This is a genomic window from Bacillus sp. JFL15 (genome assembly GCF_001184225.1).
Classification (GTDB): Bacteria; Bacillota; Bacilli; order Bacillales; family Bacillaceae; genus Bacillus; species Bacillus siamensis.
The window spans coordinates 803,936-861,416 of sequence record NZ_KQ236689.1; the positions used below are offsets into that span (position 1 = coordinate 803,936).

The 57,481-nt window shown below is 47.6% G+C and carries 59 protein-coding genes, 1 pseudogene and 1 riboswitch (2 of these 61 cut by a window edge); of the genes and pseudogenes, 26 read left to right on the forward strand and 34 right to left on the reverse strand.

Annotation, left to right across the window (positions count from 1 at the left end; translation table 11 throughout):
• Positions 1-55 carry the 3' end of a ketopantoate reductase family protein gene (locus AD710_RS04035; RefSeq protein ID WP_049627335.1) on the forward strand. 986 nt of this gene lie to the left of the window's left edge, so only the last 55 of its 1,041 coding nucleotides appear in the window; its start codon lies off the left edge, out of view; it ends in the stop codon at positions 53-55.
• Between the two features lie 151 nt (positions 56-206).
• Here AD710_RS04035 and AD710_RS04040 read toward each other — a convergent pair.
• The 4 genes and pseudogenes from AD710_RS04040 to AD710_RS04055 all read right to left on the reverse strand — a co-directional run bounded on the left by AD710_RS04040 (position 207) and on the right by AD710_RS04055 (position 3,796).
• Positions 207-474 (reverse strand): annotated as a pseudogene (locus AD710_RS04040) (YusU family protein).
• Positions 475-476: 2 nt separating this feature from the next.
• Entirely contained in the window at positions 477-1,301 is an 825-nt protein-coding gene (locus AD710_RS04045; protein WP_016937987.1) for an ABC transporter ATP-binding protein, read from the reverse strand.
• Between the two features lie 155 nt (positions 1,302-1,456).
• Complete coding sequence (locus AD710_RS04050; protein WP_016937986.1) at positions 1,457-1,894, reverse strand: YusW family protein; 438 nt, start codon at positions 1,892-1,894, stop codon at positions 1,457-1,459.
• A gap of 120 nt (positions 1,895-2,014) precedes the next feature.
• Positions 2,015-3,796: a M3 family oligoendopeptidase gene (locus tag AD710_RS04055; RefSeq protein ID WP_049628764.1), complete on the reverse strand. Its 1,782-nt coding sequence runs from the start codon at positions 3,794-3,796 to the stop codon at positions 2,015-2,017.
• A gap of 133 nt (positions 3,797-3,929) precedes the next feature.
• Here AD710_RS04055 and AD710_RS04060 point away from each other — a divergent pair, with 133 nt between their 5' ends.
• Together AD710_RS04060 and AD710_RS04065 are read left to right on the forward strand one after the other, a co-directional pair.
• Positions 3,930-4,778, forward strand: coding sequence for an oxidoreductase (locus AD710_RS04060; protein WP_049627336.1), 849 nt, complete (start codon positions 3,930-3,932; stop codon positions 4,776-4,778).
• Positions 4,779-4,861: 83 nt separating this feature from the next.
• Positions 4,862-5,326 carry a Dps family protein gene (locus tag AD710_RS04065; protein WP_016937983.1) on the forward strand — a complete coding sequence of 155 codons (465 nt, stop codon included), beginning with the start codon at positions 4,862-4,864 and terminating at the stop codon, positions 5,324-5,326.
• A 46-nt stretch (positions 5,327-5,372) separates the two neighbouring features.
• Here AD710_RS04065 and AD710_RS04070 read toward each other — a convergent pair whose 3' ends face one another.
• The gene (locus AD710_RS04070) at positions 5,373-6,737 is read right to left on the reverse strand and encodes a S1C family serine protease (RefSeq protein WP_049627337.1); all 1,365 of its coding nucleotides are present in this window, start codon (positions 6,735-6,737) and stop codon (positions 5,373-5,375) included.
• 275 nt (positions 6,738-7,012) lie between these two features.
• Between AD710_RS04070 and AD710_RS04075 the strand changes: the two genes are divergently transcribed.
• Positions 7,013-7,690, forward strand: a complete 678-nt coding sequence (locus AD710_RS04075) for a two-component system response regulator CssR (protein WP_016937981.1) — start codon at positions 7,013-7,015, stop codon at positions 7,688-7,690.
• A complete protein-coding gene (locus AD710_RS04080; protein ID WP_049627338.1) occupies positions 7,687-9,042 on the forward strand; it encodes a two-component system sensor histidine kinase CssS in 1,356 nt (451 codons plus the stop codon). The genes AD710_RS04075 and AD710_RS04080 overlap by 4 nt, the downstream gene beginning before the upstream one ends.
• Positions 9,043-9,069: 27 nt before the next feature.
• On the opposite strand, the gene spxO is transcribed toward AD710_RS04080, so the two are convergent.
• Entirely contained in the window at positions 9,070-9,234 is a 165-nt protein-coding gene (gene spxO / locus AD710_RS19485; protein ID WP_007410067.1) for an anti-adapter protein SpxO, read from the reverse strand.
• Between the two features lie 178 nt (positions 9,235-9,412).
• Between spxO and AD710_RS04085 the strand changes: the two genes are divergently transcribed.
• Positions 9,413-10,288 (forward strand): TetR/AcrR family transcriptional regulator, encoded by an 876-nt coding sequence (locus AD710_RS04085; RefSeq protein ID WP_047477593.1) that lies wholly within the window; start codon positions 9,413-9,415, stop codon positions 10,286-10,288.
• A 36-nt stretch (positions 10,289-10,324) separates the two neighbouring features.
• Here AD710_RS04085 and fumC read toward each other — a convergent pair whose 3' ends face one another.
• Positions 10,325-11,713, reverse strand: a complete 1,389-nt coding sequence (fumC, locus tag AD710_RS04090; protein WP_049627339.1) for a class II fumarate hydratase — start codon at positions 11,711-11,713, stop codon at positions 10,325-10,327.
• A gap of 67 nt (positions 11,714-11,780) precedes the next feature.
• The gene (locus AD710_RS04095; protein WP_016937977.1) at positions 11,781-11,966 is read right to left on the reverse strand and encodes a YvzF family protein; all 186 of its coding nucleotides are present in this window, start codon (positions 11,964-11,966) and stop codon (positions 11,781-11,783) included.
• Between the two features lie 116 nt (positions 11,967-12,082).
• Between AD710_RS04095 and AD710_RS04100 the strand changes: the two genes are divergently transcribed.
• Genes AD710_RS04100 through AD710_RS04110 form a run of 3 tightly spaced genes read left to right on the forward strand, consistent with a single transcriptional unit; the run spans position 12,083 to position 15,709 of the window.
• Positions 12,083-13,525: a spore germination receptor protein GerAA gene (locus tag AD710_RS04100; protein ID WP_045925989.1), complete on the forward strand. Its 1,443-nt coding sequence runs from the start codon at positions 12,083-12,085 to the stop codon at positions 13,523-13,525.
• Positions 13,500-14,600 carry a spore germination protein gene (locus AD710_RS04105; protein ID WP_049627340.1) on the forward strand — a complete coding sequence of 367 codons (1,101 nt, stop codon included), beginning with the start codon at positions 13,500-13,502 and terminating at the stop codon, positions 14,598-14,600. The genes AD710_RS04100 and AD710_RS04105 overlap by 26 nt, the downstream gene beginning before the upstream one ends.
• A complete protein-coding gene (locus AD710_RS04110) occupies positions 14,597-15,709 on the forward strand; it encodes a Ger(x)C family spore germination protein (protein ID WP_049627341.1) in 1,113 nt (370 codons plus the stop codon). Before AD710_RS04105 ends, AD710_RS04110 begins: the two co-directional genes overlap by 4 nt.
• A gap of 43 nt (positions 15,710-15,752) precedes the next feature.
• Here AD710_RS04110 and AD710_RS04115 read toward each other — a convergent pair whose 3' ends face one another.
• The 11 genes from AD710_RS04115 to AD710_RS04165 form a co-directional block, all read right to left on the reverse strand.
• Positions 15,753-16,385, reverse strand: a complete 633-nt coding sequence (locus AD710_RS04115) for a two-component system response regulator LiaR (RefSeq protein WP_016937973.1) — start codon at positions 16,383-16,385, stop codon at positions 15,753-15,755.
• Complete coding sequence (gene liaS, locus AD710_RS04120; RefSeq protein ID WP_045925986.1) at positions 16,363-17,445, reverse strand: two-component system sensor histidine kinase LiaS; 1,083 nt, start codon at positions 17,443-17,445, stop codon at positions 16,363-16,365. Before liaS ends, AD710_RS04115 begins: the two co-directional genes overlap by 23 nt.
• Complete coding sequence (liaF, locus tag AD710_RS04125; RefSeq protein WP_047477581.1) at positions 17,442-18,173, reverse strand: cell wall-active antibiotics response protein LiaF; 732 nt, start codon at positions 18,171-18,173, stop codon at positions 17,442-17,444. Before liaF ends, liaS begins: the two co-directional genes overlap by 4 nt.
• 28 nt (positions 18,174-18,201) lie before the next feature.
• Positions 18,202-19,071: a LiaG family protein gene (liaG, locus tag AD710_RS04130; protein ID WP_049627342.1), complete on the reverse strand. Its 870-nt coding sequence runs from the start codon at positions 19,069-19,071 to the stop codon at positions 18,202-18,204.
• A gap of 105 nt (positions 19,072-19,176) precedes the next feature.
• The gene (liaH, locus tag AD710_RS04135; protein ID WP_047477575.1) at positions 19,177-19,854 is read right to left on the reverse strand and encodes a stress responsive protein LiaH; all 678 of its coding nucleotides are present in this window, start codon (positions 19,852-19,854) and stop codon (positions 19,177-19,179) included.
• A gap of 13 nt (positions 19,855-19,867) precedes the next feature.
• The gene (locus tag AD710_RS04140) at positions 19,868-20,248 is read right to left on the reverse strand and encodes a protein liaI (RefSeq protein WP_049627343.1); all 381 of its coding nucleotides are present in this window, start codon (positions 20,246-20,248) and stop codon (positions 19,868-19,870) included.
• 167 nt (positions 20,249-20,415) lie between these two features.
• Entirely contained in the window at positions 20,416-21,684 is a 1,269-nt protein-coding gene (locus AD710_RS04145) for an MFS transporter (RefSeq protein ID WP_049627344.1), read from the reverse strand.
• Between the two features lie 164 nt (positions 21,685-21,848).
• Positions 21,849-22,418, reverse strand: coding sequence for a cob(I)yrinic acid a,c-diamide adenosyltransferase (locus tag AD710_RS04150; protein WP_049627345.1), 570 nt, complete (start codon positions 22,416-22,418; stop codon positions 21,849-21,851).
• Positions 22,415-23,641, reverse strand: coding sequence for an ABC transporter ATP-binding protein (locus AD710_RS04155; protein WP_049627346.1), 1,227 nt, complete (start codon positions 23,639-23,641; stop codon positions 22,415-22,417). Before AD710_RS04155 ends, AD710_RS04150 begins: the two co-directional genes overlap by 4 nt.
• On the reverse strand, positions 23,638-24,684 hold the full coding sequence (locus AD710_RS04160) for a FecCD family ABC transporter permease (protein WP_049627347.1): 1,047 nt from the start codon (positions 24,682-24,684) through the stop codon (positions 23,638-23,640). The genes AD710_RS04155 and AD710_RS04160 overlap by 4 nt, the downstream gene beginning before the upstream one ends.
• Entirely contained in the window at positions 24,647-25,591 is a 945-nt protein-coding gene (locus AD710_RS04165) for an ABC transporter substrate-binding protein (protein WP_049627348.1), read from the reverse strand. Before AD710_RS04165 ends, AD710_RS04160 begins: the two co-directional genes overlap by 38 nt.
• 188 nt (positions 25,592-25,779) lie before the next feature.
• Here AD710_RS04165 and AD710_RS04170 point away from each other — a divergent pair, with 188 nt between their 5' ends.
• Positions 25,780-26,571: an SDR family NAD(P)-dependent oxidoreductase gene (locus AD710_RS04170; protein ID WP_016937962.1), complete on the forward strand. Its 792-nt coding sequence runs from the start codon at positions 25,780-25,782 to the stop codon at positions 26,569-26,571.
• A gap of 48 nt (positions 26,572-26,619) precedes the next feature.
• On the opposite strand, the gene AD710_RS04175 is transcribed toward AD710_RS04170, so the two are convergent.
• From AD710_RS04175 to AD710_RS04195, 5 genes are all read right to left on the reverse strand, one after another.
• Positions 26,620-27,498, reverse strand: coding sequence for an SMP-30/gluconolactonase/LRE family protein (locus tag AD710_RS04175; RefSeq protein ID WP_045925977.1), 879 nt, complete (start codon positions 27,496-27,498; stop codon positions 26,620-26,622).
• 67 nt (positions 27,499-27,565) lie between these two features.
• Positions 27,566-29,308 (reverse strand): HAMP domain-containing sensor histidine kinase, encoded by a 1,743-nt coding sequence (locus AD710_RS04180; RefSeq protein WP_049627349.1) that lies wholly within the window; start codon positions 29,306-29,308, stop codon positions 27,566-27,568.
• Positions 29,305-30,012 (reverse strand): response regulator transcription factor, encoded by a 708-nt coding sequence (locus AD710_RS04185; RefSeq protein ID WP_016937959.1) that lies wholly within the window; start codon positions 30,010-30,012, stop codon positions 29,305-29,307. Before AD710_RS04185 ends, AD710_RS04180 begins: the two co-directional genes overlap by 4 nt.
• Positions 30,013-30,184: 172 nt before the next feature.
• The gene (rsoA, locus tag AD710_RS04190) at positions 30,185-30,421 is read right to left on the reverse strand and encodes a sigma-O factor regulator RsoA (RefSeq protein WP_016937958.1); all 237 of its coding nucleotides are present in this window, start codon (positions 30,419-30,421) and stop codon (positions 30,185-30,187) included.
• A gap of 3 nt (positions 30,422-30,424) precedes the next feature.
• Entirely contained in the window at positions 30,425-30,955 is a 531-nt protein-coding gene (locus tag AD710_RS04195) for a sigma-70 family RNA polymerase sigma factor (RefSeq protein WP_095241447.1), read from the reverse strand.
• A gap of 240 nt (positions 30,956-31,195) precedes the next feature.
• On the opposite strand from AD710_RS04195, the gene AD710_RS18935 reads away from it, so the two are divergent.
• The 3 genes from AD710_RS18935 to AD710_RS04205 all read left to right on the forward strand — a co-directional run bounded on the left by AD710_RS18935 (position 31,196) and on the right by AD710_RS04205 (position 33,116).
• Positions 31,196-31,351 carry a YvrJ family protein gene (locus tag AD710_RS18935; RefSeq protein WP_016937956.1) on the forward strand — a complete coding sequence of 52 codons (156 nt, stop codon included), beginning with the start codon at positions 31,196-31,198 and terminating at the stop codon, positions 31,349-31,351.
• Between the two features lie 116 nt (positions 31,352-31,467).
• Positions 31,468-32,628, forward strand: coding sequence for an oxalate decarboxylase family bicupin (locus tag AD710_RS04200; RefSeq protein ID WP_016937955.1), 1,161 nt, complete (start codon positions 31,468-31,470; stop codon positions 32,626-32,628).
• A gap of 65 nt (positions 32,629-32,693) precedes the next feature.
• The gene (locus AD710_RS04205; RefSeq protein ID WP_049627350.1) at positions 32,694-33,116 is read left to right on the forward strand and encodes a regulatory YrvL family protein; all 423 of its coding nucleotides are present in this window, start codon (positions 32,694-32,696) and stop codon (positions 33,114-33,116) included.
• A gap of 37 nt (positions 33,117-33,153) precedes the next feature.
• On the opposite strand, the gene AD710_RS04210 is transcribed toward AD710_RS04205, so the two are convergent.
• Genes AD710_RS04210 through AD710_RS04220 form a run of 3 tightly spaced genes read right to left on the reverse strand, consistent with a single transcriptional unit; the run spans position 33,154 to position 36,023 of the window.
• On the reverse strand, positions 33,154-33,957 hold the full coding sequence (locus AD710_RS04210) for an ABC transporter ATP-binding protein (RefSeq protein WP_012118422.1): 804 nt from the start codon (positions 33,955-33,957) through the stop codon (positions 33,154-33,156).
• A gap of 18 nt (positions 33,958-33,975) precedes the next feature.
• Positions 33,976-34,986: a FecCD family ABC transporter permease gene (locus tag AD710_RS04215; protein WP_016937953.1), complete on the reverse strand. Its 1,011-nt coding sequence runs from the start codon at positions 34,984-34,986 to the stop codon at positions 33,976-33,978.
• Complete coding sequence (locus AD710_RS04220) at positions 34,986-36,023, reverse strand: FecCD family ABC transporter permease (protein WP_173363133.1); 1,038 nt, start codon at positions 36,021-36,023, stop codon at positions 34,986-34,988. Before AD710_RS04220 ends, AD710_RS04215 begins: the two co-directional genes overlap by 1 nt.
• A gap of 247 nt (positions 36,024-36,270) precedes the next feature.
• On the opposite strand from AD710_RS04220, the gene AD710_RS04225 reads away from it, so the two are divergent.
• Both AD710_RS04225 and AD710_RS04230 read left to right on the forward strand, forming a co-directional pair.
• Positions 36,271-37,209, forward strand: coding sequence for an iron-hydroxamate ABC transporter substrate-binding protein (locus AD710_RS04225; protein ID WP_049627351.1), 939 nt, complete (start codon positions 36,271-36,273; stop codon positions 37,207-37,209).
• Between the two features lie 146 nt (positions 37,210-37,355).
• Positions 37,356-38,270, forward strand: a complete 915-nt coding sequence (locus AD710_RS04230) for a class I SAM-dependent methyltransferase (protein ID WP_049627352.1) — start codon at positions 37,356-37,358, stop codon at positions 38,268-38,270.
• A gap of 49 nt (positions 38,271-38,319) precedes the next feature.
• Here AD710_RS04230 and AD710_RS04235 read toward each other — a convergent pair whose 3' ends face one another.
• Both AD710_RS04235 and sspJ read right to left on the reverse strand, forming a co-directional pair.
• Positions 38,320-39,732, reverse strand: coding sequence for an amino acid permease (locus AD710_RS04235; protein ID WP_016937949.1), 1,413 nt, complete (start codon positions 39,730-39,732; stop codon positions 38,320-38,322).
• Between the two features lie 108 nt (positions 39,733-39,840).
• A riboswitch (Lysine riboswitch) is annotated at positions 39,841-40,022 on the reverse strand.
• Between the two features lie 122 nt (positions 40,023-40,144).
• Entirely contained in the window at positions 40,145-40,285 is a 141-nt protein-coding gene (gene sspJ, locus AD710_RS04240) for a small acid-soluble spore protein SspJ (RefSeq protein WP_007410034.1), read from the reverse strand.
• Between the two features lie 183 nt (positions 40,286-40,468).
• On the opposite strand from sspJ, the gene AD710_RS04245 reads away from it, so the two are divergent.
• Together AD710_RS04245 and AD710_RS04250 are read left to right on the forward strand one after the other, a co-directional pair.
• On the forward strand, positions 40,469-40,951 hold the full coding sequence (locus AD710_RS04245; RefSeq protein ID WP_016937948.1) for a metal-dependent hydrolase: 483 nt from the start codon (positions 40,469-40,471) through the stop codon (positions 40,949-40,951).
• 42 nt (positions 40,952-40,993) lie between these two features.
• Positions 40,994-42,850: an LTA synthase family protein gene (locus AD710_RS04250; RefSeq protein WP_049627353.1), complete on the forward strand. Its 1,857-nt coding sequence runs from the start codon at positions 40,994-40,996 to the stop codon at positions 42,848-42,850.
• A 28-nt stretch (positions 42,851-42,878) separates the two neighbouring features.
• On the opposite strand, the gene AD710_RS04255 is transcribed toward AD710_RS04250, so the two are convergent.
• Positions 42,879-43,805 (reverse strand): substrate-binding domain-containing protein, encoded by a 927-nt coding sequence (locus tag AD710_RS04255; RefSeq protein ID WP_049627354.1) that lies wholly within the window; start codon positions 43,803-43,805, stop codon positions 42,879-42,881.
• Positions 43,806-43,922: 117 nt separating this feature from the next.
• Between AD710_RS04255 and modA the strand changes: the two genes are divergently transcribed.
• From modA to AD710_RS04290, 7 genes are all read left to right on the forward strand, one after another.
• Complete coding sequence (modA, locus tag AD710_RS04260; protein WP_049627355.1) at positions 43,923-44,720, forward strand: molybdate ABC transporter substrate-binding protein; 798 nt, start codon at positions 43,923-43,925, stop codon at positions 44,718-44,720.
• Positions 44,701-45,384, forward strand: a complete 684-nt coding sequence (gene modB, locus AD710_RS04265; protein ID WP_049627356.1) for a molybdate ABC transporter permease subunit — start codon at positions 44,701-44,703, stop codon at positions 45,382-45,384. The genes modA and modB overlap by 20 nt, the downstream gene beginning before the upstream one ends.
• Positions 45,385-45,477: 93 nt before the next feature.
• Positions 45,478-46,125 (forward strand): response regulator transcription factor, encoded by a 648-nt coding sequence (locus AD710_RS04270; protein ID WP_029575311.1) that lies wholly within the window; start codon positions 45,478-45,480, stop codon positions 46,123-46,125.
• Positions 46,122-47,234 carry a sensor histidine kinase gene (locus AD710_RS04275; RefSeq protein ID WP_049627357.1) on the forward strand — a complete coding sequence of 371 codons (1,113 nt, stop codon included), beginning with the start codon at positions 46,122-46,124 and terminating at the stop codon, positions 47,232-47,234. The genes AD710_RS04270 and AD710_RS04275 overlap by 4 nt, the downstream gene beginning before the upstream one ends.
• Before the next feature lie 119 nt (positions 47,235-47,353).
• The gene (locus AD710_RS04280) at positions 47,354-48,289 is read left to right on the forward strand and encodes an ABC transporter ATP-binding protein (RefSeq protein WP_049627358.1); all 936 of its coding nucleotides are present in this window, start codon (positions 47,354-47,356) and stop codon (positions 48,287-48,289) included.
• A 23-nt stretch (positions 48,290-48,312) separates the two neighbouring features.
• On the forward strand, positions 48,313-49,407 hold the full coding sequence (locus AD710_RS04285) for an ABC transporter permease (protein WP_049627359.1): 1,095 nt from the start codon (positions 48,313-48,315) through the stop codon (positions 49,405-49,407).
• A 1-nt stretch (position 49,408) separates the two neighbouring features.
• On the forward strand, positions 49,409-50,554 hold the full coding sequence (locus AD710_RS04290) for an ABC transporter permease (RefSeq protein WP_049627360.1): 1,146 nt from the start codon (positions 49,409-49,411) through the stop codon (positions 50,552-50,554).
• Between the two features lie 27 nt (positions 50,555-50,581).
• Here the strand turns inward: AD710_RS04290 and AD710_RS04295 are convergent, their stop codons facing one another.
• A complete protein-coding gene (locus AD710_RS04295) occupies positions 50,582-51,751 on the reverse strand; it encodes a DUF4885 family protein (RefSeq protein ID WP_049627361.1) in 1,170 nt (389 codons plus the stop codon).
• 143 nt (positions 51,752-51,894) lie between these two features.
• On the opposite strand from AD710_RS04295, the gene AD710_RS04300 reads away from it, so the two are divergent.
• Positions 51,895-52,767, forward strand: a complete 873-nt coding sequence (locus AD710_RS04300) for a hypothetical protein (protein ID WP_047477514.1) — start codon at positions 51,895-51,897, stop codon at positions 52,765-52,767.
• A gap of 187 nt (positions 52,768-52,954) precedes the next feature.
• Here the strand turns inward: AD710_RS04300 and AD710_RS04305 are convergent, their stop codons facing one another.
• Positions 52,955-53,785, reverse strand: coding sequence for an aldo/keto reductase (locus tag AD710_RS04305; RefSeq protein WP_007410023.1), 831 nt, complete (start codon positions 53,783-53,785; stop codon positions 52,955-52,957).
• 221 nt (positions 53,786-54,006) lie between these two features.
• On the opposite strand from AD710_RS04305, the gene AD710_RS04310 reads away from it, so the two are divergent.
• Positions 54,007-54,492: a hypothetical protein gene (locus tag AD710_RS04310; RefSeq protein ID WP_049627362.1), complete on the forward strand. Its 486-nt coding sequence runs from the start codon at positions 54,007-54,009 to the stop codon at positions 54,490-54,492.
• Between the two features lie 40 nt (positions 54,493-54,532).
• Here the strand turns inward: AD710_RS04310 and AD710_RS04315 are convergent, their stop codons facing one another.
• Together AD710_RS04315 and cysI are read right to left on the reverse strand one after the other, a co-directional pair.
• Positions 54,533-56,548 (reverse strand): Na+/H+ antiporter, encoded by a 2,016-nt coding sequence (locus tag AD710_RS04315; protein WP_016937937.1) that lies wholly within the window; start codon positions 56,546-56,548, stop codon positions 54,533-54,535.
• A 288-nt stretch (positions 56,549-56,836) separates the two neighbouring features.
• On the reverse strand, positions 56,837-57,481 hold the final stretch of the coding sequence (cysI, locus tag AD710_RS04320) for an assimilatory sulfite reductase (NADPH) hemoprotein subunit (RefSeq protein WP_047477147.1). 1,071 nt of this gene lie beyond the right edge of the window; only the last 645 of its 1,716 coding nucleotides appear in the window; its start codon lies off the right edge, out of view; its stop codon occupies positions 56,837-56,839.

Genomic DNA, 57,481 nt, shown 5'->3' on the forward strand with positions numbered 1-57,481 from the left:
TGATACAAATATAAAAGCATTTGAAGAGTTATTAAGTATCCGAAAAGAAATGTGATATATAGGAAAGAGAGAAAGGGATTGCTGCGGCGGTCCTTTTTTCTTGGTTCAACAAGCGGAAGAAATTATTAAAGAATTGAATGGCGCCTTTATTGATTCCTTTTCAGCAAAAAAAGCTTCCGGCACCTCTCTTTGATGCCGGAAGCTTTTTATTGTTTTTTTCTGTGCTCTTCATTGAGCTGTTTAATGTGCTGTATCGCAGCTTTGATGCCCTCTTTGGCGTCCGGGTAGGATTGGTTCCAGTGCTTGACGAGCGGAGGCATGCTTTTTGCAATATGTGTATACAAAATCCATTGCCTGACTTCTTCCTTTAGTTCCGGGGTTGTTTCGCCAAGCAATAGTTCCGTATATTTTTCAAGCAGGCCGTCCAGCTGCTGCTGCAGTTTTTCTTCCATACCGTTCCCTTCCCTTTTTCATGATTATGACAATCGGGCGGTGAGAGCCGCTTCCTGCACGATGCATCTCCCGCGCCCGTGCGGAATGCAAAGCGGCGTGCCGAACAGCGGGTCCTGCGTGACTTGGCAGTTCATCGCAAATACCTGCTGCACAAGCTCGCAAGTGATGACTTCTTCGGGACGGCCCTCAGCGTAAATCTGTTTATCCTTAATGGCGACAAGATAATGAGCATAGCGGCATGCGAGATTAAGGTCGTGCAGCACCATGACGATGGTCCGTTTTTCTTTTTCATTTAGCTCAAACAGCAAATCAAGAATTTCAATTTGATGCGTCATGTCGAGATAGGTTGTCGGCTCGTCAAGCAGAATGATATCCGTATCCTGGGCGAGTGTCATCGCAATCCACGCGCGCTGGCGCTGTCCGCCTGACAAAGAATCCACCGTACGGTCGGCCATTTCCTCAAGCTTTGTCGCCTTCAGCGCTTTTGCCACTGCGTCTTCGTCCTCTTTGGACCATTGCTTCAGCCAGCTTTGATAAGGGTATCTCCCCTGCTTTACAAGCTGATGCACGGTCAGGCCTTCGGGAGCTGACGGGCTCTGCGGCAAGATAGCCAGTTCTCTGGCGACTTCTTTCGTCGGCAGCTTAGCGATGGCTTTTCCTTCCAAAAGCACAGAACCGCCCCTCGGTTTCATCAGGCGCGCCAATGAACGTAAAAGCGTCGATTTTCCGCAGCCGTTACTTCCGATCAATACAGTGATTTCGCCTTTTGGAATCGCTACATCCAACTCGTCAATGATAACAGTCTCTCCGTACCCTAAGCTCAGCGTCTCTGTAGAAATTGCACTCATACCGCTAACCGCTCCTTTTTTGTATTTCCCAACACTATGTATATAAACAAATTGCCTGAACATTCAACGTGAGATCATGATTATATTGTAACAGAAATTAATGACTCTGAATATCATTATCAATTAGTTTCGGGCAAAAAAACAGCGGACAGCGGTTATTTCTTGATTTCCGTCATTTCTCCGTCGCTTTTTTTCAGTTTCAAATAAAAATGGTCATAATGGCTGTCTAAATTAAAAGCAGAGAGCACCTGCCTGACAACTTCGCCTTCTTGCATCCCGCTGTTTACGGCAAGTTCTCCGAGGATCATCTTCATTTCATCAAGCGCTTCCTCGCCCTCTCTGTGAACTCCTGAAAGCTTGTCCTGGATGTCCGCCTTTTCACGACCGCCTTTTCTTTCATACAAACCTTCATAGCGGTTATGCTCTCCGGCTCCGTAGTTGACGCGAAGGGAAAAGCTGCTGTATGGAACCGGCTTCGCGGATGATACGGGCGTGCTGTCTTGTTCCGCATTCCGTTTTTCTTCATTCAATCGGCAGCCGGCAATCAGCATCAGCGCCAGACATAAAACACCCGCCGTCCTGATCCATTTCATGCGATTCACTCCCATTCCATTCCGATCGTTTTTAGGTATTTCCAAGGGAGGCGGCTGTCATTCATCGAACAAAAAAGAACCGGAGCGATAAACAGCTCCGGCCGGTTCCTCTCTATATCATCATTCAGTCAGCTCTAAAAATTCCTGTACATCCCGTACCGCAAGGCAGACCGCGTCCTCCCAAAACGATCGTTCCGTCAGATCCGCTCCAAGGTGCTTCATCGCCAAATCCTCAACGGTCATCGAAGCCGTGTCACACAAAAGCGCGATATATTTTTCTTCAAAATCCGCTTTCTCCCGAAGAGCTCTTGCGTATATTCCAAGCGAAAATAAATAACCGAACGTATACGGAAAATTGTAGAACGGCACTCCCGTAATATGAAAATGAAGTTTTGACGCCCAGAAATGCGGGTGGTATTCCCCTAATGAATCGCAAAACGCTTCTTTCTGCGCCGCTTCCATCAGTTCATTCAATTTATCAGCCGGAACGACGCCATGCTTCCGCTCTTCATAAAACCGCGTTTCAAATAAAAATCTCGCATGAATATTCATAAACATAGCTACGCTTCTTTGAATTTTATCTTCAAGCAGGAACAGCTTTTCTTCTTTTGTCTCCGCTTGTTTCAAAGCGGCGTCGGCGACGATCATTTCCGCAAAAGTCGAGGCTGTTTCAGCGACATTCATGGCGTAGGCTCTGTTCAGCTGCCGCACTTGAAGCATGGCCTCCTGATGAAACGCGTGTCCAAGCTCATGCGCAAGCGTTGATACATTTGAAGCGCTTCCTGAAAACGTCATGAAAATACGGGATTCTCCGCTGTCGGGAAAGCTGGTGCAGAAACCGCCGACCCGTTTGCCGCTGCGGTCTTCCGCTTCAATCCACCGATCGCGGAACGCTTTTTCCGTAAATGCGGACAGTTTTTTGCCAAATGTGGAAAATTGGGTAACGATCAGATTGGCCGCTTCATCATATGTGTATTTTTTCGGCGCCTCGCCGATCGGCGCATTCACATCATACCAATTCAGGCGCTCAAGCCCTAAGAGGGACGCCTTTCGATTCAGGTATTCGGCAAAGGGTTTTTTATGATCGGTAATGACCTGCCACATGACATCCAGTGTTTCTTTTTTCATCCGGTTGATCGCAAGCGGCTCTTCCAAGGCGCTTTCCCAGCCCCGCGCTTTATACATTTCTGTTCTGAAGCCGGCCAGATGATTCAGCGTGCTGCCAAACAGCTCCTCTTCTCCCTTCCAGGCTTCGTTAAGCTCTTTAAATACTTGCCGCCTGGTCCCGCGGTCCGGATGCGCCATCATGTTTTCCGCTTGGCCGACTGACAGCTCTTTATCCTCAAACGGAATCTTCATTCTTCCGACAGCCGCATTATACAGGTCGCCCCATGCGTGATAGCCGTCAACGGCCAGACCTTCAATCAGTCTCTCTTCTTGTGCGCTGAGCTTTTCTCTGATCCGGTCTCTTCTTTCATTTAAAACGTATGTGAGGTCCTGAAGTTCCGGTTTTTGCAGCAGTTCCTCCCACACCCGCTCGTCAATCCGGGCAAGTGTATCATCAAGCGTGACCAGAGCGGATTTAAACTCACCGCTCAGCTGATTGATCCGCGCCCTCCACTCATTCGCTTTCTGATCATCAGTGTTCTGAGCCTGAAGACAGCCGACGAACGCTCCCGCCTGTCTGATCATGATCGCCGACCGTTCATACCGATCAATCAGATTGACCAGCTCCCCGCCTTCATCAGCATGCGACGGAACTGTAAACGCCTCTGCCTCTTTTTGAAAAGCGCTGAGCTGCTGTTTGAGCTCTTGTATGTATTGCTGAAAATCTTCCGACCTGCTCCCGCCCTCAAAAATGGAGTTTAAATCCCATGTTTCCTTCAATCCCTCTAATGCCATCTTTTTCATTACCCCTTTCTGTCCGAAGCTGATTCCATTATAAAATAATTCTGACATATTTCCGAACGATTTCTCCTTCTCACCGCTAAATGTTATACACTAACATATAAGAACAAACGGGGAGGAATATGAGTTGAACAGAAAAATTGCCATTGTAACCGGCGCGACGAGCGGATTCGGTCTGCTGACAGCGCTGAAGCTCGCCCGGTCTTATCATGTCATCGCAACAGCGAGACAGCCGGAGAAAGCTGAAATACTGAAAGAGGCCGCCGCCCAAGCGGGTGTATCCGGTCATATTACGATCGCTTCTTTAGATGTGTCAAATGAGCAGTCGGTGTCTGACTTCGGCAACACCATCAGCGGTTTCGGACCGGTTGATGTGCTTGTGAACAACGCCGGCACTGCGTACGGGGGATTTATTGCAGATGTGCCGATGGAACATTACAGACAGCAGTTTGACACGAATGTATTCGGCCTGATTCATGTCACCAAAACGGTGCTCCCTTATATGAGAAAACACGGCGGAGCGAAAATCATCAATATCAGCAGCATCAGCGGACTGACCGCCTTTCCTGCCCTTTCTCCGTACACTTCTTCCAAATTCGCGATTGAAGGGTTTACAGAGTGTCTGCGTCTTGAGCTTCTGCCTTTAGGAATCGATGCCGCTTTAATAGAACCGGGCTCCTATAAAACGTCTATTTGGGAGACGTCTCTCTCCAATCATCTTACGGCACCCGGCAAAGATTCGCCCTATTACCGCTATTATCAGCAAATTGAAGCTTACGTCAAAGCGAGCGCATCCAAAAGCGGCGATCCCAATGACGTGGCGGAGCTGATTTATCAATTGGCGCAACAGAAGCGCCTGAAGAAACTGCGGTATCCGATCGGCAGGGGCATTAAGCTGACATTGGCTTGCCGCTCCCTCTTCTCTTGGCCCGTCTGGGAATCGATCATAAAGAAAAAGCTGTTTAAAGAAACCTAAATTATAATTATTATAATTTAGTATTGATTTTTATTTGATACGTGATATAATTAAATTAACAGATCACAGGGAGGACGATAAATATGAATACACAAAACGCGAAAAAAACTGAAAATCTAGTTGAGAAATCAATGAACACCCAATTATCAAACTGGTTTATCCTTTACTCTAAGCTGCACCGCTTCCATTGGTATGTAAAAGGCCCTCATTTCTTTACGCTGCATGAAAAGTTTGAAGAACTGTATAACGAAGCGGCGGAAACGGCGGATGCCATCGCAGAGCGTCTTCTGGCCATCGGCGGACAGCCCGCGGCGACTTTTCACAGCTACCTGGAACAAGCTTCCATTACGGATGAAGGACAGGAAAAGACTGCTTCTGAAATGGTAGAATCACTCGTTCAAGACTACAAACAGATCAGCCGTGAATCAAAATTTGTCATCGGCATCGCCGAGGAACAAAATGACCCGTCAACAGCCGATTTGTTTGTCGGATTAGTTGAAGAAGCGGACAAGCATGTGTGGATGCTGTCAGCCTACTTAGGAGAATGACGAAAAAAGCTGAACCTCAGGCGGAGGTTCAGCTTTTTTTATGCGTTCAGCTTGCGCTTTCAGTTTGTTTCGTTAATGTGATGTTCAGCGTCTTTTTGCTGCCGCCTCTGAGAACTTGAACAGTCGTTTTATCGCCGATTTTCAGCTGGTTATACAGAATCTGTCTGATATCGGCGCTGCTGCCGACATCTTTGCCGTTCAATTTTACGATGACGTCATTTGATTTGATGCCCGCTTTCGCAGCCGGTGAGCCGGACTGCACTTCTTTTACGTAAACGCCCTTAGACAGCTGGTCGCCGAACAATCCGAGCGTGTTTTCCTGATAGGTTTCCGGCACTTGCGACATATCAATCATCTGCACGCCTAAAAACGGACGCTCGACTTTTCCTTTTGCAAGCAGCTGGTCGACAATCGGTTCCACATCGTTGCTCGGAATGGCGAAGCCGAGTGATTCCACGCCGTTTTCACTGACTTTCATGCTGTTGATCCCGATGACCTGGCCGCTGGAGTTGATTAACGGCCCGCCGCTGTTACCGGGATTAATCGCCGCATCCGTCTGAATCACGTTCATTTCCACCGTGCCTTGGGAAGTGTCGGCGTCTACCGTTCTGTTCAGTCCGCTGATCACACCTTGTGTGACGGTGCCGGAAAACTGCTGGCCGAGCGGGTTGCCGATGGCGATTACCTTATCGGCAATGCGCAGCTGTGAAGAATCGCCGAAGCTGGCCGCTTTTTTGACATTGGACGAGCTGATTTCCAGTACGGCCAGGTCACTGATGGCATCCTTTCCGACAAGCTTTGCCGTTTCGGTTTTCCCGTTATAAAGAGTGACCGACAGCTTGTTTGCTCCTTCTACGACATGGTTGTTTGTGATGATGTACGCTTTTTGGCCGTCTTTTTTGAAAATGACGCCTGACCCCGTGCCGCTCTCCGTTTCAGAGCTTGAACCGCCGTCAAGTCCGAATTGGCCGCTTTGCGACGCTTGATAGTTGGACACTCCGACAATCGCAGGCTCCAAATCTTCTACCATATCTGCCACACTTGAGGTATTTTTCAAAGGCGTTGACGTAAAATTCGCAGACTGAACTTGTTTCGCCGTATCAGAAACAGATTCTGCCTTATGCTGCTCACCCGGCAGATTCGGCACAATGCCAAGCACGAGGCCGCCGCCGATAATGCCGCCTAAAATCGGGCTCAGCCAAGCGGCTCTCCGTTTTTTTTCTTTTTTCACGGCAGCCGTTTTTTCAAATTCCGTACCGGCCGCCGTCTCTTTTTCCGCTTCTTTAGAGACGGGGCCTTCAAGCAGCTCAGGTTCCTGATGGCTGATCCGCTGCTGTTCATTGCCGTTTTGCTCCGTATGTGAAAGATCTGACTGATCGCGGCTGATGCCGTCATCTCGCTGATCGTTCATATTCACGCACACTCCTTCAGTGGTTCTCATTCTATTCATTACATATTCATCGCATGTACAAGTTCTATTGTCCCAATAATAAGGAGAAAAGCAAAGCTCCAAAACAAAATGTGTTTGAACATGTTATCTTCCCCGCTTTTTTTCTTCCTTTCTTCCCTTATACACATCATAAACAAACATTGTGGGATAAAAATGAAAAGAATATGTGAAATTATGAAAATGCGGCCTGAGTGTGTTAAAACTAGTATAATGACGTTGAAAGGATGTGAACTGCCTTGTCATACACCATTTATCTAGTTGAAGATGAGGACAATCTGAATGAACTGCTCACAAAATATTTAGAGAATGAAGGCTGGAACATTACATCTTTCACAAAAGGCGAAGAAGCCAGAAAGCAGATGCAGCCGTCTCCCCACCTGTGGATTCTTGACATCATGCTGCCGGATACGGACGGCTATACATTAATAAAAGAAATAAAAGAAAAAGATCCCGATGTGCCGGTCATTTTCATTTCCGCCCGGGATGCCGATATTGACAGAGTTCTCGGGTTAGAGCTTGGAAGCAATGATTATATCGCCAAGCCTTTTTTGCCGAGAGAGCTCATTATACGGGTTCAGAAACTGCTGGAGCTTGTGTATAAAGAACAGCCCGCTCCCAAAAAAACCGGCCTCACCGTTTCCACCTACAATGTGATCGAAGATGCCAGAGAGGTTTATGATGAAACCGGCAGCCTGGTCAATTTGACGTCTAAGGAATTTGATCTGCTGCTTTTATTTCTTCACCATAAAGGACACCCCTTTTCCAGGGAAGATATCCTGCTGAAAATATGGGGCCATGACTATTTCGGCACTGACCGGGTGGTCGATGATCTTGTGCGGAGGCTGCGGAAAAAAATGCCCGGCTTAAAGGTTGAAACCATTTACGGATTCGGCTACAGGATGATGACGTCATGAAAAATAAGCCGCTTGCTTTTCAAATATGGGTGGTCATCTCGGGTATCCTTTTAGCCATCTCGATTCTGCTGCTCGTGCTGTTCTCAAATACGCTGCGGGATTTTTTCACGGATGAAACGTACACGACCATTGAAAATGAACAGCATGTGCTGACGGAGTACCGGCTGCCCGGGTCGATTGAGCGGGGATATTACAGTGAGGACGCGACCGCTCCGACGACTTTCCGATCCGTTCAGCACGTTCTTTTACCGGAGCGCGAAGAATCGGCGAGCGACAAAGATTTAAACTACTTTTCTTCTTCTTTTATCCATAAGGTGTACAAGCTCGCGGGCCGCCAGCACAGCGTCACGAAACGATACAGCGCGGACATCGGCGGAGAAAAAGTGTTTTTCGTCATTAAAAAAGGCCTCACCATTAACGGTCAGGATGCGATGATGCTGTCATATGCGCTTGATTCTTACCGTGATGATCTGTCATACACCCTGTTCAAGCAGCTGCTCTTTATCCTTGCCGGCGTCATTTTGTTAAGCTGGATTCCGGCGATTTGGCTTGCCAAATATCTCTCGCGTCCGCTCGTCTCCTTAGAAAAGCATGTCAAACGGATTTCCGAACAGGACTGGGATGATCCGGTCATCGTCGACAGAAAAGATGAAATCGGAAAATTAGGCCACACCATTGAAGACATGCGGAGCAAGCTGGTGCAAAAGGATGAAACGGAAAGAACGCTCCTGCAAAATATCTCTCATGATTTAAAAACGCCTGTCATGGTGATAAGGGGCTATACTCAATCAATAAAGGACGGGATTTTTCCTAAGGGGGACCTGAAAAACACAATTGATGTCATTGAAGGCGAAGCAGAAAAGCTTGAGAAGAAAATTAAGGATTTATTATATTTAACGAAGCTTGATTATTTAATGAAGCAGCGGGTGCACCATGAGACATTTGACCTTGTGAAGGTCACGGAAGAAGTCATTGAGCGGCTCAAATGGGCCCGGAAGGAATTATCGTGGACCGTTGAAACAGAAGATGTATTGATGATGCCCGGTGATCCGGAACAATGGGGCAAGCTCCTCGAAAACATTCTTGAAAATCAAATCCGCTATGCAGAAACGGCGATTCACATTCGGATCAGCCAAAATCAGCAGCAGATTGTCATGACGGTTAAAAATGACGGGCCTCCGATTGAGGATGAGATGCTATCCAGCTTGTACGAGCCTTTTAATAAAGGGAAGAAAGGCGAGTTCGGCATAGGACTCAGCATCGTAAAACGGATTTTAACCCTGCATAAAGCATCAATTTCAATTGAAAATGACCAATCGGGTGTAATCTATCGGATTATCATACCAAAGTAGACTGTAGTGTTTCATTGCAGTCTTTTTTTATGTGAAGGAGTAGCCGTTAAAATCTCTGTAGTTTGTTTTCAGCGGTTTTTGGCATTGATGAACCCATTTCTTTTCACAAATCGTCTTTTTCGGATATTTCACCTTTTCGACTTTAATTCCTCTGTTTCGCAAGCGGCTGATCATTTCATCTAATTCTTTCATTTTCAGATTCACCCTTTCGCCAGAACTTTGACCATTCGGTCAGCTCACTTTATAATATAAATAAAACAAAACAAAAAAACAAGTTACAATCAGGTTAAATTTACAGAATATCAATATGACCATATAGTCACACACGTGAAGCACAAGCCAGCCTCCTGGCTCCGAAAGGGTGGAACCATTGAAGGAAAAAGAAAAGCTGATTATTGAAGCAGCAATTAAACTGTTTGCCCGAAAAGGGTACAAATCAACATCGGTTCAGGAAATCGCCGATGAATGCAAAATCTCAAAAGGCGCTTTTTATCTTCACTTTCCTTCCAAAGAAGCACTGCTTCTGTCCATGCTGAATTACTACTATGATAAGACGTTTACCCGAATCACGACGATCCAAACGGAGGGTGACAGCCCGAGAGCCGCTTATCAAAAACAGCTTGCGGTGTTTTATGAATCGATTCTCGCCCATAAAGATTTTATTACCGTGCAGATGAAAGACGGTTCACTTCCTTATACCGAAGAAGTGGCCCAGTGCGGAAAGAGAATCCGCCGGTCGATCCTGCAGTTTCATATCGACAGTCTTCTTGCTATTTACGGAGAAAAAGCCGAACCATACACCGCCGAGCTTTGTTTTTTAATAGAAGGAATCAGTCAGATGTATCTTGAATATCTCATTCTGACCGGCCGGTCTGTACAGCCTGCGCTTCTCGCAAATACTGTGATTCACAGAATTGATGACATCGTAAACGGAATGGCGGACAGACATGATGAAGCGTTTATTTCTCTTGATGAGGCAAGCTCACTGTTTGGGCCTCTTCATAACGGGAAGCCCGATCCTTTAAGCCAATCAATCTTGCAGACCCTCCGTGCGCACATCAGCACGATGGACAAGCCGCAAGCATCTGAATACACCGAGAGCTTGGATATTCTTGAAGCGGAAATGAAGAAAAAGTCGCCGAAACCGGCAATCATCAAAGGAATGATTCTGAATTTGAAGGAATCCGACCTGCTGGCTGAAGATGCAGAGCAGCTCAGATTTTTACTGAAACAGCAGTTTATTTAGAAGAACGGCCGCAATGACTGCAGCCGTTCTTTCTGTTTATGCTTTCGGGTGCACCATATCTTCCGGACGCACCATTTCATTAAATTGTTCTTCCGTCAGAAGGTTCAGCTGTAATGCCGCTTCTTTCAGCGTCAGGCCTTCTTTATGGGCAAGCTTGGCGATTTTTGCGGCGTTTTCATAACCGATATGCGGGTTAAGCGCCGTGACAAGCATTAATGAGTTAGAAAGGTTTTCCTGAATGGTTTCCTGGTTCGGCTCAATACCGACAGCGCATTTGTCATGGAAGGAATTCATTCCGTCACTGAGAAGCTGCACTGTCTGCAGGAAGTTATAAATGATAACCGGCTTGAAGACGTTCAGCTCGAAGTTTCCTTGGCTGGCCGCAAATCCGATTGTCGCGTCATTTCCCATCACTTGCGCGGCGATCATTGTCAGCGCCTCACTTTGCGTCGGGTTGACTTTGCCCGGCATGATAGAGCTTCCCGGCTCATTTTCAGGAATGATGATTTCGCCGATTCCGCAACGCGGACCGCTTGCCAGCCATCTGACATCGTTGGCAATCTTCATCAGGTCGGCAGCCAATGCTTTTAAGGCACCGTGAACGTGAGTGATTTCATCATGGCTTGTCAGCGCATGGAATTTGTTAGGCGAGCTTTTGAATGTCTGCCCCGTTACTTTTGTGATTTCTTCCGCGACGAATTCACCGAACTGCGGGTGGGCGTTGATTCCCGTACCGACTGCCGTGCCGCCGATGGCAAGCGCGCGGATTTTTTCCGTTGACTCAAGAATCATTTCTTTAGAACGGTCAAGCATGTATACCCAGCCGCTGATTTCCTGTCCGAGTGTCAGCGGAGTCGCGTCCTGCAAATGCGTGCGTCCGATTTTCACAATGTCTTGATACGCTTTCGCTTTTTCGTCAAGTGTCGCGCGCAGCTGATCAAGGGCCGGAACGAGCTGCTCATATACGGCAAGGACCGCCGCAACGTGCATCGCCGTCGGGAATGTATCGTTTGAGCTTTGGCTGCGGTTGACATCATCATTCGGATGAATCTTCAGATCAGAATTTTTTTCTTTCAATAAAGCAGTCGCACGGTTTGCCACCACTTCGTTCATATTCATGTTGCTTTGTGTGCCGCTTCCCGTCTGCCAGACAACGAGCGGAAAGTTATCGTCGTATTTGCCGTTTAATACGTCATCACATACAGCGGCAATCGCCTGTGCTTTTTCAGACTCTAAATTGCCGAGGCGTTCGTTAGCGATCGCCGTGCTTCTTTTTAAAATTGCAAACGCCTTCACAACACGCTGAGGCATTTTTTCTGAACCGATTTTGAAGTTCTCTTTGCTGCGCTGTGTCTGAGCGCCCCAAAATTTATCTGCCGGAACTTTAACTTCTCCCATGGTGTCTTTTTCAATTCTGTAGTCCATTTATGTATCCCTCCATAACAGTTGCTTCACCCTGAGTATTATTCGCCAGTAACCGATGAAACCCTTTTTATTTTTCGGTCTTGGCCGTTTTTAATTTCAGCTCAAGATAGACGCGCGAATCCTTAGAGTATTTGTACTTCGGATTTGTTTTTCGGTATTCCTTCGACGTGTAAGCCACTTCGTAATGCGCTTCAAATGATTTGATGAGCTGTTCTATTTCTTCGGCATTTCCTGCCAGTCTGACTTGTGCCACATCTCTCCTCCGCTTTCATAAAAAAACTTGTACCACTAATTACTTTATCATAGTATATCATTTTTTTAACAGGAAAAGATAACCTCAATTAAGGAATGGAAGGCGGGTGACAGTTGATGGCGCAATCGGAATTCAAGGAATACATACACATAAACCTGGCTATGGTGCTGCCCCACCTAGAGCCGAACGATGACCTTGTTCAAAATAAAAAGATGCTTCCGAACGGGCTTGTTTTTTATTATATGTATCTGAGTGAAATGAACGATGAAGACAAAATAAAAGAAGCGATTGAAACGCTGCTGCAGGGAGAAGACACCCTGACGCTGGAGGCAGTGACGAAGCGTCTTGATCAGATTGACGCCCGTCCCGTCACTGCGGCGAAAGAAGCCGTCACTTCCATTCTGCGGGGGAAATGCGCCGTGTTTATTAACGGCCTTGATAACGTATACATTCTTTCCACGGGAAAAAGAGAAAAAAGAAGCGTGACAGAACCTACCTCCGAAAAGGTTGTAAGAGGGCCTAAGGTCGCTTTCATAGAGGATTCTGATACAAACGTCGCCATGATCAGGCAGCGGACGAACCATCCGAAGCTGAAAACGAAAAAGGTTCCGCTCGGAGAAAGCAAGTTAAAATACGCCACTGTCATGTACATAGATGATGAGGCTGACCCGTCTGTCGTCAGCGATGTTTTAAAACGCCTCAGCGAAGTGAAGCTGGACGACATTCAGGATTCCGGGACGCTTGAAGAGCTTATTGAGGATAATAAGTATTCGCCGTTTCCGCAAATACAAAATACGGAACGGCCTGATAAAGTCTCCTCCGCCTTGTTTAACGGCCGCGTCGCCATCCTTGTCGACAACTCACCGTTTGCGCTGGTGGTTCCGGCTTCTTTAGGAATGTTAATGCAGTCTCCCGACGATTATTATGAACGGTGGATTTCCGCCTCGCTCATTCGGGCGCTGCGGTTTACGTCTATTTTTATCACACTGTTTTTTTCAGCCATTTATATCGCCCTCGTCTCGTTTCACCAAGGGCTTCTGCCGACGCCGCTTGCAGTCACTATCTCGGCGAACAGAGAAAACGTTCCCTTTCCGCCCATCATTGAAGCAATGGTGATGGAAATTACGATAGAACTGCTGAGAGAAGCGGGTTTGAGGCTCCCTAACCCGCTCGGCCAGACGATCGGATTGGTGGGCGGAGTCGTCATCGGCCAGGCGGCCGTTGAAGCGAATATTGTCAGTTCCATCATGGTCATCGTGGTCAGCATTGTCGCGCTCGCTTCATTTACGGTGCCGCAGTACGGAATGGGGCTTTCATTCCGTGTGCTCCGTTTCATTTCAATGTTTGCTGCGGCAGCATTCGGGCTGTACGGCATGATTTTATTTATGCTGGCAATATATACTCATTTATCGAGACAGCGAAGCTTCGGTTCTCCGTATTTCTCGCCGAATGGGTTTTTCAGCTTAAAAAACGCAAGCGACTCCATTCTCCGTCTCCCTATTAAAAATCAACCAAAAGAGGCGAAAAACGTAAATGAGCCAGAAAACAACTCACAATAAACTTACAAGCTATCAAGGGACGGCATTGATTGCCAACACGATGCTCGGGGCGGGGCTCCTCACCATGCCGCGATCGCTGTCAGCGAGGGCAAATTCGCCGGACGGCTGGATCGCATTATGTCTGGAAGGCGTCATCTTTATCTTTTTGATTTATCTCAATACGCTCATTATGAAAAAGCATCAATACGGATCGTTTTTTGATTATATGAATGAAGGTCTCGGCAAATGGGCGGGCAATATCGTCAACCTGGTGATCTGTCTCTATTTTATAGGAGTCGCCAGCTTCGAAGCCCGGGCGATGGCGGAAATGGTCAAGTTCTTTTTATTGGAAAAAACCCCCGTGCCGGTCATGCTGTTTATCTTTATCGCCTGTTCCGTTTATTTAATTATCGGCGGCATGAGTGATATCGGCAGGCTCTTTCCTTTCTATTTAATGATTACGATTATTATTTTGCTGATGGTGTTTTCCTTCAGCTTTAAAATATTTGATATAGACAACCTGCGGCCGGTGCTCGGCCAGGGATTTTCTCCCGTTATGGCCTCTTTGACCGTCGTTTCTGTTTCCTTCTTGGGCATTGAAATTATGCTGTTTCTCCCTGAGTACCTAAAAAATAAACAGCACATGTTCCGCACGTCGGCCATTGGCTTTGGCATCCCGATTATTTTATACATCATTACCTACGTGCTCGTCGTCGGCGCCTTAACCACCCAGGATGTCAAAACAATGATCTGGCCTACGATCGCGCTCTTTCAATCATTTGAAATCAAAGGGCTTTTTATCGAACGGTTCGAGTCCTTTTTACTTGTTGTCTGGATTATCCAATTTTTCGCCACCTATGTATCGTACGGATATTTCGCGACATCTGGCCTTCATAAAATTTTCGGGCTGAAGCAGAAAAAAGGCATCATCTTCGTAGGGATTGCGACATTCTTGGGGGCATTGATGCCAAAGGACGCGAACAAGCTGATGATGTTCAGTGATATTCTCGGCTATATCTTCTTAGGTTTCTTTTTGCTGCCTTTACTGATGTTTGCAGTCGTCGCTGTGAAAAGGAAGGTGAAAAAAACACAATGAAGAAATACATCGTAATCTTTCTTTGCTCATTGCTTTTGACGGGGTGCTGGGACAGCCGTAATATAGAAGACTTGAGCCTCGTTATCGGCGTCGGGCTCGATAAACCTGAGGAAGAAAACGTGGAAGTGACGCAGCAGATTCTGATCCCGCAAAAAGCAAGTTCCCAGCAGTCGACATCAACCAATCCGACAAAGGTGACTTCCACTTCCGGGGAAACTGTTCACCAAGCCTTAAGGACGGCATCGTTAAAAAATCACCCCGCTTTCTCCCAGCACTTGCGCATCATGCTGTTTTCCGAAGCGCTGTTAAAGGACAACATCCCGTTTGACGCATTAATGAACCAGTTTGTCAGGGACAACGGAACGAGAAGAAGCTGCAATGTGATGACGGTGCCGGATAAAACGAAAGATATTTTCAATGTCAGCGACCAGGGGGAGCCTGCGTCAAATACCATCTATGACTTAACGGAAAATAATGCCGTCACCATCCGGATGATGGAACCTGTGACATTGGGGGAAATATCCGAGAGAATCGCCAAGGGCGAAACCTTTGCCCTGCCTCAAGTGCGCAAAGTGGGCAGCAGACTGGAAATCTGGGGCGCTACCATTATAAAAAATAAATTCTGGTATGCGAATTTAACGCCTTTACAAGTCCAGAATATGAACCTGTTCACAGGGACGGTAAAAGGGGGCGTCACGTTTGCAAAGCATGACAATTATTATTTATCCTTCGAGGTATTTTCAAGCAAATATGATGTAAAAACACAATATAAAAACGGAAAATTCAAGTTTATCGTTACCCGATTTGTTGAAGGCCGCCTGTCTGAGGATTGGAACCCGAAAGAAGATTCCTTCAAGGAGTCCTATATAAATGAAATCAAAAACGCGGTAAAACGAAGCATCCATTCGGATGTCATGACATTCATCGATTATCTGCAGCATGATTTAAAAGTGGATATTACCGGGTTAGGCGACCAGGTCCGTATTCATTACCCCGATAAGTGGCAAAAGGTGGCCTCTGACTGGGACCGTCATTTCAGTGAATCAGATATTGAATACAAAGTCAAAGTCGCCGTCAGAGATTTCGGAACAAAAGGAATGTCCCAATGACCTGTCCTGCGGGGAGAGTGTGCATAGCGCCGCTCTCCTTTTTTCATTTCACGAGATGATTGCGGTGGGCATATACGGCGGCCTGCGTGCGGTCACTGACATCAAGCTTTGACAATATATTCGTGATGTGGGTTTTCACCGTTTTAATCGTTATGAACAGCTCTTCCCCAATCTCTTTATTCGTCTTGCCTTCCGCGACGAGACAGAGGATTTCCAGTTCTCTCTTTGTCAGCGTTTCATGCGGAAGCTGATTCTCTGAATGGCGCAGCCTTGACAGCACTTTTCCCGCCACCTTCGATTCAAGCTTCGGTTCGCCCTTGGCGGCCGCTCTGATGGCTTCGGCTATTTCCGCCGCCTTGGACGTTTTCAGCAAATAGCTGAGCGCTCCCGCTTCGATTACCGGGTACACTTTATCGTCATCAATAAAGCTCGTCAGCACGATGATTTTCGGGTCATCGAGTTTGGCGCAGATCTGTCTCGTCGCTTCGATGCCGTCCATACCGTCCATGACAAGATCCATTAAAATCACATCCGGCAAAAGCGCGGCGGCCAGATCGACGCCCTGCTGTCCGTCTGATGCTTCACCGGCGACTTCAATGTCCGGCTGTGCTTCTAAAAACGCGGCCAGACCCATCCTGACCATTTCATGATCATCAATCAGTAACACTCGAATCACTGTCGTTCTCTCCTTTTGTTTTCTCGTAAATCGGGACTTTCACGTCGATCTGCGTGCCTTTTCCCTTCACTGAGATAATTTCCGCTATGCCGCCGATTTCGCTCGCTCTTTCCTTGATGGAATGCAGACCGTAAGAGGAGGCTTTGACTTGATCCATTGTAAAACCCGCCCCGTTATCAATGACTTTAAGCTGAAGTTTTTGATGTTTCGCGCCGAGTCTGACGGTGACCTTGGTCGCCTTTGAATGCCTGAAAACGTTAGAAAGCGCCTCTTGTACGATTCGGAACAGATGGTCTTCAACGCCTTTTGACACACCCGTGTCGCTGATATCCCACTCAATATCAAGCGGCTGCTTCGCTTTGAACTCTTTTAACAGCTCAATCAGCCCTTCTTTCAAACCTTTTCCTTCTAACGTGACGGGCCGCAGATGCAATAGCAGCGCCCGCATTTCGTTTTGCGCTTCCCCCGCCATATGTTCAACCATGCGAATCCGTTTGACGATTTTGTCATCCGCATCTTTCACCTGCTCTAAGACGGCGGATGTCATCATAGAGATGGCAAAGAGCTGCTGGCTGACGGCATCGTGCAGATCGCGCGCCAGCCGCTGGCGTTCTTCAGTAATGACCGATTTTTTCATTTGGTCCTGCCATTCCGCCCGCTCGTTGGAAAGCTTTTGCAGCGATGTGACCTGCAGCTCGACCCGCTTGGCCATTTCGTTGAGCTGGTCTGCCGCCAGACCGATTTCATCATCACCGAGCGGCGGCACCCGATAAGCGAAATTGCCGTTTTCAAATTTCAAAACCGCTTCAATCAGTGTATCCATTCTTGTTTTCAGACGGCCGCCGTATACATAACCGGAAATCAGTCCGGCCGAAAGGGACGCCAAAAGCAGGATGACCACAAACGGAATACCGAACCAGCCGGAAGAAAACAAAAGCATCGGATCAAGCCCGTAATATAACAGCATCAGCGCAATAAACACCGCGCAAAGGAGCAGACTGAGCCCCGCGGTCATCCGCATGGCGCGCCACTGAATATTGGCGAGTAATTTTTTCCTCATAAATACTTCACATCCACATCGCCGATGAATAGAGAAATTGATATTTTAATCCGCCGCGGCGAGTCGCCGTACTCAGAAGACACTTTATACAGATTCGTGCTCATGCCGCTTTTCTTAGAACCAAGCAGGTTCATATCGCCGATAAAAGCCGATGAACTGACGGACACTTCGATATCGGACGGGACGTACACATCAACATTGCCGATGACGCCGCTGATTGTCATCGTGCTTTCTCCTTCAGGTATCATCGCCTTTGATAGATCAATTTTCACATCACCGATAAACCCGGAAACATTTAAATCATTCAGCTCAAACGGGTCCTTCATCATGCGCAGCTCGCCGATAAAAAAGCTGCGGAGGTCCGGCTGTCTGCTTTCCGGCTGGACGGCCGGCTTTGGCTGTTCTTCTTTTTCAAGGCTGATTTTCTTTTCTTTATGCTCCAATACGCGCTTTCCTTTCAGGAGCCTGTAGCCCGCGTAAATGAGAAAGGCGGCGAAGGCATAGCCGAACAGGCTGAAGGTGGCGCTGAACAGGTTTCTCAAAAATAAAAAAGCGGCAAAGATATACAGGACGGAGCCGAGCCAGCCGCGGGAGTATTTATTAAAAATATAGCCTGTGATCAGAAAAAAGAGCGGCCAAAACAGGAAGTCGCCAATGCCGATAATACGTAAAAACATGCTGACGCCTAATAAGGCGATGATAAGTCCGAGAATCTGTTTTTTTGCCATGTCAGCTGCTTGCCCCTCCTTTCCTTGTCTATTGCAGTGCAATATTGCCGCTCGTCACTTTTATATCTATCGGCCTGGCGCCGCTGCCTTTCATGCCGGTGAAGGTCCCGCCTTCCTTACTCGTTTTTTCAAAGGAATAGGACGGCTGAATCCTTCCGCTTGCCGTTTCGGCGTTTACTGTAAAATCCCCGTCTTTCGGCAGGCTGATGGCTGCGCTGCCGCTCGCAAGCCTGACGGATACGGGAGCGATCGCCGTCTCAAGCGAGGCGTCGACACTGCCGGAAGCAACCCTCACGTCAAGGGCTCCCGTCACATGATGAAGCCCGGTATGCCCTGAGGATGAGCGGACTTCCGCCGTTTCAGCCGCAAGATCGGCTGCTTCGAGATCGCCCGACAGCCCTTTCGCTTTAAACACATCCATCTTCACATGCTTCAGCGATATGTTCCCGCTTACAGAACGGACGCCGAGATGCGCAAGAGACAGCCCCTTGTTTCCGTCAACGGAAATGCTACCGCCTGATGTTTGGACGGTGATGTCCTGATGATACTCATACGGGATGCGGACAATCAGCAGAGGACGCTGAAAGAGATTCAAAAATTGGAATCGTTTCTCCTTCGCTTTGAGATTCAGGGTTTTCCCCCTGCTTTGGACAAACATTTTCCCCGCTGGTCCGGTCATGTTTGCCGCGATGTCATTCCGCTCTTCCGCAATGATTTTCACATCCGTCTGTTCCGACGAAACGGACAGGCTTTTGACGGCATGAGGCGGAACGCTTGCCGATACCGATTCTGTTTCGTACAGCGGAAACAAACGTCCGGCAAACACTTCTTTCACCAAAAACAGACAGCAGATCAAAACGGACGCCGCCATCAGCCCTTTGGCAATCTTACGCTTCATTACGTTCCATCCTTTTTCATTCATTTTATTATAAAGGAAAAGCCGGATAATTGATACGTGCGTATAGGGAAGAGGCGTAAAAGCGCCGACCTTCCCTTGTGCACATTATTCATGAGCCGCTTTTTGATGCTCTGCTTTTTCCAGAGAAAGCGAGCGCATTTTTTCAAGCTCAGCTTCGACCTCATCCGAATATTGCGAGCGGCTGTGTTCTGTATTCGCCTCAGCCGAAGTGCCGTATTTGACGCGGACTTCCATTTCTTCAATGCGGTTTTCCATTCGGAGAAACTCTCTGTAGGCGCTTTCGCTGTCAATCTTGTCAAAAGAAGCATTCATATGTTCCTTCGCTTTTGCTGCGTTGGCGCGGGCGATGAGCGCCTGTTTTTTATCCTTTACGTCGCGTAGACGGGTTTCCAGGGTTTCCAGCTGTTCTTTCAGCTCGGCCAGCTGTGTTTTCGCCTGCTCGTAAGCTTTTTCATGTTCGGCCGCTTTTCCCTCAAGGTATTTCATTTCAGTCAAAGCCTTTTTCGCAAGCTCCTCTTCCCCGGCGTCAAAAGCAAGCTGAGCCTGATTTTTCCGCTTTGCCGCCGTTTCGGAAGCGTCCTCCTGTTTTTTCTTAAACTGATGGACGATCGTGTGCTGTTTGACGATCGTTTGTTTCGCCTTGGCGATGTCACTTTCCATATCACGCACATATTGATTCAGCATGACTTTCGGATTTTCTAATTTATCAAGCCCTTCGTTAACAGATGCGACGAACATATCTCTTATTCTTTTTAAGACCATTTTGTCTTCCTCCTTATTTTTTCTTCAAAAATTCTTCCCATTCAGAGTCAAAGCCGGATTGGTATCCCGGTGATGCCGCTTCGGGTTCATACTGGCGGGAAGCGGTGTCTGAGCCGCCCTGCTTCATCATTTTCCATCCGCCATACACCATGGCGCCGGCCAGTCCGATGGCAACGATAAATGGAAGAGAGCCGACAAGAATCATAGCTCCGATGACGCCCGCGATGATGCCGGATACGGCGCGGCCGTTTGAGAAACGTTTGATTCCCCAGTAAAGCATCAGGCCTCCGATCGCCAGCGGGATGATAAACGCGAAGTGGCCTCCTCCGAAAAAGACAGAAAGTCCGAACACAATCAGCAGAAAGCCGCCTGCCGTTTTAACATTTATATTCATGCAGATCCTCCTTTCGATTTCCTTGTCTTTACTATAAACAAATCCCCCGGCCGGCAAAACGAATCAGAGATTGATTTTCATATCAGACCGGAGTCGTATAAGCCCCCCGACCCTTACGACAAAAAAACGCCGCTGCACCGGACGGCGCAGGGCGTTTTACAAGAATGCTATATTCTGATGCTCGCTTCTTTTTCCTTGATGAGATCAGTGCGTTCCGCTTTGGCAAGCTTCGTAAAGAACAATATCCCAAGACCTGACAGGACTTCAACGAGACCGCCGGCGGCAATGACTTTTCCGGGACCGAAGGCGTTAGCCGCATATCCGCAAAGAACCGCACCGAGCGGAATGGATATGTTGGAGATCATATGGATGACGGCATAGACCTGCGGCTGATCATCATGGTCCACAGACGTTTGAATAATGGTATACTCCGGCACATTTATGGCGCTGACGGCCGATCCGAACGCAAACGCCGCAAGGAAGACGAGCGGCAGAAACGTGTTGATGCCGGTGATGAAAAATGCCGCCCCTTCTATGATTCCCGCTGACACAAACAGGAGACCGTATTTGTTCACCCTCACCTTAGCCAAAATAAAACCCATTAAAAAAGCTCCGCCCGTCCCTGTCGCTTTCAGAAGCGAGTAAATGATCGGCGGCATATGTAAATCTTCGGCGACGTAAACGGCGGAAAGCGCCTCCCACGGAGCGGCCGCAAAGTTCATGAAAATACAATAGATAGCGAGCGGGTATAAAATCTGGTGTTTTCTGACGAGCACAAAACCCCGTTTAAGCCTTCCGAAATACGTCCCGCGCTGTCTGACGGCGGCGGTATCCTGTTTGTCATGCTGAACTTGGTATGACATAAAGAGTACGAGAAAACCTGATAGAAGATAGAATATAAGTGCGATAAACAAAGAATAGGCGGGACTGATAAATGTTAAAAACACTCCGCTCAGCGTAATGGCGGCAAGCCTGACGATCTGGCCTGATGACTGGATGACCGCATTCGCTTTCTGCAGGCTGTTTTCTCCGACAATATTGGGGATTAAAGAGATAGATGCAGGATTATAAGCGGCTCCGGTGGCTGAATGCACAATCATGAGAAGCATCACAAACCATAAAGGAGAAAAACCGTTAAAATAACAGACCGGAATGATTAACACGACCGCCGCACGCGTGAGGTCTGAAAAATACATCCAGAATTTCAGCGTATGCTGCTTCATAAAAGGCCCGGTAATCGGCGCCAGCATCGCCTCCGGAAGGAACGTAACCGCAATTAACAGCGCCGTGCCGATCGCCCCTTCACCGTCAAAAATCAAAAACCAGAGAATGGAATTAAAGGCAAAACCGTCTCCCGACAATTTAACAAGCCTTGAGATAAACAGAAAGGTGAAATTTTTATTCCAGATGCTCTCGCTCTTATGATTTGTATCCATCTATCAAATCCCCCATTTTTTTACAATGTTTCTTATAATATCTCATTTTTTAATTTTTCAGTCAATAATGCATAAGATACATTTTCCTTCTGGCAATAAGGGTTCAATTGATGGATATCGCCGTTAAAAACAGCCGGCTTCCTCTCGCCGGCTGAATCAAAACGTTATTCATCTTCACGGAATACTGCGGCGCTTCTTTCATACTCTATATCTTTCACGCCATGTCTTGCGTTGACTGCTCTTGCCGCCGCGAAAAAATAATCAGACAGGCGGTTCAAGTAAAGCATCACCGTGTCATTTATCTCTTCTGTTCTGCCAAGTTTCACGATGAGACGCTCCGCCCGTCTTGTGACGGTCCTGGCAATGTGAAGCTGAGCAGCCGCCTTATGCCCGCCCGGAAGAATAAATTTTTCAAGCGGAGGCGCTTCAGCGGTATAACGGTCTATGCAGGCTTCCAGCACGGTAATAGATTTCTCTCTTAATGTATAGCTCTTATTCTCCGTGACAGTCGCCAAGTCGCCGCCGCAGTCAAACAGCTCATGCTGAATGTTTCTGAGTTCGGCTTTCAGATCACCGCAATTCTCACAATCATCAAGCTCCGCAAGCGCAAGCCCGATAAAGCTGTTCAGCTCATCGATCGTCCCGTAGCTCTCAACCCGCAGACTGTCTTTATCCGTTCTGCCGCCGATCAGGCTTGTCTGTCCTTTATCGCCGGTTTTCGTATACAGCTTCATCGTTCTGTTCCTCCTTCTTCCGCCGCTTTTACACATGCCGCGGTTCCTCTTCTCACAGCTTTTTCCGCATGGCGGACGTCCATTACCTTTCCTGTCTGCCAGGCACAAATGACAATGTCGCCGTTTGCCTGTCTGCCGGAAAGAGCCTGCATTCTCGCTTCCGTTGCTGCCGTTAACAGCCGTACAAATCCTTGTTCAGATAAGCGGCCGCTGATGAGCGCCCAAACGGTGTGCCTGGCGGTCACGGCAATCGTTATCGAATCAAACGTCCGGCAGACAAAACCAGCCGCCGCTGATCCGGTAAGCCGGCGGCTCCACGAAAAGCCTGAGCCGTCAGATGCGGTTGACAACATTCTGAACGGACGGTCTGTTTGAAGCGTTACGGTATTTCCGCTTTTGTTTATCAAAGAGGCGAACGGAACGCTGGCGGACTCTCTTTCCTCCCGCACTTCCGGCATGAAGGCGATCAGCGGTTTCGGTGACGCTTTTTGGCCGACAGCATTGACGGTGATGCCGTAAATGTCTTCAATCGTTTCTTTTTTCAAAGCCTGATCCGGCGTCTGCTTCGAAAAAGCGCGTCCGTCTTTCATCATCAGGAGCTGATCACAGTATTGTCCTGCGGCGTTGAGGTCGTGAAAAATACTGATGACCGTCAGGCCGCTTTCTCTCGTCAGCCGCTTCACCGTATCAAGCAGGTCTTTTTGATATTTGAGATCAAGAAATGTCGTCGGCTCATCCAGACACAGCACCTCAGGCTGCTGAGCCAGCGCCTGCGCCAGAAAGACGCGCTGCCGCTCCCCGCCGCTCAGATTGCGGACGGGTTGCTGCGCATATCGGTCGATGCCGGTCATTTCCATCGCTTCCCGGACAATGTCTTCGTCATGGTGATCCATCTGTCTGAAGAGCCCCTTTTGATACGGGTATCTGCCGAAAGACACCGTTTCCTTCACGGTAAATGAAAAGGCTTGCTCCGTATGCTGCGGCAAAACGGCCATGATTTTCGCAAGCTCCCGCGGCTTGTATCTGCCCGCGGGCCTGCCTGCGACAAGCACCTCGCCTTTTGACGGAGAAAGCATCCCCGTCAGCAATTTCATCAGCGTTGTTTTTCCTGAGCCGTTCGGACCGAGTATGCCGACAAATTCACCCTTTCCGGCGGTAAAGCTGACATCCTCTACTATCATCCGGCCTCCGTACCCGCCGGACAGGCCGCTCACCCTGATCATAAGCGTTTCCCTCCATGATGCTGGCGAAGCAGAATCAAGGCAAATACAGGCGCTCCCGCCAAAGCCGTCATAATGCCGATCGGCAATTCGACAGGTTCAATGACGGTGCGGGAAAACAAATCAGCCAAAATGAGAAAACCGGCGCCCGTCAATGCTGACAGCGGGAGTAAATGGCGATGATCCGTTCCCCATAAAAGCCGTGTCACATGGGGAATGACAAGGCCGACAAATCCGATTGTCCCCGATACGGCAACCGCTCCTCCCGTCAGCAGAGATCCGGCAGCGATCATCAGCAGTTTTCTTTTTCCCGTACTGACGCCTAACAGCCTTGCCTTTTCTTCTCCATAAGTCATAATGTTTAATTCTCTGCCATTGATAAGCAGAAGCGCCGTCCCGGCCAGAAAAAAAGGCAGAAACAGCGCGACATAGCCCCAGCCCCTCATTGACACGCTTCCTAACAGCCAGCGCACAATCGGGAGCAGGTCATTTCCCGTTAAAGCGATCACAAGCGAAATGAGAGCTCCGAGAAAAGAATTCATGATGATGCCTGTCAAAATGAGCGTCGAAACAGACATCGACGCATGAACGAGACGGCTGAAAAACAGAACCGCCGCCATGACCGCAATGGCTGCGGCGATGCTGACAACCGGAAGTGTGAACCGGCCGATGACGGGAATCTGGAGGCCGAAAAACAAGGTGATCACGGCTCCCGCCGAAGCTCCCGAAGACACCCCGAGTGTATAAGGGTCGGCGAGCGGATTTTTCAGAAGTCCCTGAAACGCCGCTCCCGCAATAGATAACGCGGCTCCGACAAGGGCGGCCAGAACGACTCTCGGCAGGCGGATATTCATCATAATATTGACATTCATAGGGTCAGCCGAGGATGTCCGGCCGACCCCGATCCAAAAAACGTCGGATAAAGGAATATGCAGACTGCCGATTGAAATGCCAAGCGCCGCACAAACGGCTAAAAACAGCAGGCTGACCGCGTAAGCAAGCGGCCGGTTACTTTTTAAACGTTTCAGGATAAACGCTTTCCGCAAGCTTCTCGACCCCTTTTACAAGGCGCGGGCCTGAGCGTGTGACAAGGTCAGGATCAACAGAATAGACGTTGTGGTGTTTGACCGCATTGACGGCACCCCAGCCGGCGCGTTTTTCCACTTCAGCAGCCTTTACGCCGTCTGTCGTAATGATGACGTCCGGATTCATTTTGACAATCGCTTCATCCGTCAGCTGCACCCAGCCGGTCTGGCTGCCGGCGGCGTTTTTCGCATGTATATCTTCAAGCATTTCGTTCATAAACGTGCCCTTTCCCGTTGTATAGCCGTCAGGAGAAACCTCGACGAATACTTTCTTTTCATCTTTTTCAGAAATCGCCGCCGCTTTCTTTTCTATGCCGGAAAGGTCGGATTTCATCTTTTTGATCAGCTTGTCCGCCTGCTTTTCTTTGCCGGCTGCTTTTCCGATCATACTGATTGATTTGTACACGTCTTGGAACGATTGCGCATCATTGACCGTTAAGACGGTGATGCCCGCATCTTTTAACTGCTTCATCGCATCGGCGGAAGCAGACATTGAGGACGCGTGGGCCAGCACGAGATCCGGCTTCAGCGCGATGACTTTCTCAGCGTTTACATTCATATCTCCGACTTTCGGTTTTTTTGCAGCTTCTTTCGGATATGTATCATTTGTCGTGACGCCTGCGACCTTATCTCCCAGTCCGAGCGCGTATGTAATTTCCGTATTGCTCGGCATGAGGGAGACGATTTTTTCGGGCGCCTGCTTCATGGTTACTTTGTCATTTGCGGCATCCTTGATGGTTACCGGGAACGCCTCGGTTGAAACGGCTTTTTGTTTGGCCGCGCTTCCTTCTTCTTGCGCGCCGGAACAGCCGGCGGTCACAACGGCGGTGACAAAGAGCGCCGCCCAGACGGCAGTGATCTTCTTCATTCTTTTAACTCCCCCTGATTATGGTAAACGATTGTCTTCTTGACATTCGTATCCTTTTTTCGCAGTAATTATACTATAAGTCTTGAAGGCTTGTATATCCGGCCTTTTTTGCATGAAAGCAAATGATTCGTAAACACTAAAATTTATCATGTATACTGTTACACAATGGAGTAAAAAGGAGGATCATCATGGAATTACAGCTTGAACGAAAACTCGTATTAATCACAGGATCAACTTCCGGCATCGGAAAAGCCGCGGCAAAAAGCTTTTTAACCGAAGGCGCCGAGGTGATTGTAAACGGAAGAAAAAAAGAAACCGTTGAACGGACGGTCGAGGAGCTTTCCGCTTACGGAACGGTTCACGGCATCGCCGCAGATTTATCGCGCCAGGAGGAGGCCGATGACCTGATTAAGCGCGCCGCCGGAATCGGGGAAGTCGATATTCTCGTTAATAACCTCGGTTTTTTCGAAGTAAAGGACTTCGCGGATGTATCTGATGACGAATGGACCCGGTATTTTGAAGTGAATGTCATGAGCGCTGTGCGCCTGTGCCGGCGTTTTCTGCCGCAAATGCTTGAAAGAAACAGCGGACGGATTTTGAACATCTCCAGTGAAGCCGGTGTCAAACCGCTTGCGCAAATGATTCCGTATTCAATGACGAAAACGGCGTTAATCAGCTTGTCACGGGGAATGGCGGAAATGACAAAAGGCACGAATGTCACGGTAAACTCTGTGCTGCCTGGACCGACATGGACCGAAGGCGTCGCTTCTTACATGGAAGGAGCCGCAAAGGCCGCCGGAGAAGATACGGACAGCTTCGTTCGGGATTATTTTAAAGTGAATGAACCGACATCTTTGATCCAGCGCTATGCGACCCCGGAAGAAGTCGCCAATACGATTGTATTTCTCGCTTCAGCTGCGGCATCTGCCATTAACGGCACCGCACAGCGGGTTGAAGGCGGCATCATCCGCTCCATTTAACAAAAAAAGCCCGGCACAATGGGACCATTCCCATATGCCAGGGCTTTTTTACATGAGGCCTGCAAACGGAACCGGCTCCCAGCCGCCTGTCTCAAGCTCTGCGGAAAACAGGCCGCCCGCATGCGGCTGTTCAAGTCTTTCGGCTTCCGTCAATTTTTCCGTCGCGGTCGTAATGTATAATGTGTTGAGCTCCCTTCCTCCGAACGCACAGCAGGTGACGTATTTTGCGGGAACTTCAATAGATGCAATTTCCTTATGCGAAAACGGGTCAATCCGGACGGCACGGCCGCCTCCGAACAGAGCCACCCACAGCATTCCGTCACGGTCAATAGTCATCCCGTCGGGAGATCCTTGCGACTCCGGAAAGCGGTAGACCGTTTTCGGATCTGATACGGCTCCGGTTTCAGGATCGTATGCATAACAGACGATTTCCTGCGTCGGAGTATCAATATAGTACATCAGGTTTCGATCCCGATCCCAATCCAAACCGTTCGAAGTGGAGACCTGGTCTTTTATTTTGGCAAGACTGCCGTCCGTATTCAGACGGTACAGCGAAGCCTCCTCTTCTTTGCCTTCCATGCTCGTCGTCCCCGCCCATAATCTTCCGGACGGGTCGCATTTGGCGTCATTGAAACGGATATCTTCCCGCATGTCTTTCGGCTGCTTCATCTTCGTCAATGTGTCTTCCCGGAGATTGTACAGGTAAAATCCGTCTTTCATCGTCATCACCAGCTCTTCCTTTGAATACAAGGCCAGAGCCGTGACAAATGATTTGAATTTAACGGAACGGTTGATTCCGTCAGCCGGAGTGAAAATATGGAGCTGGCTGCCCAGTATATCCACCCAGTACAGGCATTGCTTGTCCTTATCCCATAAAGGGCCTTCTCCTATAACTGCTCTCGTATCTGCTCGTAATGCTGCTTCCATGTGTGAACACCTCTTCTTTTGCTTGTCAGTCTTCTATATGTTATTCCCGACAAAGCGGCGTCCAAACTCAATCTTTCTTAAAAAGAATCGTAATCACCGTTCCGGCGCTGATTCTGCTGTTGACATGAATGGTTCCGTTATGAAGGTGAACCAGCTCCTTGGCAATGGCGAGCCCGAGCCCAGTTCCTTCTGACGGCCCCTTCGTATTCGTTCCCCGGTAATAACGGTTAAACAGCTGGTGAATCGTTTCGTCGTCCATTCCTCTTCCGTTATCTTTCACCTTCAGAATGAGCTGTTCTGCTGATTCCTCAAGCACGACCCGAATGGCGGTCCCTTTCTTATTATGCTTTACCGCGTTTGCCAGCAGATTCTCCAGAATACGGCGGAACCATGCTTCATCAATGGCGAAAAGAATATCTTCCTTTTTGGTTTCAAAGGCGATGTCATAGCCTTCCGAGAACGTGTTTTTCGTGAAATCGTTCGTGACGTTTCTGATAAACGGAACGACGTTGATCAGGCGCCGTTCGATCGGGAGGGCGGCGTTTTTCAGACGGTATGTCAAGTTCAAGTCCTCAATCAGCTTCGACATATATTCTGATTTTTCCCGGACGATCTGCCCCATTTCTTTGACTTCTTCCGGGGTCCAGTCGTATTGCTTCGATTCAAGCATCATGCTGTAGCCGTAAATCGTGCTCAGCGGGGTTTTCAAGTCATGGCTCAGCCCGGCGATCCACTCTTCCCTTGTCGCCTGGATTTTTTCTCTGTTTTTCTTATCCCGCTTCAGCGTGTCCGTCAGCTGATCCATTGATTCGAAAATCTCAGCGAAAAAGCGGAACGGCTGCTTTGTTTTGCCTTTTTTGTTTTTGCTGACCGGCTGTCCTTTGCGGTTCTTCGGCTCTTCAAGCCGGCCCTTTGATAAATTGACGAGCCATTTGATGGTATGAAACAGCGGCCAGCCGAAACGGAAAGAGTACCAGATGGTCAGGATGCAGATCATCAATACTAAGATTCCAATCAAGAGGAAGAGGGTTTTCAACACATTTCTCAGAAATGACTTGTTAAACTCATGATCGGGAATGTACACAGGGTTCGGCACAGAAGCGACCATCCATTTCGTTTTATCGAGCCTTTTAAAAGAAATTTCCCGCTTGTAATTCCACGGTTTGGAATTGTATTTCAGCAATTCAAGCTCATTGATAGTGTTCCGCTCTTTTTTTGTGCTGTTGATATCCCCGAGCAGTCTGCCGCTGTCTTCGAGAAGGTAGACCGCCCCTTTTTCCCGTTTAATATAATCAACCGTGCTTTTTTTATATTGAGAAAGAGAAGCGAGGGATGGCTCCTGGGACTCGATGTAAGTGAGAAGCTGCTCACTGGCGGATTTCCAGCCGAACAGAATCAGATAGGTCTCATCATTAATCGTGACCGTCCAGTAGTTCAGCTTATAGTTGTCAAAATTCCGATACTGATAAATGGATAAGAGATCTTTTCTGCTGTAATGGCTCGGGACGTCTTTCGGCACTCTGTACGCGTAGTCCGTTTTTTCTTTGTCATTAATGATCTGCAGCCAGCCCTTCTGCTTTCTGACAGACATCTTTAAAAATTCATCGACATCCCATGTGCCGTCTTCGTTTTTATCAAGCCACGCTTCAAACGAGTCTGCCGTCGCTTTTGTCAGTCCCGCATTGGCTTCCGCTTCGCTGAAACGCCAATCCAAATAGAAGAAAGAAGCGACGGCCAAAACGGACATCAGCAGGATGACAAGCAGCAGCTGACCGAAAAAGTGAAGCAGAAATTTTCCGCGCATTCTCATGAGCGGGTTCCTTTTTCTCCTTGATCGGGAATAAACCGATAACCGAGGCCGCGCACCGTCACAATATAGGACGGATTGCTGGGGTCTTTTTCAATCTTTTCTCTGAGCTTGCGGATGTGAACCATGACGGTGTTGTTGTCGCCGTAAGACGGATAGCCCCATACTTTTTCATAGATCTGGTCTTTAGAGAGCACCACATCAGGATGTTCACAGAAATATTGAAGCAATTGCAGAAGCTGTGCGGAGCAGCTGACGGGCTCGCCCCCGACAATCAGCTCGGCGTTTTGCGGCGAATAGGAAAAATGGCTGTATGAGTACGTTTTCTCTTCGCGCTTATAAGTTCTCTTCAACGTCGCCCTGATCCGCGCCGCCAATTCGAGCGGATTAAACGGCTTTGTTATATAATCGTCAGCTCCCAATGCAAATCCTGACAGCTTATCCGCATCAGACGACCGGGCAGTCAGAAAAAAGATCGGAGCGTCGGTATAGTTCCGGATTTCGGCGCATGCCTCAAAACCGGACATGCCTTCCATCATCACATCCAGCACGAGCAGATCCGCTGTCTCATGTTTAACAAACTCAATCGCTTCCTCTGCGCTGCCTGCTGTCTTAATGTTGTGATAGCCTTCTTTGACGAGAACGCGCTTGACCATATCAACGATCGCCTTCTCATCGTCTACAATTAAAATTGACGCATTTTCCACCTTGGACGTTCCTTTCTCTTTGTTTTTTTCATCATATCATTATATGGATAAGATTTGGTACTTTTTTAGTGCGGAGGTCTTGCGGGGAAACAGAAAAGAAAAACGAGACCGGACATCTCCTCTCGTTTTTCTCGCGGTGTCAGAGCGGAATCCCAATCATCCCGCCGCTTTGTCAGGAGCTTTCATTTATAAGATGAAGAATAAATTCCCAAAATCCCGGCACTTCCTGGCATAACAGCATGTCCGCTTTCTCTACGATTTTAATCTTCAATTCCTGTTCCAGATCTTCTCTTTCCTGGTAAGACGTATTGCTTAGTTTTTTTTTTATCATTGGCGAAAAACGCGAAATCAAGAGTTCCATTTCGTCGATATCTGTTTTCCCCTTGTTGAAGTCAAATGGCCCGTTCACTGCTTATTTTCCCCCTTTTTTCTGCTTGTCCAGCTGCTTTCTGAGATTGTCGAGACCCTTTTTATGAATATTGGAAATGTTCTGCCGTGATTCCCCCAGAGACTCGGCAATCTCCTTCATTGTCGCTCCGTGAAGGTAAATATTCGTCAGCACGCTTTTTTGTTTATCGGTTAACGTCTGGAGCGCTTCGTATAAATCCCGGTTTTGGACATGCTGGCTCAAATCCCCCTGCTGCCGCAGAAACTCTTCATACGCGTCTTTTCCCATTTCATAGGGAAGCGCTTCACCTCCTTCCGGCTGATCCACCGTAAGCGGATAGCGCTTCTGATTTTTGCGGATGCGCTTGTCAAAGTCGATGGAGAAAATCCGGATCATAGAATTCATATATTTGATGATCCGGATTTCCTTATAAAACTGCTTAAAATGTTCGTCCAGTGATTTTGCATCCTTCTCGTCTGAATGTTCGAGCACATTTTTAAATTTCTCGTAATGCTTAGGGTCACTCAAGAAATGTTTGACGATCGGATGTTTCATGATTTCCTTGCATTTTGACCGTAAAAGAACTTGATAGTCCATAAAACCGCCTCCTATTTAAATTAAATGAAAGAAAGCAAAAAAAAGTAAACTACTCCTTTCCGACTAAGGTTTCACACTCCTTATGTCCCGGTTTTGCCGGAACAAAAAAAGACTCTCGCCCGGATATCAGGTTTACAAGAGCAGCACGTTCTTTCACTTATATACATGACTGCAGGTCAAGTCAGGAGGTGGCTGGTGATGGATCAGGTTTTTATAGAAGAAGTTGTCAGACAGATCGGCAATCTCGGCTTTCCGGCTCTGATTGCCATGTATCTTCTCACACGGTTTGAGAAGAAGTTTGACGCCCTGATCGAGCTGATGGCGGAGCTGAAAGACCAGAAAATGAAAAATTAATTTTCACACGAAGTTGACTTTTCATCAGGACGCATCACTTAACAAAGCAGAAGGGAAAACGAAAGGCCTTTCACATTCTCTTTCTGAAAACCAAAGCTTGAGAGGAGACGATTTACATGTCAAAAGAAAACAACTGCAATATCCCGCAGCCGATCAGAGGAGACAAAGGAGCGACCGTCACGATACCGCGCAACCTTGAAAGAGACCGCCAAAACCCGGATATGCTGACGCCGCCGGAAACGGATCACGGCACGGTGGATAATATGAAATTCTCTTTCTCAGATGTGCATAACCGGCTGGAAAAGGGCGGATACGCGCGTGAGGTAACCGTCCGCGAGCTGCCGATTTCTAAAAATCTCGCATCTGTCAACATGCGTTTAAAACCAGGCGCCATCCGTGAGCTGCATTGGCATAAAGAAGCGGAATGGGCATATATGCTGACGGGCAAAGCGCGTGTCACAATTGTTGATGAACAGGGACGCAGTTTTATTGATGACGTGAAAGAAGGAGATCTGTGGTATTTCCCATCAGGCCTGCCGCACTCCATTCAGGCGCTGAAAGAAGGCTGTGAATTCCTTTTAGTCTTTGATGACGGTTCATTCTCAGAAAACAGCACATTCCAAGTAACGGACTGGCTTGCCCACACACCGCTTGATGTCATCGCCAGCAACTTCGGGGTTTCAGAAAAAGACCTTGCCGGACTGCCGGGGAAAGAAAAATATATCTTTGAAGAACCTGTTCCCGGCAAGCTGAAAGATGACATTGTGGAAGGACCGAACGGCGAGGTGCCTTACCCGTTCACCTACCGTCTGCTGGATGAAGGTCCGACTGCTGAAACGGACGGCGGCAAAGTATATATTGCGGATTCCACAAATTTCAAAGTGTCCAAAACGATCGCTTCAGCGCTTGTCGTGGTCGAACCGGGCGCAATGAGAGAGCTGCATTGGCATCCGAATACGCATGAATGGCAGTATTATATTTCCGGTAAAGGACGAATGACGGTGTTTGCTTCGGACGGCCATGCGAGAACTTTCAACTATCAGGCCGGAGATGTCGGCTACGTTCCGTTCGCCATGGGCCATTATGTAGAGAACCTGGGGGATGAGCCGCTCGTCTTCTTGGAAATCTTCAAGGATGACCACTACGCCGACGTGTCTCTGAACCAATGGCTCGCCATGCTTCCTGAGAAATTCGTCCAGCAGCATCTGGATCTGGGCAAAGACTTTACGGATATTCTTTCGAAAGAGAAACACCCTGTCGTCAAAAAGAAATGCTGAAGACACACATCGACTTGCAGAGTCCGTCTCTGCAAGTCTCCTCTGTGTAAAAAGGAGCTGAGCAGATGATCAATCAAAACGGGCCGAAATTGTTTTTTCTCCAGGTGCTCAGGTATGCCCTGGCAGCGGCCGCCGTATTATTCGGGTATTTCATCGTGATGATGACCGTTTTTTCATTAGCCGGGACGAGCTACGGATCAATGGCGTACGTCCTGCTTTTTTCCGTGCTTTTTATTCTTCTCGGTTTATGTTTTGAACCGCTTGAGCGGCTGATGATACATAGCTTTACTTTTTTTAGGACGGGCAGGCTGCCTTTTCTTCTTTTAGCCAGCACCGTTCAGCTGCTGTTCCTCTGGATGACCGCGTATACGACGGATAAACTGATTGAAAAGATTTGGCTGTCAACGACCGAGGAGCTGATTGTGGCGGGGGTTTTTTTCGTTTTGGATAAATGCGTCTCCGGGCAAAAGCAGCCCCGGGCGCAATAAAAAAAACGCAGACCGAAATGGTTCTGCGTTTTTACCGTCATACCGTGGCATTTTCATGCCGGATTAAATCATATGTCAAGCAGACGGGTTTGTTCGTGCGCGGATCTTTAACGATCTGTGCGTCAATCTGAAACACGTCTTTCAATATGCCGGGCGTCATGACTTCCTCCGCCGTCCCTTCCTTGATGACGCGCCCTTTTTTCAGCGCAATCATATAATGGGAAAAACGGGCGGCATGGTTCAGATCATGAATAACCATTAAAATCGTGCGCCCCTGCTCTTTGTTTAATTTGTCCAGCAGCTGCAGAATTTCAAGCTGATGGGCGAGATCTAAATAAGTGGTCGGTTCATCAAGAAGCAGCAGCTCCGTTTCCTGAGCGAGCGCCATGGCGATCCACACACGCTGCCGCTGTCCTCCGGAAAGCGCTTCGATCGGCCGGTCGTAAAATTCGGCCATCCCCGTCTCTTCAAGCGCCCACTTGATCATATCACGGTCTTTATCACTCAAGCGGCCCATTCCGGACTGATGCGGAAACCTGCCGTAAGAAACAAGTTCGTATACCGTCAGCCCGCTCGGCGCTTCAGGCGTCTGCGGAAGGATGGCCATTTCCTTGGCGATGTCCTTCGTGGATTTTTGCATGATCGCCTGTCCGTTTAAATAGACGGCGCCGGATTTCGGTTTCATGATTCTTGACATCGTCTTAAGAACCGTCGATTTTCCGCATCCGTTTGGGCCGATCAGCGTTGTAATTTTTCCTTTCGGTATGGCGATGTCCAATTCTTTCGCTATCAGACGGTCTCCATAACCGACAGTAAGCTGTTCCGCCGATAATGAGTTCATCGCGGCAGTCTCCTTCCTCTATTTCGTTTTCATCAGCAAATAGACAAAATACGGCGCTCCGAGCACGGAAATCACCAAGCCGACCGGAACCTCGGACGGCGCAAGCACATTTCTCGCCAGCGTATCAGCGAGCAGAAATAAAAATGCGCCGATTAAAGCCGAAACCGGAATAAGCGTTTGATGGCGCGGCCCGGTAAGCCTTCTGGCCAAATGCGGGGCAATCAATCCGAGAAAAGCGATTCCGCCGGCTGCCGCAACACATGACGCGGCCAAGGCGGCGGCTGAAAACAGCAGAATGCGCCGTTCCTTTTCGACCCGGGTGCCGAGTCCCGCCGCCAGCTGGTCACCGAGCTGGAGCACGTTTAAATACCTCGCTTTATAGAGGCTGAACGGCAAAAGAACCAGCAGCCACGGCAAAATGGACAGCACCATTTTCCAATTGGCATTCCAAATCGAACCGGAAATCCATACAAGCGCCTGCATGAAGTCCCGCGGATCCATTTTCAGCTGAAAAATCAAGAGAAGCGCATTAAACCCCGCATTGACGCCGATCCCGACCAAAATGAGCCGGACAGGCGAAACACCTTTTTTCCAAGCGAGCACATAGATGAGCAGCACAGCCAGAAAAGCCCCCGCCAAAGCGCTCACCGGAAGCAGCCATGTACTGAACATGCTTAAATCAGCAGCGGACCCTTGGAAAAAGAAGATAAACAGAACGACCGCCAAAGACGCTCCGGCGTTGATACCGAGAATGCCCGGCTCCGCCAAGTCATTTTGAGACACGCTTTGAAAAATCGCGCCTGAAACCGCGATTCCGGCCCCGACCAGTAATGACAGCACCATGCGCGGCAGTCTGAATTCAAATAAAACGAGCTGATCCCGGGCATCCCCCTGTCCGAAAAAGACACGTAACGCATCGAAAGGCGCAATCCGGATCACACCCATATTTAAGCTGATAAAAAAGACAATGCATATGAGCAAAAACGTAACGGCTATAACCGCGAGCGGTTTTTTCGATTTCACATTCATTACAGCCCTCTCCTTTCCCTGCGCGCCAAATAAAAGAAAAAGGGAACGCCGATAAGGGCCGTTAAAGCGCCGACCGGTGTTTCAAACGGCGCATTGACGAGTCTTGCCGCAATGTCACTGAAGACTAACAAAACGGCGCCGAATACCGCCGAACAAGGAATGATCCATCTGTAATCTACACCGACTAAAAAACGGGTGATGTGCGGAATCACCAAGCCGATAAAAGAAATGGCTCCGGCGACTGAGACTGAAGCCCCCGTCAAAAGGACAACGACAACCATTCCGATGACTTTCACAAGCGCCGTGTACTGCCCGAGCCCTTTCGCAAGCTCCTCACCCAAGCTCAGCACCGTCACTGAGCGCGCAATCAGAAATGCGAGCAAAAGCCCGATGACGCCGACTGCCAAAAGCAGCTGGACGCCCTCCCATTTCACGGACGCGACTCCTCCGGCATACCAGAACTTCACATCCTGAGCGACATCAAAACGGATCGCAATCGCGCTTGAAAGCCCCGTTAAGAAATAGCCGACCGCCGTACCGGCCAGCGCGAGCTTCACCGGTGTCAGCCCGCCTTTTGAAAACAGGCCGATGCCAAACACAATGAGCGCCCCGATTCCCGCTCCCATAAAGGACCACAAAACAAGCCCCGCGGCAGAGAGCCCCGGAAAAAAAGCAAATGCCAAAGCGATCGCAAATCCCGACCCCGACGTCACGCCCATAATGGAAGGCTCAGCAAGCGGGTTCCGCGTCAGCCCCTGCATGATCGCCCCGGACACAGCTAAAAAAGCCCCGACGAGCGCGGCGGCGGCAGTTCTCGGCAGCCTTAGATCGCGTATGATTTGATGAGATGTATTTTGCGGCTGAAAGTGAAAGAGAGCATCCCACACCGTCCGCAGATGAATATCGGCAGCTCCGATGGAAACAGACAAGGCCGCGCCGATCAATAAAACCGCAATACCGGCACACAGCAGCACAGCCGCCCGGAATGAACGCGCCGTCCACTGGATTTCGCTCCCTGATGCCCCTTGAGCCGTCATTGTCTGCTTCTTTTTTAATAGACCCAACACTCGTTCTTCCTTTCTCAAAACAAGAATGGTAATGATAATGATTATCAATGACTTGTTTCAGTATAGCACTATTATCTTCTCTTTTAATAGACCTAATTTCATATCATAAAAGAAAGCTTTTCTTCAAAAAGAGCGTGCTTCTCTATAAAAGCAGTGATATAATCACACTGATAATGATTCTCTTTATCACTATTTTTTATGAAAGAAGGAATGTCAGATGTTCCATACATACAAGAAAATCGGCGCTGCGCTGATTGCCGTGCTGCTCATCGCCGCTTTGGCCGCATGCGGAAATTCTTCAGACACGAAAGGCTCTTCTGAAAAAGGAGAAACCGTCACTTATAAAGCCGAAAACGGCAATATTAAAATTCCGAAGCACCCGAAACGTGTCGTCGTCATGGCTGACGGCTACTACGGCGACTTCAAACAGCTCGGCATCAATGTTGTCGGCGCGCCGCAAAACGTATTTAAAAACCCTTATTACAAAGGGAAAACAAACGGTGTGACAAACATCGGCGACGGCACGTCCGTTGAGAAAATCATTGACTTAAAGCCTGATTTAATCGTTGTCTGGACGACACAAGGCGCCGATATTGAAAAACTGGAAAAAATCGCGCCGACCATCGCCATTAAATATGACAAGCTCAGCAACATTGATCAATTCAAAGAGTTTGCGAAAATGACAGGCACTGAAGATAAAGCAGATAAATGGCTGGCTGAATGGGATAAGAAAACCGCTGCCGCTAAAACAAAAGTTCAAAAAGCGGTCGGCTCAAAAACCATCTCCATCATGCAGACAAATGGAAAAGACATCTATGTATTCGGTAAAGACTTCGGCCGCGGCGGAAGCATCATTTATGACAAACTCGGGCTGAAAGCCACAAAACTGACGCAGGAAAAAGCCATAAATCAAGGACCGGGCTACGCCAGCATTTCACTTGAAAAACTGCCTGACTTCGCGGGAGACTATATCTTTATGGGGCCATGGCAGGCCGGCGGTGACGACAAAGGCGTGCTTGACAGTTCAATCTGGAAGAATCTCGATGCCGTCAAGCAAAACCATGTCTATCACATTGATCCGATCGGCTTCTATTTCTCAGACCCGATCTCACTCGAAGGCCAGCTCGACTACATCACAAAAAGCTTAACAAAGTAACCCGGGAGCCGCTGTCACAGCGGCTTTTTATGACGCCAAAAACTTGACAAAAAATTTATTTATGCTATAATTTACATTTTTGGATTAACATGTATAATGAGATTCTCCCGGCCGGAGATTGATGTAAATAACGGAGGATCTTTAATATGAGAGAAAATAAAGCGAGTATGACTTCCCTGCTGTCGGCTTTCGTAAGGGCGTACCACAGTAAATACGACACACCGGTGATATTTGATGATTTCTTGGCACAAGATCTTTTATCTGAAAAAGAGCTGTCGGACATCAGCGATCATTTGATTCAAGGTATATCATTTTTCAGCAAAGACATGGCCCGGAAGCTTCAAGGCAAACCGGATGACATCTTAAAATGGGTGACTCAAGTTCAGCTGTCTCCTATACCGTTAGCCCGTGCGGCATATTGTGAAGAAGTGCTCCTGAATGAAGTGAAGCTCGGGGCCAAACAGTATGTCATCCTCGGCGCAGGGCTGGATACTTTCTGTTTCAGGCATCCCGAGGTGACAAACAGCTTAGACATCTTTGAAGTGGATCTCCGCGCTTCACAGGAAGACAAATTAAACAGATTAACACGTCTTGAGCGCGATATCCCGAGCCGTCTTCATTTTGCGCCGATGGACTTTACGGCTCCGCTTTCTTTCAGCCGACTGAATCAGGAAGGTTTTTCCCGCCAAAAAACCTTTTTCAGCCTGCTCGGTGTGTCATATTATCTTACGAAAAAGCATCTGGCCCGCCTGCTTACACAATTATTTGCCGAAGTCCCGCCCGGCAGCTCTGTCGTGTTTGATTATGCGGATGAGTCGCTCTTTGAAGAAAAAGGACTGTCAAACAGAGTGGAGAACATGGTGAAAATGGCTGCGGCAGGCGGAGAACCGATGCTGTCGTGTTTCAGCTATAAAGAAATTGAAAAGCTGTTAGAAGCATCAGGCTTGCTTATTTATGAACATTTATCTCCAACGGTAATCAATGACCGTTTTTTCAGCGGGCGCACTGACCATTTAACCGCATTCGAGACCATTCATTATATACACGCCGTCAAAAAGTAATCCGCTGACGCCAAAAAAGACATCCCACAGACGTGAGATGTCTTTTTTTTTATACGGGTTGTCTGTTGTTTGCAAATTTCTTTGAAACGAAAGGATATAACAGCAAACCGACGAAAAACAGTCCGATCCCGAGAATAAAGGTCGTTAAATCGGCCGTTCCCGTAATAATGACGTAAAAAGAATAAATGCAGGCAAGGATGGCGATGAAACCGTCCTTCACTCTTGAACCCTTGATTTCGTCATACGTTTCACCCGTCAGCACGAGCTTCAGGCTGTAAAACGCTGATATGAGATACGGAATCAGGTAAGCGAGTGTCGCCGCCGTTGTTAGAAACGTAAACGCGTCACTGATTGTCCGGGAAATAACCGAAAAGATAAAGATCTGTGACATCACGTTCGTGACGATTAACGACACAACCGGGCTTCCCTGTTTATTCGTTTTTGCAAAAGCGGCGGGAAAGTCTCCTGATTTCGCGGCTTGATACGGAACTTCAGAGCCGAGAAGAATCCAGCCGAGCATCGTCCCGAACAGACAGAGGATCGCCAAAATCGCCATGATGATGCTTCCCGCATTGCCGACGATCGCGTATAAGACGTCAACAAACGGTTTTTCCGAGCCGACAAGCTTACCATGCGGAAGCACGCCCATCGTAATCAATGTCACGATAATATAGATGCTGAGCGCAATCAATAAGCCGGTAATGGTGGCGCGTTTCACGTCGCGCTGCGAACGGGCGCGCCCGGATAAGATGACTGCCGATTCAATTCCGACGAACGCCCATAATGTTGAAATCGCCGCATTGTGGACCTGACCGCCGATTCCCTCAACCGTGTGAGGACCTGTTTGAACCGGAAAATAAAAATGATCGAAAAACGACGTTTGAAATACAAACAAACCTGCAATGATAAAGAAGATAAATCCTAATACTTTTGAAAACGTCGTAACGAAATTTAATTTACTCGCACCGTTCATGCTGGAGACGAGAATCGTGTGAGTGCCCCATAATAAAACCGTACATACGGCAAACGTCAGCAGCTGGCCAAGTGTAACCGCCTGACCGCCGATTGAAAACATTTCACGCTTATCCGTTAAAATCGGGAAAAAAGAAGTTAAATATCCGGCAAGGCTGGTGATGATCGCCACGTTGCTGATCCAGCTCGCCACCCAGTAGCCCCACACCATCGTGAATCCGGCTGCGTTCCCTTTTTTCCGATCGCTGAACAGCGCTCTCGCATAGCTTTGCGGCCCCGCCGTCAGCTCAGGCTTGCGGATGGATAAGTGACCGAAGACAAGCGCGATCATTAACACACCGGCTCCCGTTAAAAGCCATGCCGATGTAGCGCCGAACGGACTCGCGATTTTTGCGAGCGTGCTCGGAAGGGAAAAGATGCCCGAGCCTACCATATTTCCTACGACAAATGCCGTTAATAACCAAAAACCCCATTTTTTCGTCTGTTCCATTCCTGTACCTCCTGGTTGTTCATTCGTACGGACCAGACCCCGAGACCATATTTACACGCAAAAAAAGCCTGAACAAAAGTCCATGCTTAAAGAAACACACACCCTTGATCTCCGGATAGCCCTCCGCGAAAAAGCACGCGGCAGTCCTGCACTTATTCAGATACAGTCCCAGCATAAAGAAGGATCGGCTTTCTTTACACTTCGGCGCTGATGCCTTTAACACATGTTTTGCGGCCCCTTATCAGCCTGGCATGTGCGACTCATCATCAAGCGCAACCTCTACCTCACCGAGAAAGAGTGAGGATTTTTATCATTCAATTCTACTCAGAGGTTATCAGAGATAAAAAGATCTGTCAAAGGGAAAAATTAGACGGAAAACGGATAGAGCATTCGCCCTACCCGTTTTATATGGTCAGCGGTTGTTTTTTTTCTTTTGAACAGCTTCTTGAAGCGGATCGTCTTTCAAAGCTGCACCGGCGTCCTCAAGCGCACCTTGAATGACGTTTTTGTTTTTATCGCTGTTTTTGCCTTTTTCTTTGTTAAAGAAAGCCATCTGTATCACCTCTTTATCAAATATAGGTACACCTATAATGTGTCTTTTTCCGCGGCAGAATATGCGGAATCCGATCCTCCTTCCTTTTGGCGGAACAGGTAAAGTTTGTTGATCAAACATGCATTCTCTTGATATATTTGTAATTCAGGGGATTTTGGCAAAAATAAAAAGGAGAAGCGAAAAATGACAGGAAAAACACACATCATGGGAGGCATCGCTTCTTGTTCCGCAATTGCGTATTATTACGGGTATGATCCGGTCCTTATGACCTCCGCGGGTGCCCTCGGGGCGCTGATTCCCGATATATGCCATACGAAAAGCAAAATCGGCAGAACACTGCCCGTTCTGTCCAAAATCGTAAGCACGGTTTTCGGCCACAGAACGTTTACACACAGTCTGCTGTTTATGCTAATTATGTTTTTCATCACGGCAGCCTATATCCCGAATCCAAGCATCTCCGCCGGACTGATGATCGGAATGGCAAGCCACCTTGTGCTTGACGCATGGACCGTCAACGGCATTAAACTGCTGTTTCCGTCAACCATCCGCTTCCGTCTTCCCCTTTATATGAGGACGGGGAGCTTTTCAGAGCAGCTTGTGCTGGCCGGGTTAACGATTGTATCCTGCTATTATTTATACGAATTGGTTCACGGCCGCATCTCTTAAACAAAAAGCGTCTTTTCGCTTTTAGGGTGAGGAGTCATACATATGAAGAAATCCTTTTTCAGCAATCATCGGTTTTTATGCCTGTCCATCCTGTTCATGTGGATAAAAACATACGCCGTTTACAAGCTCGGTTTTGATCTGCAGAACAATTCGGTTCTTGAGGAATGTCTGCTTCTCATTAATCCGCTGAGCTTTATTGTGCCGCTGTTCGGCATCGGCCTGCTGCTGACGGAAAAAAAGCAGCGGATCTTTCTGCTTTCGGCGAATGTGATGCTGACGGGGATTTTAATCGCGAATACGGTGTTTTACGGGTTTTATATTGATTTTATCACCATACCGGTTTTGTTTCAGGCAAGCAATATGGGCGATATGGGAAGCAGCGTCCAAGAGCTGTTTCACCCGCTGTATATCGCTTTATTCGCGGATATTGCGGTTCTGTTTTACCTAGCGGGAAAGCATAAAGCCGGTAAGGGAAAAGCGGGCGCACGGACTGTTAAAGCGTATGCGTGGGCATCAGCCGGCCTCATGCTGTGCAACCTTGCGCTGTCTGAGGCCGAGCAGCCGAAGCTGTTCAGGCATCCTTTTGATCGTGAAGCGCTCGTAAAAGGAATCGGCCTGTTCCACTTTCATTTGTATGACACCATTTCGCAAACGTTGAATGCAGGGGCTAAAGCGTTTGCCGACGAAGACAGTCTTGCGGCGGTCGCGAACTACACCCAAGCCGACTACAGCCGCCCGTCCGATGCAAAATTCGGGCTTGCTAAAGGGCGTAATGTGATTTTTGTCACGCTTGAATCAACACAGCGTTTTGTGATGGATGAACGGGTCAACGGGCGGGAGATTACCCCGTTTATGAATAAGCTGCGGAAAAAAAGCTATGACTTCACTCATTTTTATCAGCAGACCGAACAGGGAAAAACCTCAGATTCAGAATTCATTACTGCGAATTCGCTGTATCCGTCTTCAAGCGGCGCCGTTTTTTTCACAAAAAGCGGCCACCGGTTCAATACGCTGTACCATACGTTAAAAGACCATCAGTACTATTCGGCCGTTCTGCATGCCAATCATAAGGCCTTTTGGAACCGGGATGAGATGTACGGGGCATTCGGCATCGACCGTTTTTTCGATGCGGATGAATTTAAGGTGACACCGGAAAATTCAACGGGCTGGGGCCTGAAGGACAAGGAGTTTCTCGAACAGTCAGCGGAAAAATTAAAGAAGCTTCCGCAGCCGTTTTACGCAAGCCTGCTGACTTTGACCAACCATTTTCCTTTTGAAATTGATAAACAGGATCAGCTCATTGAGGAACCGGACACAAGCAGTGATTTGTTAAACCGTTATGTGACGACGGTCCGCTATGAAGATGAGGCGCTAAAACACTTTTTCAACAAGCTGAAAAAAGAAGGGCTGTATGACAACGCGATGATCGTCCTGATGGGAGACCATTACGGCATATCCGAAGCCCACAATAAAGGACTTGCCGAATTCTTGGGAAAAGAAGAAATCACGCCGTTTGATACGGTTCAGCTTCAGCGCGTGCCGTTTATCATTCATATTCCCGGGGTGACCGACCGTGAGCCGGAAACGATCGCTTCCGCCGCGGGACAGGTTGATGTAAGACCGACGCTGCTTCACCTGCTCGGCATTGAAACGAAAGGCAGCATTCAGTTCGGCAATGACCTGTTTTCCAAAGAGCGGACTCCGTTTGCTGTGCTGAGAAACGGCAGCTTTATCACGGATGATCATATTTATACGAAAAATACGTGTTACAGCCGCAAAACGGGCGAACCGCTTCCTGACATGGGCGCGTGCAGCGATGAGAAAGAAAAAGCGGAACAAGAGCTGATGCTCTCCGATAAAATATTAAACGGCGACCTGCTGCGGTTTTACAAACAATAAAAAATCCCTCCGTCATTGGAGGGGTTTTTTATGTTTCATATATGAGCCGACCGGTCATTTTCGTATCATATCCGGATAATTGAGAAAGCTGAGACTTGAATTCCTCAGAATTAAGAACGTCCCGCACGCTTTGAACAAGCTCCCGGTTTTGTTTTAAGACGACCACATCGTACTGCTCACTGATTACCGGGATAAAATCCGTATCGGCTATATGCGCCGCATGCTGCGACCCGACTCCGATATCCGCCTTGCCGCTTGATACTTGTGAAGCCGCTGACAGATGATCCGTGACAATGTCATGATATCCGGCGACATCAGACGGCTTGATGCCGAATGATCTGAGCTGTTCATCAAGCAGCACCCTCGCGCCTGATCCTTTTTCGCGATTGACGATACGGACATCCTTTCTGCTCAAATCCTGAAAGCCCTGAATGTTCAGCGGATTGCCCTTTTTCACGTATAATCCGGCCTGCCGAAGCACGACATGAAAGAGCGCAAACGGCTCTCCTGAAAGAATGCGCTTCACATACGGGATGTTATACTCCCCCGTCTCCCCATCATACAGATGCAGACTGACGATGTCGCACGCTCCCCGGTACATCTCGATCAAGCTGTTTAAGCTGCCGCTGTACTTGCGGAGCGGGGACGCCTGTATCTTTTGTTCCAGCTGTTTGCTGAGGAGATCCATCGACACATCCTGGCCGCTGATGATAACAGACTGGCTTTTTTCCGGCTCCGGCCTGCGGGGCGGATCAGCGTCCTTGGCTGCTGATGGCTCTTTAGACATCCTCATGTTTGCTTTATATTGTTTCAAGTCCTCTTCATCGACCCTCATCTGTCTTCCGACCCTGTACGCCGAAATGAGTCCTTTTTTTATCAAATCATATACTGTCAGTTTTGAGACCTTTAAAAGGCCCGCAACTTCTTCTATTGTATAGGAAGTGGCTTCTGTCATATTATCACGCTCCGTTTTTATTATAACGGTTCAGATATTGAAAAAAAACCGCACCCTCACGTACAATTACGTTATAATTAGTTTTATCTAATGATATTCAGTTATAAGGGGTGCACAATGTTGAAAAAGAAAGCGACACTATTCACAACTGCGGTTATGGGCGTTTTCCTCGCAACTGCGGGCTGCTCATCCGGACAATCGGCCAAAGGCGGACAAAACGAAAAAGTAACGCTGACCGTTTCCGCGGCGGCCAGCGCTCAGGACGCGCTTAAAGAAATCCAAACCAACTACGAAAAATCACATTCAAACGTTGCCATCCAAGACAACTTCGGATCATCAGGCACACTGCAAAAACAAATTTCCCAAGGCGCGGGAGCAGATTTATTCTTCTCGGCAGCCGAAGATAAATTCGAAAAGCTTGTTCATGACGGCGATATCGACAAAAAGGACAGCACGGACCTTTTGAAAAACGAACTGGTCATGATCGTGCCTGAGAAAAACAGCGCACACCTTACACATCTGAATGACCTGAAAAAAGACAGCACGGAAAAAATCGCGCTCGGCACGCCTGAATCCGTTCCGGCCGGACAATACGCCAAACAGTCATTGACTAAATTATCCCTGTGGGACAAGGTAAAAGATAAAGTCGTCTATGCAAAAGACGTCCGCCAGGTGCTTTCTTATGTTGAAACCGGAAATGTCGATGCCGGGCTTGTCTATAAAACAGACGCTCTCATTTCGAAAAAGGTGAAAATCACCGATGAAGCACCGGCGAAAACACACGATCCGATCGTGTACCCGCTAGGCATCGTCAAGGATACAAAGCACCGTAAAGAAGCAGAAGCGTTTTATCAGTATCTGCAGTCAGATGCAGCGATGAAAGTGTTTAAGAAATATGGATTTACTGCCAAGTAACATTACGGCTTCGGAATTTTTCACCCCAGTCGTATTGTCTTTTGAGGTGGCTTTGGCTTCGGGCATCGCCGTCATCATTCTCGGAACGCTTGCAGGCGCCTGGATGGCGAAAGCGCGATTTCCCGGAAAAACGGCTGTGGAGACGCTGTTTATGCTCCCGCTCGTTCTTCCGCCTACCGTTGTCGGCTTCATCCTCATTATCATTTTCGGGAAACACAGCTTTATCGGCCGGGCGATCGAGCGGATTTTTCACCAGCCCGTCATTTTCACGTGGTGGGCCGCGGTGATCGCTTCGGCCATTGTCGCCTTCCCGCTTATGTATCAGTCTGCCAAAACGGGTTTCGCTGCGGTTGATCCTGACATCGAAGGAGCGGCGAAAGTAGACGGAGCCGGCAGATGGCAGGTATTCACCCGCATTTCCGTACCGCTTGCCTTTCCGTCCCTTTTGACCGGAAGCATTCTCAGTATCGCAAGGGCGCTCGGTGAATTCGGGGCGACTTTAATGTTTGCGGGGAATATCCCGGGCGTCACCCAAACACTGCCGACAGCGATTTACGTCGCCATGGATTCCGGCAATGAAACACTCGCCTGGGTGTGGGTGATCTGTATTATGATGATTTCTTTTCTGATGCTGTTTTTCATCCAACTGAAAAAAAAGGCTTGACCGATCCGCCTTCCGCGCACATTTCGCCGGGAGGCTTTTTGATTTAAAATCGGATGGTATATAATGAAACAAAAACACACAAAGGGTGCGGCTATGAAAATTAATGTCATTATCGCGGATGATAATTCTTTCATCAGAGAAGGAATGAAAATCATTTTGCATACATATGAGGAATTTACAGTATCGGCAACGCTGGAAAACGGATTAGAGGCGGCAGAGTATTGTAAACACAATCCCGTCGATATCGCCTTGCTGGACGTCCGCATGCCGGTGATGAACGGCGTCGAAGCCGCAAAACGGATCGCGGAGGAAACGGATACGAAGCCGATGATCCTGACGACATTTGACGACGACGAGTATATTTTAGAAGCGATTAAAAACGGCGCAAAAGGATATTTATTAAAAAATACCGAGCCGGAACGGATCCGCGATGCGATCAAAAGCGTCTTCAACGGGCACAGCATCCTTCAGGACACCGTGCTGGATAAAATAAAAGACAGCCTTTTCCGGCCGGCGGAAGCCGCGCATCAGATTGATGAAAGCCAGTTTACTGAAAGAGAGCTCAGCATCATGTCGCTTATTGCGAAAGGACTGTCGAACAGAGAAATTTCAAAACAGCTTTTCATTTCTGAAGGGACGACGGCCAATTATATTTCATCTATTTTAGGGAAAACGGGTCTTGAGCACAGAACGCAGATCGCGATTTATTATATCACCGGGAAGGTGGATAACGAGCGTTGAACGGTATGGATTTTTGGATGCTGATGAGCAGACTGATCGTCATTTTTTATACGGCCTTTTTGTTCGTATCGGCCGACCGCCATTACATGCCGTACGCCGTCTTGTTTCTGCTGCTTTATCTGTGTCTGGGCATTGCGGTCTGCATGATCAGGCCGACCGCTTGGAGGCGCGGGATCACCCTCATGACGCTGGCATTGACCGCCTCGCTTTCCGCCGGAGGCCATCCGGCGTTTCTGTTTCTTCTGCCGCCCGCCATTTTTGCCGTTCTTGCCGAATTTCCGGTTCACCGCTATGTGTTCTGCCTGCTCGTGTTTTTGCCGTTTTTATTTATCCCGTACGGCGATCTTCCGACGTATACCGTCATGACCTTGTTCTGTCTGGCGATTTTCGCTTTGGCCGCCCGGTCAAACGATCGGCTGAAGACATATGAGGAGCAGTCAGACAGCATGCGGTCAAGCATTGAAAAGCTGACGAAACAGCTGCACAGCAGCACAGAATATATCAAACAATCGGAGTATACCGGCAAACTCGAGGAAAGAAACAGATTGTCCCAAGCCATCCATGACAAAATCGGCCATTCCATGACCGGCGCGCTCATTCAGATGGAAGCGGCGAAGCGGATGCTCGGCTCCCGTCCGGACAAAGCGGCTGAACTGCTTCAAAACGCCATTACGATTTCCAAAGAGGGCATAGAGGATATCCGCATTACGCTGAAAAATATGAAACCGCCCGCTGAACAAATGGGCATTCACAGATTAAGAACATTTATTGATGAATTTTCGGCTAAAAACGGCATGCCGGTTCCGTTTACGCATCAAGGCGATTTGGACAGGCTGACGCAGATGCATTGGAAAGTCATTCAGGAAAACGTAATCGAAGCCTTGACCAATGCGATGAAGTACGCCGATGCCGCGCAGATTTCCATTGATATTCAAGTGCTGAATAAAGCCGTGAAAGCGGAAGTGAAAGATAACGGAAACGGCGCCGTCCGCTTTAAAAAAGGCCTCGGCATGCTCGGTATGGAAGAACGGGCCGCCGCCTTGCACGGAACCGTCATTTTTGACGGCACGGCGGGTTTTTCCGTCACGACATTACTGCCTATTGAATAAGTGAATGTTTTCATGTGAAAAATATGAGGATTCTCATGTCAAAAGAATGAACAGCTGCACTAACGGCCGTTCATTCTTTTTTTTATAATTAGAACATCATAAGACATAGAGGTGGAAATATGAACATTTTGGAGCTCAAACAGCTGAGTAAGAAATTCGGCGATTATGCCGCCGTTGACCAAATGTCGCTTGCTGTAAAAGAAGGTGAGATTTTCGGGTTTCTCGGCGCAAACGGAGCCGGAAAAAGCACGGCCATCAACATGATCTCAGGCCTTTTAAAACCTACTGACGGAGACATTCTGTTTCTCGGAAAAGATATTTTCAAACACAGCAAAGCCGTGAAAATGAATATCGGCATCGTCCCCCAGGACCTCGCCATTTACGAAGAATTAAACGCCTATGAAAATGTGAAGTTCTTCGCCGGACTGTACGGACTGAGAGGGTCGGCTCTGAAAGAACGGGTCGAGGAAGCCCTGACATTCGTCGGCTTGAGCGATAAACATAAATATCTGCCGAAGCATTTTTCCGGCGGAATGAAACGCCGGCTCAATATCGCCTGCGCCCTTGCCCACCGGCCGAAATTGATCATCATGGATGAACCGACGGTCGGCATTGACCCGCAATCAAGAAATTATATTCTGCAATCAGTGAAAAAGCTGAATGAAATGGGCTGCACGATCATCTACACGAGCCACTACATGGAGGAAGTTGAAGAAATATGCACGCGCATCGCCATCATTGACCACGGGAAAGTCATCGCAGAAGGCACAAAGGAACAGCTTACCTCCATCATTACCGACACAAAGGACGTCGTCATTGAGCTGTCATCCGGAAACGGCATCAGCCTCGGCGATATTCAGGATCTTCCCGGCGTCAGAGCCGCCGCACTGGAAGAAAACAGCGTGAAAATCAGCTCTGACACAGGGGTCAACAATTTAAACCGCCTGATCCGGTACTTCATGGACAAAGGAATTGAAATCCGCTCTTTACAGGAACAGGCCCCTGACTTAGAAACGGTGTTTCTCACTCTGACAGGCAGAAGCCTGCGCGACTGACCCAACTGAAAGGAGGATTGCAAATGAATATTCTGCACATCGCCGGGAAAGAAATCAAAATCAGTTTCCGTGACAGACGGACCTTTATTTTCATGCTTGCTTTTCCGATCGTCTTTATGATGATTCTCTCTGCGGCATTATCAAACGCCTTTGATTCAGAAGTGACGGTCGGACACATCAAGGTCGAATATACGGACCAGTCAAACGGACCGCTTTCTCATCATTTTACTGAGTTTATGAAAGCCGCAAAAAAAGAGCATGTCTATTTTCAAAAAGCGGATACGGCGGCAAAAGGCAAAAACGACGTTCGTGAAAATCAGGCGGATGCTTTCGTCACTGTCAAAAACAGCGGTTTTCAAGTTTATACAAATGACCGGAGCGGCATGAACGGCACGATCGTCCAAGGCATGCTGACCGCTTTCACCAACCAATACAAAGCAGGTGCCGCCGCATACAAGGCGCATAAGGCACCTTCCGCCGGACAAATAAAAAGCGATTATATGAAGCAGACGTCTTTAAACAAAGCGAAGGAACCGAAAGCGAAAGATTTTTACGCGGTGTCCATGACGACGATGATCGGGCTGTACGCCTCGATTTTTGCAAGCACCTTGTTCCGCGGGGAAAGAATACGGCACACAGCCGATCGCCTGATTGCCGCTCCGCTCCGAAAAAGCGATATCTTTCTCGGAAAGATGCTCGGCATTATGGCTGTGAACGTACTGACAATCCTTGCCGTTGTCGCCTTCAGCAAATTTATTTTAAAAGCCGATTGGGGCAGCCACATGGGACTTGTGCTTTTGATTCTCGCCTCTGAAATTCTTTTGGCCGTCAGCTTCGGGCTCAGCCTGAGCTATTTGACCAAAAAACCAGAAAGCGCCAGATTAATCACCGTCATCATCGTTCAAGTGATGGCCATTATCGGCGGCGCCTATTATAAATATGAAGGCGGAGGAATTTCCTCCCTGTCGCCCTTATCCTGGATCAATAAGGCGATTAACAACATCATATACGCAAATGACGTATCGGCCGCCTGGCCCGCAATTGGTTTAAACACAACATTAGCGGCGCTCTTTTTGCTGATTGCCGCGGTTACGTTTCAAAGACGGGAGGGACTGTAAAATGAAAAACTTCTGGTGGCTGTTTATACACACGCTCAAAGGAATCACAAAAAGCAAAAAACAGCTCATTCTTTATATCGGGGCTCCGCTGATCGGCGTCTTTCTCTCCTTCATGTCCAATGCCAACGGCGGAGCCGAAACGCTCAATATCGGTATTCTCAATCAAGACGGCGGAGAAGTGGCACAGGATACGGTCACGTTTTTAAAAGGACTGGATCATGTGAAAGTTTCGGAGGAAACGGCTGCATCCGCCTCATCCAAGATCGCATCGGGAAAAATGGAAGCGCTGGTTACGTTTGAAAAAGGCTTTTCCCAAAGCGTAAAAGACGGAAAACCGGCTCACATCGGCATGACCTCGCTGAAAGGCGCCCAGGTCACCGGATATGTCAGCTCTTATCTGTACAATTATATAAACAGCGCCGCCTCAATCGGCAAATCTTCCGGCGGAGACGCGAAAGCCTTTCAGGCGATGTACGCCGATTTCAAGCATTCTCCGATTCAAACGGAGTCCGCTGTTTTACAAGATACTTCGAACCATAAAGAAATGACCTACTCAGTCATCGGGTATCTCATTATCATTATGCTCTATTCCGCCGGCAACCTGACGGAACTGATGATTAAAGAAAGAGAAAACAGAACGTACTACAGACTTCTGTCAACGCCGATCACGTCAAAGCAGTATGTATTGGCAAACGCGGCAGTGAATATCATTATCATGGCCGTCCAAATTCTATTCGCCGTTCTCTTTATGGGCGCCGCTTTTCATATTCATCCGTCATTCCCGCTGTGGCAGCTGTTCGTCCTGATGATGCTGTTTGCATTAAGCGCAATCGGGATCGCCTTTATTGCCGTCGGTTTTTCCAACAGCAGCGCTTCGGCATCGGCGCTTTTGAATTTGATCGTCGTGCCGACATGCTTGCTCGCCGGCTGCTTTTTTCCGGGCAATATTATGCCGAAAACAGTGCAGACAATCGCCGAATTTCTGCCTCAGCGCTGGGTGCTTGATACGGTAGATCAATTGCAGCACGGCCGCACGCTCCAAAGCCTGACGCTGAACATCATCATTTTGGGAGCCTTCGCCGCCGCCCTTTTATTAATAGCCGCATACAGATTCAGCGTAAAACGGCAGACACAGACATTTATGTAAAGAAAAACAGCCCCGTAAAGGGCTGTTTTATTGATTCGAAAGATTTAATGACGGAAGCCAAGCGCGGTTGTTTGTGCCATAACTTTTGCTTTGGCCCGCATCCTCCAGAGACCCATTTTGATAATGAATAGATAAAACCAAGTCAGGAACCGTATCATAACCAACTGATGCAAGACGCTTTACTTCAGATCCGTAATGAGATAACGCTGCCGAGGTAAAGTCTTTCGTTAATGGATCTTTTTCTAATGCTTCTCGATACACATCTAAAATGTCACGACCATCCTCTGTCATGAAAGTTCCATTTTGTGCATGAAGATCACCCAGATGATAACCGGTTTTTTCATATATTTCTTTTACAGCTCGATACTTGTTGAATGTTTCTTTCTCAAATTGTGCAGAATCATCTGTCCTGCTTCCCATAATATGTTGAAATAACTCTTTGCTGTTACTGCCGCTATTCAAAAGTGCTTCAATTGTTTCAATTACCTTTTGATCATCGGTTCCTGTCACTGTTACAGCATAATCAAATGGTGTAATGGTAAATGTTAATTTTGCATTCTTAGGGATCGTCAGGTTTTGGCGATCAAAGAGAAGGCCAATTTGTTGATTCACAACATCCCGCTGAAATGCTTTTGCTCGATCATCCTCATTTGGTGCAGACATATCAACATGCCGAAATGCCGCATCTCGCATATTGTAATGTTGTGCTTTTCCTTTATAAAGCCACTCTGTCTCATTGTCATATGCTGCTTGTCTCTCTTCGTTTGTTAAATCATGACGAAAATACGGTGAATTGGCATTTTTATATTTGTCGCGTATATAACCAATCGGATTCTCTTTTGATAAATTGATTCTATTGATTCGGCTGTATTTTTCATTAAGTATTTGAATTTCAATGTCACTTTCGGAAACATATGGATTTCTGCTATGGATTAACGTTTCCTCACCTGTATCCACAACTGTTTTCTCGTTCGCTAGTTGATATCGTTTTGCGACATCATTCTTATCACTCATGACCGATTCTCTAGAATAATTGATTTGTTTCAGACTGCTGCTCTGGACGGGCGATGATTTCTTGTAAGTATTGAATTGATTCTCCTGTTTTATCATTGTATCCTCTTTGCGGATGGATGAATGACTTTGATTTTTGATTTGTTGTGCAAAGTATTGCAGCTGTACACTATCCTTTATATGCATACAATTTCCTCTTTTCACATTTTATCTCGTTAAGGGTGATATCGACAAATAAATCAAATTTTTAACATATTATAGACAAATAATGTAATAGAGCGTATAATTCAGGTCATTAATATCGAAAAATTGGATATAAAAGGAGAATTATGATGAAAAAGTTGTACGTTTCTTTTACTAGCTTCATTGTTTTATCTGTGATATTGTTCACTGCTTTTACCTTTACTCCATCTGCAAAAGCAGTAAATGTGATTACAGACAATCATTCCATGTCAACTGCAGCATACCTTGGTTATTGGAAATACAACCCGTATTCAGATACAACGAAATTAGAAGCTGGTGAAAATGTAGCTTATTATAAATTCACTGCTCAAAAAGATGAAAAATTATATGTTCAAAGCACTTATCGTGATAACTATGAAGGTATGATAATTGAAGTGTTAGATGAGAGCGGACACCAACTCGATAAAAACACTGGCGTTACAAAAGGCGATTACTCTTCTTTCATCTTTGCAAATGCTGATGCAACAAAAACAAGTCAAACATTCTATGTAAGAGTGACAAGGGGCTCTTACTCAGGCGATATGTACTTTACTCTATCTTTTAACAATCGAATCAAATCAGGGTCAAAAACATTTACATTTAGCGGAACAGCGAGTAACACAGGAAATCGCAACTACTATAATCGAAGTGGACAAGATTCTTCCGTGTTGACATTAGATTTGAGGAATGAACAGAACGTTCCGCATGAGGCGACTGTCAAAAGAGTAACAACCTCTTCTAGTCAATTTCCTAATCAAGGTAACACCGTTCATCTTCTTATGACCAATCAAGATTCTGTATGGCACAAAGCACTTGCAAATAGTGCAACAAGCGGCATTTTCGATATCTCATTGGATAATCAATACCTTGTAGCCAACAAATGGAACTTCAAGTACAATACATTAGCTTCTGCGAGTTCAACAATGTCACGTGTGAGTATCAAATTTGACTATGAATATGATGTAACAAAACAATTTTAACGAAAAAAACTTAACGGGATGTTTAAAACCAAAGACAAAATTCCATTTTTTCTTGTGAAACTTACTTATATAAAGTTAGTTGCCTTTACATTTTTGTAAGTACCGAAAAGTAGCTATAACAAAGAATACAAAAAACCATCCAAATGGATGGTTTTTTGTATTCAGCCCCGTAAAGGGCTGTTTTTTCTTAGAACAGAAGCTCGTCCGGGTTCGGGCCGACACGCTCATCTTTGTTCAAGGCGCTGATCTTTTCCATTTCTTCCTGTGACAGTTCGAAATCAAAAATATCGGCATTTTCTATGATGCGGTGCTCTTTAATGGATTTCGGAATGGTAACGACTTCGTTTTGAAGATCCCAGCGCAAAATCACTTGAGCGACCGATTTGTTATGTTTTTCCGCAATTTGTGACAGCACTTCGTTATCCAAGAGCTGTCCCTGCATCAATGGAGACCATGCTTCCACTTGAATACCCTGCGCTTTGCAGAAATCTCTTACTTCTTTTTGAGTCAGGCGCGGGTGGAATTCTATCTGGTTGACCATCGGCTTGATCTCAGCATCTTTCAGCAGTTCTTCTAAGTGATGCACTTGGAAGTTGCTGACGCCGATCGCGCGGATTTTGCCGTCTTTGTACAGCTTTTCAAGAGCGCGCCATGTGTCTTTATATTTATCCTTGCCCGGCCAATGAATCAGGTATAGGTCAAGGTAATCGAGGCCGAGGCGCTCAAGGCTTTTCTCAAACGCATCAAGTGTCGTTTCGTATCCTTGATCTTCATTCCACACTTTTGACGTGATGAACAGCTCTTCTCTGGCAACGCCCGCAGCTCTGATGCCTTCGCCGACGCCCTCTTCATTTTTATAAATTGCCGCCGTATCAATGCTGCGGTAGCCATTTCTGATTGCCGCTTCGACAGAGTCCGCCGCTACGCTTCCGTTTTCCACCTTAAATACGCCAAGTCCAAACCACGGCATTTCAACGCCATTATGAAGCTTTACAGTATCTTTTAAGCTTTTTGCCACGTTGAACCATCCTTTCTAGTCATTATGTAAACGGTTATTATTATCTCACATTTCCGCCGTAAGAAACCAATTATACGCTCATCGTTATAACAGAAACCATCTTTAGTACTCCGGCACCACTAACGTTATTATTTTCCTATTTTTCAAAAAATCCGGTTAGCCCGGTAACTGACCGGGTAAATCGCTAATGTAGCCACCAAACAATTGAAGGAGGAAATACGATGAAACGTATACGCATCCCAATGTCCGTTGCCCTTGGCGCCGCTTTGTCCCTGACTCCTCTGTCCTTTGTATCCGCAAAAGAAAAGCCAGTCCCTCAAAACATGGCACAGCAAAAGTCAGATGTCTCCGCAAAAGATGTCGGTTTAAACATTGATGTTGACCTGCTCGGCATCGGCAATTCGATTGCTGACGCGATTAAGTCGGCGCAAAACCGAGACGGCTTCGTCAAAAACTTAATGGAATCTTCATTCTACGCTTCAGGACAAAAATATAATGTCATGGTGTTTAATTTAAGCCAGGAATATGAAGATCATTTTAACGGCGTTCAGTTTTACGGTTCCGCCGTTTATGACGGCATCACATACGGCATTTGGGTGTTTGAAGACGGAAGCTTCACCAACAAAGGCGATGGCGGCTGGATCAACTGGGCCTTCAGAGGCTGGTTTGACCGCGACGGCGATCACGTCGAATTCCATCGTCCGTAATCAAAAAAAGTCCGGCACACAGATGCCGGACTTTTTTCATTTATTCATCTCCGTCAAGCATCGCCGCTTCCACATCATTGATGTATTGGCGAAGCTCATGTGACATGTCGCGGGAGATTTCCCGCTCTTCGAATAATGTTTGGATTTCGTTGCGGATGGCCTGCACGGCCCGCAGTTTGATCTCAAGTTTTTGATTTTCAAAACGGCGGCTCGGATTCTGTTCGTGATACGAGTGCCCCAGCCTGAAAATCAAGTGATTGTAAAAGGAAATGACGGCAAGCGTCACATCTTTATTTTCTTCGGTCATGTGTTTTTTCAGGCTTTCAATCGCCGCTTTTGCCGTTTTAACCCTTGTGGCGCGAATGAGGCCTTCTTCATTTAAAATCGACATTTCCGGCTTTTTTTGTTCACCGAAAAAGATCCAGTACATCAGGCGTTTCAGCTTTTTCTTAGATAGGCCGACTTTAAACGGATTCGTATAAAGCACTTCCAGCTCATCGAACCGTTCCTGGAGGCTGTCAGCCGTTTCTTCCGGGATGTCGCCCCGCTCAATCAGCCGGAGCAGTTCTTCCTGTTCAGCCTGTATCCCTTGGGCGCGGACTTTCCGCTCATCTTTTTTCGTGCGGTTTTTTACGGTGAACTGCTGAAACCTGAGATTTTTCATTTTCTCATTGTATTCGGCAATGACCGCAAAAGAAGCCGTTTTGTTTGTCTCATTCATATTTTCTTTGATGGCCGATAAAGCAGCCTTTATCAGCTTCCGTCTCGCTGTCAGCAATTTGACTTTCTTCTCTTTCGCATTGTCTTCCGGCTTATCAGTCAGAATCGGCAGTACGATTGTCGCCAGCACCAATGTGCACAAAATAACACCTGCGGCTAAAAAGAGAATCAAATTCCGTTCAGGAAACGGCGAGCCGTCGGAGAGCACGTACGGAATGGAAAAGGAACCCGCAAGCGTGACCGCTCCCCTGACGCCTGAAACTGAAATCAGCAGCGTGGAGCGCAGACCGGGCTTATAAATGCTCTGATCCTTGTTAAAAAACCACTTGCCGTTCCAAAAAAACAGCACCCACAAAAATCTGAGAATCATTAACGTCAGCGTAATGACGATAATGTACCCGATGACCATCATATTGTTAAACGCGGTATCATTAAAAATAACAGAAACCACATCCGGTATTTGCGTTCCTAATATGACGAAAACAAGACCGTTAAGAATGAACAAAATAATATTCCACGTGCTTGAAGAGACGATTTGCAGTTTGACCATCGTTGATTCAAGACGATCCTGCTCCACCGCATGCGTGATGCCGCCGGCTACAACCGCTAAAATGCCGGAAACGCCGATTTCTTCAGCCGCCAGATAAATGACAAACGGCGTCAGAATTTGAATCAGCATATGCATCGTGACATCCTGCATGCCGAGGCGGCGCAAAAACAGCCGGAAACGGATAATCAAAAAAGAAATGACGACACCGCTGAGTAAACCGCCGGCTGAAATCAAAACAAAGCTGAACGCGGCTTGCGCCAGCGAAAATGCGCCCGTCACAGCAGCCGCAATCGCAAATTTAAAAGCGACCAGGCCGGATGCGTCATTCATCAGCCCTTCTCCTTCAAGGAGACGCAGAATGCCTTTTGGCATCTTCACACGCCCTGACAGCGCGCTGACCGCAACAACGTCAGTCGGTGACAGGATCGCCGCCAGCCCGAACGCGGCGGCCAGCGGAATGCTCGGAATCATCCAATGAATGGTGTAACCGCCGACAATGACCGTGGCAAACACGAGCCCGAGTGCGAGAAGCAGAATCGGCGCTCTTAAATTCCAAAGTTCCGCACGCGGCGTCCGTTTTCCATCGTTAAAAAGCAGCGGAGCGATAAACAAAACAAAAAACAATTCGGTATTCAGTTCAAAATGAAGCCCCTGCGGAAATGACGCCGCAATGATACCGAGCGCCACCTGAATCAGAGGCACCGGGATAAAGGGAACAAACCGATTTATAATATTGGAGATCGCAATGATGGTTAAAAGTACGAGTACGACTAAAAATATGTCCAAAGCATGACCTCCTTCATCTGCTGCATTGAATCATCATTGCCTGTTCTCACGGCCCCTGTCAAAGGCCGGAGCCAATTACCGGGCTGGCCCGGTGTATTTTCCGCACACAACCTTTCTTCTCTTATATTACCCGTTTTTATTTAAAATTTCTCATAACGTGCTCACGGGGAACTTTTTTTGCCTTCGGCTACTTTTTTTCTAAAAAAAGAAAAAGCCTGTTTTCTATGAAAACAGGCTTTTCGCACGGCTGCGTTCTTACTGTTCAGTAAATTGTTTCAGCAGCTCATCTTATTCGTGAAAATTCGTTCCGTCTGTTGTCGCTTTAATAATGCCCGCACGGATGACGAAATCTCCAAAGTGTTCGCCTTCCTCGCGCTCTTTCGCATAACGCGGCAGAATGGTGCGGAGCTCACTGAGAATCTCCTCTTCACCGATATTTTCCCGGTACATTTTGCTTAAACGGCTGCCGTCAAATGCAGCTCCTAAATACATATTATATTTTCCCGGCGCTTTTCCGATAAATCCGATTTCGCCGAGCGCATGGCGGGCGCAGCCATTCGGGCAGCCAGTCATACGGATGGTGATTTCTTCATCCCGCAGACCGTTTTCGTCAACAATGGCTTCAATTTTATCAATCAGCTTCGGCAGATACCGCTCCGCTTCGGCCATGGCGAGCCCGCATGTCGGAAGCGCGACGCAAGCCATTGAACTGCGGCGCAGGGCGGAATGCTGCCGGCCGTCTGTCAGACCGTATTGTTCGATTAATGCGCTGATTTGTTTCTTTTTCTCGCTCGTCACATTGCCGATAATCAGGTTTTGATTAGAGGTGAGACGGAAATCTCCCGTATGGACTTTGGCGATTTCACGTAATCCCGTCATCAGCTTATAATCCTCATAGTCCGTGACACGGCCGCCTTCGATGAACATCGTAAA

Coding starts and splice junctions, on each gene's coding strand:
- AD710_RS04045 (WP_016937987.1), bottom strand. CDS start 1,301: ATGAGTGCAATTTCTACAGAGACGCTGAGCTTAGGGTACGGAGAGACT.
- AD710_RS04050 (WP_016937986.1), bottom strand. CDS start 1,894: ATGAAATGGATCAGGACGGCGGGTGTTTTATGTCTGGCGCTGATGCTG.
- AD710_RS04055 (WP_049628764.1), bottom strand. CDS start 3,796: ATGGCATTAGAGGGATTGAAGGAAACATGGGATTTAAACTCCATTTTT.
- AD710_RS04065 (WP_016937983.1), top strand. CDS start 4,862: ATGAATACACAAAACGCGAAAAAAACTGAAAATCTAGTTGAGAAATCA.
- AD710_RS04070 (WP_049627337.1), bottom strand. CDS start 6,737: ATGAACGATCAGCGAGATGACGGCATCAGCCGCGATCAGTCAGATCTT.
- AD710_RS04080 (WP_049627338.1), top strand. CDS start 7,687: ATGAAAAATAAGCCGCTTGCTTTTCAAATATGGGTGGTCATCTCGGGT.
- spxO (WP_007410067.1), bottom strand. CDS start 9,234: ATGAAAGAATTAGATGAAATGATCAGCCGCTTGCGAAACAGAGGAATT.
- fumC (WP_049627339.1), bottom strand. CDS start 11,713: ATGGACTACAGAATTGAAAAAGACACCATGGGAGAAGTTAAAGTTCCG.
- AD710_RS04100 (WP_045925989.1), top strand. CDS start 12,083: ATGGCGCAATCGGAATTCAAGGAATACATACACATAAACCTGGCTATG.
- AD710_RS04105 (WP_049627340.1), top strand. CDS start 13,500: ATGAGCCAGAAAACAACTCACAATAAACTTACAAGCTATCAAGGGACG.
- AD710_RS04110 (WP_049627341.1), top strand. CDS start 14,597: ATGAAGAAATACATCGTAATCTTTCTTTGCTCATTGCTTTTGACGGGG.
- liaS (WP_045925986.1), bottom strand. CDS start 17,445: ATGAGGAAAAAATTACTCGCCAATATTCAGTGGCGCGCCATGCGGATG.
- liaF (WP_047477581.1), bottom strand. CDS start 18,173: ATGGCAAAAAAACAGATTCTCGGACTTATCATCGCCTTATTAGGCGTC.
- liaG (WP_049627342.1), bottom strand. CDS start 19,071: ATGAAGCGTAAGATTGCCAAAGGGCTGATGGCGGCGTCCGTTTTGATC.
- liaH (WP_047477575.1), bottom strand. CDS start 19,854: ATGGTCTTAAAAAGAATAAGAGATATGTTCGTCGCATCTGTTAACGAA.
- AD710_RS04140 (WP_049627343.1), bottom strand. CDS start 20,248: ATGAATATAAATGTTAAAACGGCAGGCGGCTTTCTGCTGATTGTGTTC.
- AD710_RS04145 (WP_049627344.1), bottom strand. CDS start 21,684: ATGGATACAAATCATAAGAGCGAGAGCATCTGGAATAAAAATTTCACC.
- AD710_RS04150 (WP_049627345.1), bottom strand. CDS start 22,418: ATGAAGCTGTATACGAAAACCGGCGATAAAGGACAGACAAGCCTGATC.
- AD710_RS04155 (WP_049627346.1), bottom strand. CDS start 23,641: ATGATCAGGGTGAGCGGCCTGTCCGGCGGGTACGGAGGCCGGATGATA.
- AD710_RS04165 (WP_049627348.1), bottom strand. CDS start 25,591: ATGAAGAAGATCACTGCCGTCTGGGCGGCGCTCTTTGTCACCGCCGTT.
- AD710_RS04170 (WP_016937962.1), top strand. CDS start 25,780: ATGGAATTACAGCTTGAACGAAAACTCGTATTAATCACAGGATCAACT.
- AD710_RS04175 (WP_045925977.1), bottom strand. CDS start 27,498: ATGGAAGCAGCATTACGAGCAGATACGAGAGCAGTTATAGGAGAAGGC.
- AD710_RS04180 (WP_049627349.1), bottom strand. CDS start 29,308: ATGAGAATGCGCGGAAAATTTCTGCTTCACTTTTTCGGTCAGCTGCTG.
- AD710_RS04195 (WP_095241447.1), bottom strand. CDS start 30,955: ATGAAACATCCGATCGTCAAACATTTCTTGAGTGACCCTAAGCATTAC.
- AD710_RS18935 (WP_016937956.1), top strand. CDS start 31,196: ATGGATCAGGTTTTTATAGAAGAAGTTGTCAGACAGATCGGCAATCTC.
- AD710_RS04200 (WP_016937955.1), top strand. CDS start 31,468: ATGTCAAAAGAAAACAACTGCAATATCCCGCAGCCGATCAGAGGAGAC.
- AD710_RS04205 (WP_049627350.1), top strand. CDS start 32,694: ATGATCAATCAAAACGGGCCGAAATTGTTTTTTCTCCAGGTGCTCAGG.
- AD710_RS04210 (WP_012118422.1), bottom strand. CDS start 33,957: ATGAACTCATTATCGGCGGAACAGCTTACTGTCGGTTATGGAGACCGT.
- AD710_RS04215 (WP_016937953.1), bottom strand. CDS start 34,986: ATGAATGTGAAATCGAAAAAACCGCTCGCGGTTATAGCCGTTACGTTT.
- AD710_RS04220 (WP_173363133.1), bottom strand. CDS start 36,023: ATGACGGCTCAAGGGGCATCAGGGAGCGAAATCCAGTGGACGGCGCGT.
- AD710_RS04225 (WP_049627351.1), top strand. CDS start 36,271: ATGTTCCATACATACAAGAAAATCGGCGCTGCGCTGATTGCCGTGCTG.
- AD710_RS04230 (WP_049627352.1), top strand. CDS start 37,356: ATGAGAGAAAATAAAGCGAGTATGACTTCCCTGCTGTCGGCTTTCGTA.
- AD710_RS04235 (WP_016937949.1), bottom strand. CDS start 39,732: ATGGAACAGACGAAAAAATGGGGTTTTTGGTTATTAACGGCATTTGTC.
- sspJ (WP_007410034.1), bottom strand. CDS start 40,285: ATGGCTTTCTTTAACAAAGAAAAAGGCAAAAACAGCGATAAAAACAAA.
- AD710_RS04245 (WP_016937948.1), top strand. CDS start 40,469: ATGACAGGAAAAACACACATCATGGGAGGCATCGCTTCTTGTTCCGCA.
- AD710_RS04250 (WP_049627353.1), top strand. CDS start 40,994: ATGAAGAAATCCTTTTTCAGCAATCATCGGTTTTTATGCCTGTCCATC.
- AD710_RS04255 (WP_049627354.1), bottom strand. CDS start 43,805: ATGACAGAAGCCACTTCCTATACAATAGAAGAAGTTGCGGGCCTTTTA.
- modA (WP_049627355.1), top strand. CDS start 43,923: ATGTTGAAAAAGAAAGCGACACTATTCACAACTGCGGTTATGGGCGTT.
- modB (WP_049627356.1), top strand. CDS start 44,701: ATGGATTTACTGCCAAGTAACATTACGGCTTCGGAATTTTTCACCCCA.
- AD710_RS04270 (WP_029575311.1), top strand. CDS start 45,478: ATGAAAATTAATGTCATTATCGCGGATGATAATTCTTTCATCAGAGAA.
- AD710_RS04280 (WP_049627358.1), top strand. CDS start 47,354: ATGAACATTTTGGAGCTCAAACAGCTGAGTAAGAAATTCGGCGATTAT.
- AD710_RS04285 (WP_049627359.1), top strand. CDS start 48,313: ATGAATATTCTGCACATCGCCGGGAAAGAAATCAAAATCAGTTTCCGT.
- AD710_RS04290 (WP_049627360.1), top strand. CDS start 49,409: ATGAAAAACTTCTGGTGGCTGTTTATACACACGCTCAAAGGAATCACA.
- AD710_RS04295 (WP_049627361.1), bottom strand. CDS start 51,751: ATGCATATAAAGGATAGTGTACAGCTGCAATACTTTGCACAACAAATC.
- AD710_RS04300 (WP_047477514.1), top strand. CDS start 51,895: ATGATGAAAAAGTTGTACGTTTCTTTTACTAGCTTCATTGTTTTATCT.
- AD710_RS04310 (WP_049627362.1), top strand. CDS start 54,007: ATGAAACGTATACGCATCCCAATGTCCGTTGCCCTTGGCGCCGCTTTG.